General features: G+C 37.8%; 48 protein-coding genes, 1 tRNA gene and 1 pseudogene (1 of these 50 running past the window's edge). 34 read left to right on the top strand and 16 right to left on the bottom strand.

Annotation, left to right across the window (positions count from 1 at the left end; all coding sequences use genetic code 11):
• On the bottom strand, window positions 1-1,022 hold the 5' portion of the coding sequence (locus tag CLV94_RS16500) for a PAS domain-containing sensor histidine kinase (protein ID WP_121377615.1). It extends 856 nt beyond the left edge of the window; 1,022 of the gene's 1,878 nt are visible here — the first part of the coding sequence; it begins with the start codon at window positions 1,020-1,022; its stop codon lies off the left edge, out of view.
• Between the two features lie 809 nt (window positions 1,023-1,831).
• Between CLV94_RS16500 and CLV94_RS16495 the strand changes: the two genes are divergently transcribed.
• The 7 genes from CLV94_RS16495 (at window position 1,832) to CLV94_RS16465 (ending at window position 15,440) form a co-directional block, all read left to right on the top strand.
• Window positions 1,832-2,227 (top strand): hypothetical protein, encoded by a 396-nt coding sequence (locus CLV94_RS16495; protein ID WP_121377614.1) that lies wholly within the window; start codon window positions 1,832-1,834, stop codon window positions 2,225-2,227.
• 169 nt (window positions 2,228-2,396) lie between these two features.
• A complete protein-coding gene (locus CLV94_RS16490; protein ID WP_121377613.1) occupies window positions 2,397-3,479 on the top strand; it encodes an efflux RND transporter periplasmic adaptor subunit in 1,083 nt (360 codons plus the stop codon).
• A 32-nt stretch (window positions 3,480-3,511) separates the two neighbouring features.
• The gene (locus CLV94_RS16485; protein WP_121377612.1) at window positions 3,512-6,679 is read left to right on the top strand and encodes an efflux RND transporter permease subunit; all 3,168 of its coding nucleotides are present in this window, start codon (window positions 3,512-3,514) and stop codon (window positions 6,677-6,679) included.
• Entirely contained in the window at window positions 6,672-8,111 is a 1,440-nt protein-coding gene (locus CLV94_RS16480; protein WP_121377611.1) for a TolC family protein, read from the top strand. Before CLV94_RS16485 ends, CLV94_RS16480 begins: the two co-directional genes overlap by 8 nt.
• Window positions 8,112-8,300: 189 nt before the next feature.
• Entirely contained in the window at window positions 8,301-11,552 is a 3,252-nt protein-coding gene (locus CLV94_RS16475; RefSeq protein ID WP_147406651.1) for a toxin-antitoxin system YwqK family antitoxin, read from the top strand.
• Window positions 11,518-13,467, top strand: coding sequence for a DUF3857 domain-containing protein (locus CLV94_RS16470; protein WP_170148824.1), 1,950 nt, complete (start codon window positions 11,518-11,520; stop codon window positions 13,465-13,467). The genes CLV94_RS16475 and CLV94_RS16470 overlap by 35 nt, the downstream gene beginning before the upstream one ends.
• On the top strand, window positions 13,464-15,440 hold the full coding sequence (locus CLV94_RS16465) for a DUF3857 domain-containing protein (RefSeq protein WP_170148823.1): 1,977 nt from the start codon (window positions 13,464-13,466) through the stop codon (window positions 15,438-15,440). Before CLV94_RS16470 ends, CLV94_RS16465 begins: the two co-directional genes overlap by 4 nt.
• 55 nt (window positions 15,441-15,495) lie before the next feature.
• Here the strand turns inward: CLV94_RS16465 and CLV94_RS16460 are convergent, their stop codons facing one another.
• Window positions 15,496-16,554 carry a serine hydrolase domain-containing protein gene (locus CLV94_RS16460; protein ID WP_121377607.1) on the bottom strand — a complete coding sequence of 353 codons (1,059 nt, stop codon included), beginning with the start codon at window positions 16,552-16,554 and terminating at the stop codon, window positions 15,496-15,498.
• A 471-nt stretch (window positions 16,555-17,025) separates the two neighbouring features.
• Here CLV94_RS16460 and CLV94_RS16455 point away from each other — a divergent pair, with 471 nt between their 5' ends.
• Complete coding sequence (locus tag CLV94_RS16455; protein WP_121377606.1) at window positions 17,026-17,871, top strand: EamA family transporter; 846 nt, start codon at window positions 17,026-17,028, stop codon at window positions 17,869-17,871.
• A gap of 1 nt (window position 17,872) precedes the next feature.
• On the opposite strand, the gene CLV94_RS16450 is transcribed toward CLV94_RS16455, so the two are convergent.
• Both CLV94_RS16450 and CLV94_RS16445 read right to left on the bottom strand, forming a co-directional pair.
• A complete protein-coding gene (locus CLV94_RS16450) occupies window positions 17,873-19,114 on the bottom strand; it encodes an OmpP1/FadL family transporter (RefSeq protein WP_121377605.1) in 1,242 nt (413 codons plus the stop codon).
• The gene (locus CLV94_RS16445) at window positions 19,104-20,423 is read right to left on the bottom strand and encodes a DUF4270 family protein (RefSeq protein ID WP_121377604.1); all 1,320 of its coding nucleotides are present in this window, start codon (window positions 20,421-20,423) and stop codon (window positions 19,104-19,106) included. The genes CLV94_RS16450 and CLV94_RS16445 overlap by 11 nt, the downstream gene beginning before the upstream one ends.
• Before the next feature lie 226 nt (window positions 20,424-20,649).
• Here CLV94_RS16445 and CLV94_RS16440 point away from each other — a divergent pair, with 226 nt between their 5' ends.
• The 5 genes from CLV94_RS16440 (at window position 20,650) to CLV94_RS16420 (ending at window position 24,774) form a co-directional block, all read left to right on the top strand.
• A complete protein-coding gene (locus tag CLV94_RS16440; RefSeq protein ID WP_147406650.1) occupies window positions 20,650-21,498 on the top strand; it encodes a DUF6268 family outer membrane beta-barrel protein in 849 nt (282 codons plus the stop codon).
• 11 nt (window positions 21,499-21,509) lie between these two features.
• Window positions 21,510-22,499: a Kelch repeat-containing protein gene (locus CLV94_RS16435; RefSeq protein WP_245982643.1), complete on the top strand. Its 990-nt coding sequence runs from the start codon at window positions 21,510-21,512 to the stop codon at window positions 22,497-22,499.
• Entirely contained in the window at window positions 22,459-22,872 is a 414-nt protein-coding gene (locus tag CLV94_RS16430; RefSeq protein WP_170148822.1) for a DUF4907 domain-containing protein, read from the top strand. The genes CLV94_RS16435 and CLV94_RS16430 overlap by 41 nt, the downstream gene beginning before the upstream one ends.
• Before the next feature lie 356 nt (window positions 22,873-23,228).
• Window positions 23,229-24,065, top strand: coding sequence for a sensor histidine kinase (locus CLV94_RS16425; protein ID WP_170148821.1), 837 nt, complete (start codon window positions 23,229-23,231; stop codon window positions 24,063-24,065).
• The gene (locus CLV94_RS16420; RefSeq protein WP_220477612.1) at window positions 24,055-24,774 is read left to right on the top strand and encodes a LytR/AlgR family response regulator transcription factor; all 720 of its coding nucleotides are present in this window, start codon (window positions 24,055-24,057) and stop codon (window positions 24,772-24,774) included. Before CLV94_RS16425 ends, CLV94_RS16420 begins: the two co-directional genes overlap by 11 nt.
• Window positions 24,775-24,777: 3 nt before the next feature.
• Here the strand turns inward: CLV94_RS16420 and CLV94_RS16415 are convergent, their stop codons facing one another.
• Both CLV94_RS16415 and CLV94_RS16410 read right to left on the bottom strand, forming a co-directional pair.
• Window positions 24,778-26,493, bottom strand: coding sequence for a patatin-like phospholipase family protein (locus CLV94_RS16415; RefSeq protein ID WP_147406649.1), 1,716 nt, complete (start codon window positions 26,491-26,493; stop codon window positions 24,778-24,780).
• Window positions 26,494-26,519: 26 nt separating this feature from the next.
• The gene (locus CLV94_RS16410) at window positions 26,520-26,894 is read right to left on the bottom strand and encodes a winged helix-turn-helix transcriptional regulator (RefSeq protein ID WP_121377598.1); all 375 of its coding nucleotides are present in this window, start codon (window positions 26,892-26,894) and stop codon (window positions 26,520-26,522) included.
• A gap of 82 nt (window positions 26,895-26,976) precedes the next feature.
• Between CLV94_RS16410 and CLV94_RS16405 the strand changes: the two genes are divergently transcribed.
• Window positions 26,977-28,380: an MFS transporter gene (locus CLV94_RS16405; protein ID WP_121377597.1), complete on the top strand. Its 1,404-nt coding sequence runs from the start codon at window positions 26,977-26,979 to the stop codon at window positions 28,378-28,380.
• Window positions 28,381-28,385: 5 nt separating this feature from the next.
• Here CLV94_RS16405 and CLV94_RS16400 read toward each other — a convergent pair whose 3' ends face one another.
• Complete coding sequence (locus CLV94_RS16400; RefSeq protein WP_121377634.1) at window positions 28,386-29,015, bottom strand: response regulator; 630 nt, start codon at window positions 29,013-29,015, stop codon at window positions 28,386-28,388.
• Window positions 29,016-29,026: 11 nt separating this feature from the next.
• A complete protein-coding gene (locus CLV94_RS16395; RefSeq protein ID WP_121377596.1) occupies window positions 29,027-31,024 on the bottom strand; it encodes a sensor histidine kinase in 1,998 nt (665 codons plus the stop codon).
• A gap of 164 nt (window positions 31,025-31,188) precedes the next feature.
• Here CLV94_RS16395 and CLV94_RS16390 point away from each other — a divergent pair, with 164 nt between their 5' ends.
• Window positions 31,189-31,617, top strand: a complete 429-nt coding sequence (locus CLV94_RS16390) for a hypothetical protein (RefSeq protein ID WP_121377595.1) — start codon at window positions 31,189-31,191, stop codon at window positions 31,615-31,617.
• Window positions 31,618-31,786: 169 nt separating this feature from the next.
• On the opposite strand, the gene CLV94_RS16385 is transcribed toward CLV94_RS16390, so the two are convergent.
• From CLV94_RS16385 to CLV94_RS17080, 3 genes are read right to left on the bottom strand one after another with little or no spacing between them, the layout of a single operon-like run.
• Entirely contained in the window at window positions 31,787-32,170 is a 384-nt protein-coding gene (locus CLV94_RS16385) for a YchJ family protein (RefSeq protein ID WP_121377594.1), read from the bottom strand.
• 2 nt (window positions 32,171-32,172) lie between these two features.
• Entirely contained in the window at window positions 32,173-32,391 is a 219-nt protein-coding gene (locus CLV94_RS16380) for a hypothetical protein (protein WP_121377633.1), read from the bottom strand.
• 1 nt (window position 32,392) lies between these two features.
• A complete protein-coding gene (locus CLV94_RS17080) occupies window positions 32,393-32,545 on the bottom strand; it encodes a hypothetical protein (RefSeq protein ID WP_170148820.1) in 153 nt (50 codons plus the stop codon).
• 142 nt (window positions 32,546-32,687) lie between these two features.
• Here CLV94_RS17080 and CLV94_RS16375 point away from each other — a divergent pair, with 142 nt between their 5' ends.
• From CLV94_RS16375 to CLV94_RS16350, 6 genes are all read left to right on the top strand, one after another.
• Entirely contained in the window at window positions 32,688-33,218 is a 531-nt protein-coding gene (locus CLV94_RS16375) for a DinB family protein (RefSeq protein WP_121377593.1), read from the top strand.
• Between the two features lie 24 nt (window positions 33,219-33,242).
• Window positions 33,243-33,617, top strand: coding sequence for a DoxX family protein (locus tag CLV94_RS16370; protein ID WP_121377592.1), 375 nt, complete (start codon window positions 33,243-33,245; stop codon window positions 33,615-33,617).
• An 82-nt stretch (window positions 33,618-33,699) separates the two neighbouring features.
• Entirely contained in the window at window positions 33,700-34,494 is a 795-nt protein-coding gene (locus tag CLV94_RS16365; protein WP_121377591.1) for a HipA family kinase, read from the top strand.
• Window positions 34,472-34,858: a DUF3037 domain-containing protein gene (locus CLV94_RS16360; RefSeq protein ID WP_121377590.1), complete on the top strand. Its 387-nt coding sequence runs from the start codon at window positions 34,472-34,474 to the stop codon at window positions 34,856-34,858. Before CLV94_RS16365 ends, CLV94_RS16360 begins: the two co-directional genes overlap by 23 nt.
• Window positions 34,859-35,014: 156 nt before the next feature.
• Entirely contained in the window at window positions 35,015-37,852 is a 2,838-nt protein-coding gene (locus CLV94_RS16355; protein WP_121377589.1) for a PAS domain S-box protein, read from the top strand.
• Window positions 37,849-38,250 (top strand): response regulator, encoded by a 402-nt coding sequence (locus CLV94_RS16350; protein ID WP_121377588.1) that lies wholly within the window; start codon window positions 37,849-37,851, stop codon window positions 38,248-38,250. The genes CLV94_RS16355 and CLV94_RS16350 overlap by 4 nt, the downstream gene beginning before the upstream one ends.
• A gap of 27 nt (window positions 38,251-38,277) precedes the next feature.
• On the opposite strand, the gene CLV94_RS16345 is transcribed toward CLV94_RS16350, so the two are convergent.
• Window positions 38,278-40,245 carry an endonuclease gene (locus CLV94_RS16345; protein ID WP_121377587.1) on the bottom strand — a complete coding sequence of 656 codons (1,968 nt, stop codon included), beginning with the start codon at window positions 40,243-40,245 and terminating at the stop codon, window positions 38,278-38,280.
• 189 nt (window positions 40,246-40,434) lie between these two features.
• Between CLV94_RS16345 and CLV94_RS16340 the strand changes: the two genes are divergently transcribed.
• The 4 genes from CLV94_RS16340 to CLV94_RS16325 all read left to right on the top strand — a co-directional run bounded on the left by CLV94_RS16340 (window position 40,435) and on the right by CLV94_RS16325 (window position 44,126).
• Entirely contained in the window at window positions 40,435-41,220 is a 786-nt protein-coding gene (locus CLV94_RS16340; protein ID WP_121377586.1) for a sulfite exporter TauE/SafE family protein, read from the top strand.
• A gap of 20 nt (window positions 41,221-41,240) precedes the next feature.
• Window positions 41,241-42,653, top strand: coding sequence for an MBL fold metallo-hydrolase (locus CLV94_RS16335; protein WP_121377585.1), 1,413 nt, complete (start codon window positions 41,241-41,243; stop codon window positions 42,651-42,653).
• A gap of 81 nt (window positions 42,654-42,734) precedes the next feature.
• Entirely contained in the window at window positions 42,735-43,883 is a 1,149-nt protein-coding gene (locus tag CLV94_RS16330; protein WP_170148819.1) for a TlpA disulfide reductase family protein, read from the top strand.
• 162 nt (window positions 43,884-44,045) lie between these two features.
• A tRNA-Tyr gene (locus tag CLV94_RS16325) sits at window positions 44,046-44,126 on the top strand.
• A gap of 156 nt (window positions 44,127-44,282) precedes the next feature.
• Here the strand turns inward: CLV94_RS16325 and CLV94_RS16320 are convergent.
• Together CLV94_RS16320 and CLV94_RS16315 are read right to left on the bottom strand one after the other, a co-directional pair.
• Complete coding sequence (locus CLV94_RS16320; RefSeq protein ID WP_121377583.1) at window positions 44,283-44,969, bottom strand: SIMPL domain-containing protein; 687 nt, start codon at window positions 44,967-44,969, stop codon at window positions 44,283-44,285.
• A 192-nt stretch (window positions 44,970-45,161) separates the two neighbouring features.
• Window positions 45,162-45,785, bottom strand: a complete 624-nt coding sequence (locus CLV94_RS16315; protein WP_121377582.1) for a rhomboid family intramembrane serine protease — start codon at window positions 45,783-45,785, stop codon at window positions 45,162-45,164.
• Window positions 45,786-45,890: 105 nt separating this feature from the next.
• On the opposite strand from CLV94_RS16315, the gene CLV94_RS16310 reads away from it, so the two are divergent.
• Window positions 45,891-46,784 carry a lysophospholipid acyltransferase family protein gene (locus CLV94_RS16310; RefSeq protein ID WP_121377581.1) on the top strand — a complete coding sequence of 298 codons (894 nt, stop codon included), beginning with the start codon at window positions 45,891-45,893 and terminating at the stop codon, window positions 46,782-46,784.
• Here the strand turns inward: CLV94_RS16310 and CLV94_RS16305 are convergent.
• Window positions 46,777-48,267, bottom strand: coding sequence for an aminotransferase class V-fold PLP-dependent enzyme (locus CLV94_RS16305; RefSeq protein WP_121377632.1), 1,491 nt, complete (start codon window positions 48,265-48,267; stop codon window positions 46,777-46,779). The two genes, CLV94_RS16310 and CLV94_RS16305, sit on opposite strands and share 8 nt — an antisense overlap.
• 313 nt (window positions 48,268-48,580) lie before the next feature.
• Between CLV94_RS16305 and CLV94_RS16300 the strand changes: the two genes are divergently transcribed.
• Both CLV94_RS16300 and CLV94_RS16295 read left to right on the top strand, forming a co-directional pair.
• Window positions 48,581-49,882, top strand: a complete 1,302-nt coding sequence (locus CLV94_RS16300; RefSeq protein ID WP_121377580.1) for a cytochrome ubiquinol oxidase subunit I — start codon at window positions 48,581-48,583, stop codon at window positions 49,880-49,882.
• A 5-nt stretch (window positions 49,883-49,887) separates the two neighbouring features.
• On the top strand, window positions 49,888-50,916 hold the full coding sequence (locus tag CLV94_RS16295; protein WP_121377579.1) for a cytochrome d ubiquinol oxidase subunit II: 1,029 nt from the start codon (window positions 49,888-49,890) through the stop codon (window positions 50,914-50,916).
• Window positions 50,917-50,969: 53 nt separating this feature from the next.
• Here CLV94_RS16295 and CLV94_RS16290 read toward each other — a convergent pair whose 3' ends face one another.
• The gene (locus CLV94_RS16290) at window positions 50,970-52,607 is read right to left on the bottom strand and encodes an NADP-dependent glyceraldehyde-3-phosphate dehydrogenase (protein WP_211331205.1); all 1,638 of its coding nucleotides are present in this window, start codon (window positions 52,605-52,607) and stop codon (window positions 50,970-50,972) included.
• 251 nt (window positions 52,608-52,858) lie between these two features.
• Here CLV94_RS16290 and CLV94_RS16285 point away from each other — a divergent pair, with 251 nt between their 5' ends.
• The 6 genes and pseudogenes from CLV94_RS16285 to CLV94_RS16260 form a co-directional block, all read left to right on the top strand.
• Window positions 52,859-53,671, top strand: a complete 813-nt coding sequence (locus CLV94_RS16285) for a response regulator transcription factor (RefSeq protein WP_147406648.1) — start codon at window positions 52,859-52,861, stop codon at window positions 53,669-53,671.
• Between the two features lie 45 nt (window positions 53,672-53,716).
• Entirely contained in the window at window positions 53,717-54,007 is a 291-nt protein-coding gene (locus CLV94_RS16280; protein WP_121377577.1) for a c-type cytochrome, read from the top strand.
• A gap of 10 nt (window positions 54,008-54,017) precedes the next feature.
• Window positions 54,018-54,542: an anthrone oxygenase family protein gene (locus CLV94_RS16275; RefSeq protein WP_121377576.1), complete on the top strand. Its 525-nt coding sequence runs from the start codon at window positions 54,018-54,020 to the stop codon at window positions 54,540-54,542.
• 15 nt (window positions 54,543-54,557) lie between these two features.
• Window positions 54,558-55,658, top strand: coding sequence for a DNA alkylation repair protein (locus CLV94_RS16270; protein WP_121377575.1), 1,101 nt, complete (start codon window positions 54,558-54,560; stop codon window positions 55,656-55,658).
• 246 nt (window positions 55,659-55,904) lie between these two features.
• Window positions 55,905-57,422, top strand: coding sequence for a hypothetical protein (locus CLV94_RS16265; RefSeq protein ID WP_121377574.1), 1,518 nt, complete (start codon window positions 55,905-55,907; stop codon window positions 57,420-57,422).
• Window positions 57,423-57,438: 16 nt separating this feature from the next.
• A pseudogene (locus CLV94_RS16260) lies at window positions 57,439-57,671 on the top strand (T9SS type A sorting domain-containing protein); the annotation flags it as partial.

Raw genomic sequence — 57,671 nt, 5'->3', positions numbered from 1 at the left:
TCATATACAGCTTCTTTTATTAAATTTTCTGCCATCCCTTTATCTTCAGGATGGATAAAAGATAAAAAAAGATCAACGCTAGGCACTGTTGCTATTTTGTCAAGGCCAAATATTGTATATAATTGATCGGACCATGTATGAATATTTTTTTGAAGATCAATATCCCAGTTGCCCAAACGTCCTATTGCCTGTGCTTCATTCAGCTTCATCTGGTTATCCAGAAGCTTTTGTTCCATAATCGTTTTTTGTGTAATGTCATTAATAATTACAATTCTTGCCTTTCTCCCTTCATGAGTAAAGGAATGCGCCGTTGCTTCCACAGTCAGTATATCTCCATTTTTTTTCAGGTGCCGCCAGCTACCGTGCCTCGAGCGATAAGAATTTTGCCGTACTTGGACAATATCTTCCAGCAACACTGCTATATCTTCTTTTGGCCTTATATCTTTTATGGTCATGGATAAAAATTCATCCCTCGTATATCCATAGTGACTTACCGCAGCTTCATTTACATCAATAAACCGCAAGCTTTCAAAATCATATAACCAAATAGGAAGCGGGCTTTTGTAAAATAGAGTACGGTACTTTTTTTCACTTTTCGCAAGTTGAATCCTTATGTGTTTACTCTCAGTTATATCCTGGTAGAAAATGGTGAGACCTGTATCAGATGGATAAACTTTGACTGAAAACCACGTGCTCATTTCATTATAGTAATTTTCAAATTCCATTATATCACCCGATGCCATTGCCTTATGATATGTATGCCAAAAAATAGTGCCTACTAATTTAGGATGTACGTTCCAAAGTACTTTACCCAAGGTATCTTTCCTGCCAAACGGGTGGGTTTTAAGGGCTGCATCATTTAAAAAGGTATATCTCCATTCATTATCAACAGAAATAACTGCATCCTTGATTCGATTTAGGGTAAGATCCAGTTCCTTTTTCGTTTTTCTATATTTTATTAAATACAAGCTGACCCCTGCAGAAATAAGTAATATATAGATGATTAGTATAAAAATGTCCATAGGTGCCGTACTTTTAAATATTATAGGAATATGCAGATTTTGAAAGCTACACCGCAAAATAAAAAAACGGCAAAGCTTTGGTTTGAAAGGCTCTATGGTTGTTTAAAAACTATTTAGTTTATTATAAAAGTGGAAAGATAGAGATGTACTCCTTTTCGAAACCCGCATATAACAGGTTTCATATTACTTTGGTTTCATGCACGTTTTGATGCAATTTTAACCGGCTCAACTAGTGGGCTAAAGATCTATATTACCTAATGGTAAATATACGGTATATTCTAAAGGGAAAATGTTTTCGTGGCGAAACTTATATCTGTATTTCTATATTAAAGCGTAATTGTGCTTTATAACTTTTCAGTTGATGATGCGGTGGAAGTGCAAGCGTGGCGCCCAAAGAAATTCTTATCGTATTCAAAAGAATTCCAAGCCCTACTGCTTTCTGTGATGGTATCAATTTAACCCTTAAAAACAACCATCGAATACCATACCTATTAAAGTCACCAGAAAGTCGCAAATTGACTTTATTTTTTAATGAATATTATATTTGTGATATAATCAGCCTCAAAATCCCTATACATCTCTGATATACAAACTATTGGTCAGTTTGTGATATTTATCGATATTAGATAAAATGTTGTAAACCTATCTACCCTCACTACACTGAAATCAAGCGATATAAAAGCTTTTGAATTTTTATATCAGGAAATAATATCCACAAAATTCATGAAAACGTTTTAGTTAAAATTACTTGTTAAAACGTAGCAAAAATTCTTTTTTTCTTTCAATACTTTGTTTACTTTTGGCGGCAAATGAAAAAGCTAGCTGTACTATTTGTTTATGTGTGTTTGCTTCTGTTAAGCGGGAGCCAATACGTTTATGCTAGTATCCAGCAATTTTCTACTTCTACGCACTCTTCTCATAGCTTAGAAAAAAGACACCGAGTAAAATTTACGAATCAAGATACCAGCAATTCGCTAATTGAAGACGCTTTAGATCTTGATGAAGAACACTTGGGCGGAGGAGATATAGACGATGGAATTTCAAGTAAATTTTTCATTACCAATTACAGCTTATTAGATAAATGGTACCTAACGCTCAGCGGTCGGTCACTTTTAAACCATTATCATAATAATTTTAAAACCTTCGCGCCATTTTGTGGCCAATCCAATCCTATTTATATTACTCACAGAGTATTAAGAATCTGAAAAGCGAGACACATCGGTTACCTAAAGCATGACCCAACATATCTTGTAGCTGTAAAGTAAACTTACTTCTCAAGCGTAGTCATGTATCACTGTGGTTACTGGTGTTTTTACATCTGAACAATCATTGCATTCCGATCATTCAATCGCTTAATTTCCATTCTTAAATACTATGAAAAGAATAGTCGTATTAACAGGCATTATTGCCTTGTTGTGCCTAACAAGTTGTGCAACTAAAGAAGAAAAAAAAGAAGAAGCCGACAAATTTACAGTGACGAATCCTGTAAAAATCGATACTACATTTACCAAGGAATATGTTTCGCAGATAAGATCTGTTCGAAACATCGAAATCCGTGCCCAAGAAAAAGGATTCCTACAAAACATTTATGTTGATGAAGGCCAGTTTGTAAAGGCCGGACAGCTGTTGTTCCGAATCATGCCAAAACTATACGAGGCAGAATTGCTTAAAGCCCAAGCAGAGCAAAAGGCAGCTGAAATAGAATTGCAAAACACTAAAATATTAGCCGATAAAAACGTCGTTTCTAAAAACGAACAGGCCGTTGCTCAAGCCAAACTTCAAGCCGCAAAAGCTGAAGTTGCATTGGCGAAACTTCATTTATCATTCACAGAAATCAGGGCGCCATTTGACGGAACTATCGACCGTATCCCGCTCAAGCTAGGAAGCCTTATCGAGGAAGGCGAATTATTGACCAGCCTTTCTGATAACAGCCAGATGTTTGCCTACTTCAATGTATCAGAACCAGAATACCTTCAATACCAAACTGAGGTAAAAGATCGTGCAGAAAGCAAAGTAAACTTGCTTTTAGCCAATGGCGAATCTTTTAAATACAAAGGAAATGTAGAAGTTATCGAAAGCGAATTCAATAACGAAACAGGAAATATAGCCTTTAGAGCTAGATTCCCTAATTCAGAAAAATTGCTTAGAAATGGCGAAACCGGAAAAGTACAAATGCTGGTTCCGTTGAAAAATGCTATTGTAATTCCGCAAAAAGCGACTTATGAAATTCAAGATAAGAAGTATGTTTTTGTGGTAGGCAAAAATAATGTGTTGAGCTCAAAAGAAATTACTATTACTGGCGAAATTCCAGATTTGTATGTGATAAGCAGCGGTCTTACCGCAAATGATAAAATCTTGTTGGACGGTATCCAGAAAGTAAAAGATGATGAAAAGATTTCTTACGGATATGTTGCTCCTAAAACGGTGATGAATAATTTGCGTTTAAAAGCAGAATAGGTCTATTGTTTTAATCATTAAAAATTACAAAAATGTTTAATAAATTTATTCAAAGACCTGTACTGTCGATAGTAATATCGCTAATAATTGTCTTTTTAGGGGTATTGTCGGTAATGAATTTGCCTATCACCCAGTTCCCTACCATCTCCCCTCCGATGGTTAATATTACAGCAGATTATCCGGGATCTAACGGTGAGCTAATGATCAAATCGGTTATTATTCCTTTAGAAAGAGCTTTAAATGGAGTTCCGGGAATGAAATACATGACTTCTGATGCTGGAAATGACGGTGAAGCAAGCATACAAGTAGTATTTAATTTAGGAACTGATCCTAATCAAGCCGCCGTTAACGTTCAAAATCGTGTAGCTTCGGTTACTAATAAGCTGCCTCCGCTGGTCGTACGAGAAGGTATAAAAATTACCCGTGAAGTTCCGAGTATGTTGATGTATGTGAATCTTTATAGTACGGATAAAAATACCGACATGAAGTTTCTATACAACTATGCCGATATCAACGTGCTTTCAGAATTAAAAAGGGTTAATGGTGTTGGTTCTGGAGATATTTTAGGAACACGTGAATATGCCATGCGTATCTGGTTAAAGCCTGACCGTATGCTGGCTTATAAAATATCGGCCGACGAAGTAATGGAAGCATTATCAAGTCAGAGTTTAGAAGCCTCTCCTGGTAAAACAGGTGAAAGTTCAGGTAAACGTTCTCAAGCGTTTGAATATGTATTAAAATACTCTGGGCGTTTTACGACCAAGGAACAATATGAGAATATTGTTGTACGATCGAATCCTGATGGAGAGCTTTTACGTCTGAAAGATATTGCTAGCGTTGAATTTGGCAGTTCGATGTATGATATTTATTCGAACTTAAACAGCAAGCCATCTGCGGCTATCGTACTAAAGCAATCTTTTGGAAGTAACGCAAACCAAGTTATTAAAGACGTAAAAGCCAAGCTCGAAAAAATCAAGCAAAAATTCCCAAAAGGAATGAATTATGAAATTTCATACGATGTCTCTAAATTCTTAGATGCCTCGATCGAAAAAGTAATCCACACTCTGATCGAAGCCTTTATTTTGGTAGGATTAGTGGTCTTTCTTTTCTTAGGCGATTGGCGCTCTACGGTTATTCCGGCAATTGCAGTACCCGTCTCGCTGGTTGGAACGTTTGTGTTCATGCAATTCTTCGATATTTCCTTGAACTTAATTACGTTATTCGCCTTGGTGTTAGCTATTGGAGTCGTCGTCGACGATGCAATTGTGGTTATTGAAGCCGTACACGCCAAGATGGAAGAAGAACATCTCTCGCCGTTTAAAGCGACAAAAAAGGCGATGCATGAGATTGCCGGAGCTATTATCGCCATTACATTCTTGATGGCTGCCGTATTTATTCCAGTTGCTTTTATGTCGGGTCCTGTGGGAGTTTTTTACAGACAGTTTTCGATTACGATGGCAACAGCTATTATCCTTTCAGGTGTAGTGGCTTTGACTCTGACACCGGCTCTTTGTGCAATGATGCTAAAAAATAATCATGGCAAGCCTAAAAAGAAAACACCCGCAAACAGATTTATCGACGGCTTTAACAACAAGTTCAATCTAGCCCAAGGCAAATATCAAAATGTACTAGGCAAAATCGTAAATAGAAGAGCCGTTACTGTTATCGCGTTGCTCGGTTTTTGCGCGGGAACATGGCTGATCAGCAGCACCGTTCCTTCTGGGTTTATTCCGAATGAGGATCAGGGAATGTTTTATGCGATTATTCAAACGCCGCCAGGTTCATCGTTGGAAAGAACAAATAATATTGCAGAAAAACTGCAAAAAATAGCGGAAGGCATAGAAGGAGTTAAATCTGTTTCTTCATTGGCTGGTTATGAAATTTTGACCGAAGGTACCGGAGCCAATGCAGGAACATGTTTGATCAACTTAAAAGACTGGGAAGACCGAAAACAATCTGTACAAGAAATTATGACAGAATTGGAAGAAAAATCAAAAAATATTCCAGGCGCCAATATTGAATTTTTCCAACCGCCAGCAGTTCCAGGCTATGGAGCGGCCGGAGGATTTGAACTTCGTCTGTTGGACAAAACAGGCTCTAGTGATTTCAAAAAACTAGAAGAAGTAAATAAAGAGTTTGTAGAAGAATTGAGCAAACGTCCTGAATTGTCTAACGTGTTTAGCTTCTTTAGCGCCAGTTTTCCTCAGTACATGATGAAAGTTGATAATGATTTGGCACAACAAAAAGGAGTTTCTATCGAAAACGCCATGAACACTCTATCGACTCTCGTTGGAAGTAACTACGAAATTAGTTTTATCAAATACGGAATTAATTACAAAGTAATCGTTCAAGCGGCTCCAGAATATCGTGCACAACCTGATGACATCTTAAAACTCTATGTGAAGAATAATAAAGATGAGATGGTGCCTTATTCAGCCTTTATGAAATTAGAAAAAGTATACGGTCTTTCAGAAATTACAAGACACAATATGTATACTTCTACTGAAATTAGCGGTGGACCTGCTCCAGGGTATAGTTCGGGTACGGCGATTAAGGTTATCCAAGAAGTGGCAGAAAAAAAATTGCCTAGAGGATATGATATTGACTGGGCAGGTATTTCTGCCGATGAAGTAGCACAAGGCAATCAGGCCATCTGGGTATTCTTGATTTGTTTAGGATTTGTGTATTTAGTTTTGGCAGCTCAATATGAAAGCTTTATTCTACCACTATCCGTAATTCTTTCCTTGCCAGCAGGTATTTTTGGTGCCTTCCTTTTGCTAAAATTAACCGGATTAGAAAATAACATTTATGCTCAGGTTGCCATGGTAATGCTTATTGGTTTATTGGGTAAAAATGCCGTATTGATTGTAGAGTTCGCTATACAAAGGCACGCAGCCGGCAAGTCGGTTTTGGAAGCTGCTATGGAAGGAGCCAAAGCAAGGTTCCGTCCTATCTTGATGACTTCATTTGCCTTTATCGCCGGATTATTGCCTCTTGCATTTGCGACAGGTCCTGGTAAAATTGGCAACAGAACCATTGGTACTGCTGCTGCTGGAGGTATGCTTATAGGAACTATTTGCGGTGTGTTTGTAATTCCTGGATTGTATTACATTTTCGGTAGAATATCAGAAAAGTACAAACTGGTAAAACATGAAGAAGAAAATCCATTAACAGAAGAAATTGATAACAATCATGTATAAAATCAAATTATATCAATACAGTATAGCTTTAGCCCTTTGTCTTGCCGTAATAAGCTGCAAGGCGCCACAGACTATAGCCGAAACGCCAAGCAAGCCTCTTCCCGAAGCATTTGGAAATGTAAAGTCAGAGGACACTACTACTATTTCTACTCTAAAATGGAACGATTTCTTTAAAGACCAAAATCTTGTCGAGTTGATTGATGTTGCCCTGAAGAATAATCAGGAACTGAACATGACGTTGCAGGAGATAGAAATTGCAAGGAATGATATCCGTGTCCGCAAAGGCGCTTTATTGCCGACATTTGGTGTTCGTGCTGGAGCTGGACTAGAAAAAGTAGGCCGATATACAAGCCAAGGTGCTGGTGATGCTTCAACAGAAATAAAACCAGGCGTCGAAACACCAGATCCACTACCCGATTACACAATCGCTGCCTATGCGAATTGGGAAGTTGATATCTGGAAAAAACTGCGCAATTCTAAAAAAGCTGCGGTGAACCGATATTTGGCTACGGTTGAAGGCAAAAACTTCGTCATTACCAATCTTATTGCTGAAGTTGCCGATTCTTATTACGAGCTACTGGCTTTAGACAGCCAGTTGGATATTGTAAGACAAACTATTGCTTTGCAGACCAATGCTTTTGAAATTGTAAAAGTTCAAAAACAGGCCGCAAGAGCAACAGAACTTGGTGTTCAGAAATTTCAAGCAGAAGTCTTGACTTCAAAAAGCTTAGAGTTCAATATTCTCCAAAGAATTAAAGAAACAGAGAATAAAATCAACTTTTTGTTAGGACGCTATCCGCAAGAAATCAAAAGAGATAAAACCAATTTTACTGATTTATTGCCAGCGGCCGTAAATTCTGGAATTCCATCTCAATTACTGACGAATCGTCCCGATGTAAAACAAGCAGAATTAGAGCTAGTAGCTGCAAAACTAGATGTAAAAGTGGCTCGTGCCGAATTTTATCCTTCGCTTGATATTTCTGCCGCTTTCGGCGTACAGGCATTTAAACCAGCTTATCTGTTTACATTTCCTGAATCCATTTTGTATTCTTTGGCAGGCGATATTGCCGCACCTTTGATTAACAGAAATGCTATCAAAGCCGAATTTTCAAGTGCCAATGCAAGACAACTTCAAGCCTTATACAATTACGATCGTACGGTTTTGAATGCCTATCTAGAGGTTTCGACGCAGCTTTCTAAAATCGATAACCTCCAAAAAGGCTACGATTTAAGATCACAACAAGTAGATGCCCTAAATAAATCTATTGATGTTTCCAATGATTTGTTTAAATCTGCCAGAGTCGATTATTTCGAGGTTTTGATGACACAAAGAGATGCCCTAGAAGCTAAGCTAGAATTGATAGAAACCAAAAAAGAACAGCTGAATGCAGCAGTTCATGTGTATAGAGATTTAGGCGGCGGCTGGAAATAGGCTAATACCTAAAACATAGTTTTTCTAAAAAATTCCTCGTCAATTAAAAAATAAATATTTTAAGTGGCGAGGAATTAAACATTATAAAAATAGCATTTTTAAGGCATGTCAGAAAAATGGCATTAAAGTTTTCTGAATGGCTTGGAAATTTTCACAAAAAAATTATATTTGGAAAAATTAATTTCCAATATGAAAAACATATTCATCGCCTTTATTTTAGGACTTAGTAGCGTTACTTATTCTCAAACAGACTATTCTTTTGTATATGACAGCGAGGCCTTTTTAAAAGAAGGTATCCACCTCTATGAAGAAGGAAAATATCAAGATGCTATTAAAGCGTTTGATAAGATTGTAAAAAATGACCCTAAATTTTATAGTGCTCAATATGAAAAAGCTTTGGCTCTTTCTGCTAGCGAAGACAAAGAAGCTGCAAAAGCATTTTATGAAGAAGCCTACAACAAAGGCTACATGAAAGAAGAACCTGAATTTTACATGGCCTATGGAAGCTTTTTGAGCGACCAAAAAGACTATGAAAAATCAGAAAAAATGTTTTTAGAATCTCTAAAGACATTCCCCAATTCGAGTACATTATTTTATAATTTAGCATTACTGTATGTTCGCAAAGAAGAGCGACAAAAAAGCGTAGATTATCTTGAAAAAGCAATTACAATAAATCCAAATCATGTCGGTTCTCATTACCTTTTAGGTTTGATTGCTCTTGAAGATGGTCGCGTAACCGAAGGTTCATTAGCCCTACTCGCCTATCTTACACTTGTTAGCGAAGGCAAAGGCTGTGAAAATGCAATCTTAAAGCTAAATGCTAAATTCGCTGAAAATTACCTCGAAAAAAGCAAACTCGTTTTCTCCAAATCAGGTGATAATTTTGAAGAAATCGATGTCATCTTGCGTAATTCACTGCCTCTAAAAAGTGCGTACAAAATCAATTCTACAATTGATGATGTCATCACTCGCCAAGTACAGGCAATTGCAGAATATGCCGTTGACCATAAAATGGAGAACGGTTTTTTTGAAACAACTTACATTCCATTTCTTGCCGATATTATAAAGAAAAAACAGTTCGAAGGTTTTTCCTATCATATATTATTAGGCATGAAAGACCAGCTAGGTAAAAAACTTAGTTCACAGAATAAAAAGATCACAGCTTTTTATGAAAATTATATTTCTAAAGATTTTTGGCAGGTATTTGCAAAACGCAATGTTGATTTATTTGGCAAACAAGAACAAGTGGTGATCTATCTAGAAAATGGCAAGCCCTATCTTTTAGGCAAAGAAGAAAACGGAAAAAAAGTTGGCAAATATAAAGTTCTCAATAGCAGCGGAAACATGGTCAGTGAGCTTAATCTAGTTAATGACCAATTAGATGGCTTACAAAAATACTACGATAATAAAGGTCGTTTGACAGAAGAAAAGAACTATTCTAAAGGCAAGGCTGAGGGTAAAAGAACCAAATATTATGAAAATGGTAATATTGAGTTCGTAGAAAATTATAAAAATGATATGCTAGAAGGAATCAGCACCTCCTATTATATTAATGGTGGAAAAAACTGTGAAGTAAATTTTGTCAATAATGAGCGTGATGGGGCTCTTATTTGTCTGTACGAAAACGGGACAAAGAAAAGTGAAATTAATTACTCAAAAGGCAAGCTACATGGCAACTATATACAGTATGATAATGTTGGAAATATATCGAGTACTTACCCTTATACAATGGAAAAAATTGACGGTAAGGTCTATGAATACTATAATGGAAAGGTTTTAAAGTCTGAAATTGAATATAAAGCAGGTACAATTTCATCGCCTTATAAAAGTTATTTTGCAAACGGAACACTTAAGGAAGAAACCACTTATGTAAATAACAATCCTGCCAAAGCTATAATTAATCTTGCTAATGGGAAAAAATCCTATGAAACGCTTTATGACAAAGAAGGATATGTAGCCACCAATAATTATTATAATGGCAATGATGCTCCTTATTTCCAAGAAACCTTAAAACGAGGAGAAATAAAATCTGCCTTACAATTTGAACCTGGAAAACCAAAGCCAACAGAAGTACCTGTAAGCAAAGGAACTTATGTTATGAAAAGCCTAGAAGGTTCTGTATTAACGAAAGGCAATTATGAAAAAGGAATAAAAAAAGGCGAGTGGAATTACTTTTATACTACCGGTGCTTTGAACACGCAAGAAAGTTATGAAAACGGAACACGAACCGGTCTTGCACGTACTTTTAATCCTGATACGCGCCCTTCGTCTGTCTTCAATTATGTTAATGATACTATTTCGGGCGTGTATGAAAGTTTTGAAAATGGCAGGCTCGCGAATGTTTATCACTATAAAAATGGCGAATTAAATGGCCTTCATAAGTCCTTTTATCCTGATGGGAGTATTTTGTCAGAAAATTTCTATAGCGATGGTACGTTATATAAAAGCTTTAATTATTGGCAAAATGGCACTATCAACCTTATGACAAGGTATATAAATAATACTCCAGTCAAAATGGAATCGTACAGCACCGAAGGTAAAAAACTAAATGAAGTTGATTATACCAATAAAAATGGTAAAATGACCACCCTTTACAATAATGGTATAGAAATACATGAATATACACTAACAAACGGCTTATTTGAAGGAAAATATCTTGTAAAAGACAAGAACGGCAAGACAAGGTCAGAAAGCAGTTTTACCAATGGTATCAGAAATGGCAAATCAGCTGTTTATGGTCCAACTGGAGGACTTCAAGTTGAAAGGAATTATTACGCTGGAAAGCCAGACGGAATCTCCAAATACTATGATATTGCTGGAAATTTGAGAATGTCAGACAATTATATTTTAGGCAATAATACGGGACTATTAACGCGTTATTTCCATAATAAAGGAAAATTCTTAGAATACAACCAACTTGATGGCGACATTGAAGGCGAAGCCAAATACTACAATCAAAAAGGCGATAACATTCTCATCCTAGGCTATCAAAATAATGCATTGGTCTATTATATAAAACTTGACAAAGACGGAAAGCTGACTGAAAAAACGCCTATCGCTGCTCAGACAGCCAAAATAATTTCGTCATATCCAAACGGAAAAACTGCCATTGAAATTAATTTTGTGAAAGGCAATATTGATGGCAAACTCGTAGTTAATAATCAAGAAGGCAAACCTGAATTTGAGGCCAATTATGACATGGATCTTTTATCAGGACCGAGAATAGAATACTATCCTAACGGAAAAATCTATAAAAAAGAAAATTTTAAAAATTCTTATTTCGAAGGAGTACAAGAGTTTTTTAAAGAAGACGGCAAGCCTTTACTGACGGCAGAATATAAAAACGATGAATTGCATGGACTATGCAAAATTTATACTAATGGAGTTGTTTCTCAAACCCAACGTTATGATTCAGACGAACTTATTGAAATTACTAAGTAATAAACCTGTTGTTCTATTCTTATGTCTTTTTGCCCTGCAGGCCAAGGCACAAGAAAAAGCCCCGCTGTTTTTAGAATACAAAAAAAAGTACGGAGACATTAATGAGCTCATCATAAGCAATAAGAGTTCGTATGATATTTTTGTTGAAAATAAAAAGTTGCGCGTCTTGCAAGATAATTATTATGAGTCGATGATTCTTTCTGAAAACGGCATCCTAAATAATCAAGAAAACTTTTCTTATTCTGAACTCGTAAAACTGAATCAGTATGAAGCCTATTCTATTATCAATGATAAGGGTAAAGACCGTAAGATTAAAGTAACACAAACAAATGAAAAGCAGGCAAGGCAAAATTCTGTCTTTTACAATGACGTAAAAGAAAGACAGCTTATTTTCCCCAACCTTGAAGCCGGTGCCAAAAAAGTATATAGCGTACAGACTGAGTTTGTCGATCCCTTTCTATTGCAGAGTTTTGTGTTTGGAGACAATTTTCCGATACTAAATTCAACCTTTGAAGTGCGTACTGACAAAGACATCAACATAGGCTATCGCATTTTCAACGATCCTACAAATAGCATCGAATTTTCTAAATCTGAAAAGAAAGGCAAATACATTTACAGTTGGACATTAAAAGATGTAAAAGCCGTAAAAATGGAACCTAATAATCCTGGCTTTCGCTATTTTATACCGCATATCAATGTATACGTAAAAGATTATACCATCGATAAAAATAAAATCAATGTGCTCGATAATACCGAAAAGCTCTATGATTATTATAAATCGTTTATAAAAAACTTAAATAAGACCGAAGACGACGATCTCAAAACTCTTTCAACGGAACTGACTACAGGACTGACATCAGATGCTGAAAAAATCAAAAAAATATTCTATTGGGTAAAAGACAATATCAAATACATTGCTTTCGAAAATGGTTACGAAGGTTTTATACCGCGTGAAGCCAGCCTAATCTATAAACGCAAATTTGGCGATTGCAAAGACATGGCAAGCATTCTTTCTTCGATGGCTAGTTATGCCGGAATAAAAGATGTCACCGTTTCATGGATCGGAACACGAGAAATACCTTATTCGTACGAACAACTTTCAACTCCTGCTGTCGACAACCATATGATTGCGGTATACAACGATAATGGTAACTATGTTTTTTTGGATGCTACCGATCGTGAAACACGCTACGGACTACCGACATCATTTATCCAAGGAAAAGAAGCGCTGTTGAGCAATGGTGATACCTATAAAATAATAACAGTTCCTGTAGTTCCTGCAGAAAACAATGAGACTTTTGAGACTCTCAAACTCAGTTTAGACAAAGAAAAAATTATAGGCACAGGAACAGTAGGCTATAACGGATTTTCAAGAAGCAGCATATTGGCGCAAATAGGAGACGCTTCAAACAAGACTCGTTTTGAAATGATTAAAAGCTTAGTGCTAAAGGGAAATAATAAATTTCATCTCAAAGAATATACAGAAGCCAATGTTTCAGACCGGGATAAGCCTTACCAGATTAATTTCAATTTTGACTTGGCCGATTATGCAATACAAGTAGACAAAGAACTCTATATCAATCTTTTTCTAGACCGCATGTATGAGAAACTTACATTAGAGCCAGATCGTACAACTGCATTTGATCTTGAATATCTGGCTGCTTATAACGGTCGTTATGATTTGGAATTGCCAAAAAACTATACGGTCAAATACCTTCCAGAAAATTCCAGTTTTGATAATGCTCTTATGAAATTCGACTGCCAGTACGCCAATAAAGCAGGACTTGTTTCTTTAGAAGTAAAGATAAAATTGAAAAAAATATTGCTTGAGCAGTCCGATTTTGCCTTATGGAACGAGACGATCAAAAAACTAAAAAACACCTATACACAAACTTTAATACTTACCGAAAAATGATTTTAAAACTTAGAATAAAACCCCTCCTATTATTCTTTATTTTCTGTGGTTCCTATGGATATGCACAAGACTTTTCCTTTAAGAACTATACTTGGGATGAAAAACAAACTAAAGAAGAGATTCCTGCCAAATACAAGGATGAAAAAGAAGCCATACTCGAACGAAATACCAAAGTAGAATTTATTTCTGAAAAAGGTAAAGCAATCCAATACTATCTTTTGCACGAGAAAAGATATATCAATAGCGATGATGCTGTAGAACGAAACAATAAAATCTATATCCCTTTTGGATCCAACGAAAGCGTACTTACGACGAAAGCGCGCGTTATTCTAAAAAATGGTAAGGTAATAGAACTGAACAGTAAAGATGTAAAAGAAGAAACCGATGAAGAAAGAGGCGTCAACTTTAAGTATTTTGCTGTCAATGGTCTTGAAAAAGGGGCTGTCATCGAAAAGATATTTATTTTGGAAGAACTTCCAGAAATTAAAGGAAATACTGTAAAAATGCAGGATGAATATCCGATCGCAAAAAACACCTTTCAACTGATCTATCCTGACCATTTGGTGTTTCGTACTAAAGGTTATAATGGTCTTTCCGAACCTGTCATTGAAAAAAAACTGCCAAGGGAAAACTTTACAACTTTAACCATTAATGAAATCAATACTCCTGCATTGGATGACAATGAAAATTATTCGAACTGGAATAGCAACATTAAGCGATTCCGCTACAAGCTAGATGAAAATCTAGCAAATGGTGCAAAGAATCTTTACAATTTCAAAGAGTTTTCTACAAACTTATACGAAAGATTTCATCCGCAATATGATAAAAAAGAACAAAAGGCTATAGATGAATTTTGTAAAAGCATCACCAAATCCAAAGACATACAAGAGCAAGTTTGGAATATCGAGAACAAAATCAAGAAAACCATAAACTACAGCCGTTATATTGATAGCCAAGAAACGCTGCAGGATATCATTAAATCAAAACAAGCCAATCAAAGTGATATTTTGAGGTTCTACATTGCCGTATTTGACAAAATGGGCGTAGAAACAAATCTTGTATTTACGTCAAATCGTTATAAGGTTCCTTTTGATAAAGATTTTGAAAGCTATGAAAATCTGGATGAGATTTTGTTTTACTTTCCAGCAATCAAAAAATTCATGACACCTACTGAAATTGAGTACAGAATCCCGCTAATACCAAGTGTATTGGCTGGTACAAATGGACTTTTCATAAAAGAAAAAGCCTTTGCTGGGACAAAAATGGGAATTGGTGAAATTAGCACCATTGACATTCCTAGTGTAGAAATTACCCATGACATAATGGAAATTACGGTAGACTTCACAAAAGATATCGAAAATCCGATCGTAACTGATAATATTCAATTTGGCGGCTATTCTGCCTTCAATTTTCAACCCATCAAAGATTTTGCCTCTCCAGAACAATATAAAACCGTCCTGAAAAGCATTGCAGAAAATTATACTGTTGAAACAGAATACAAAACACTAACGACTGAAAATGACGGAGTAGACAATATTGGCAAAAAACCATTCGTGTTGAAAGTAACATTTGAAGGAAAAGACCTGATTCGAAAAGCTGGAGATAACTACCTATTTTCTGTCGGACAAACCATTGGAAAACAGATGGAACTTTATCAAGAAAACAAACGTATGCTTCCTGTAGAAATAGATTATCCACATGCTTATACCCGCAAGATCAAAATCCTGCTTCCTGAGGGAATCACCGTAAAAAATTTAGACAAATTCAATATGAATTATACTGCTGATGTAAACGGCAAAACCGAAGCTGCTTTTGTAAGCAAGTATGAGAAAAAAGGAAATGAGATTGTTGTAGAGAATACAGAATATTACAACATTCTTCATTATCCTCTTGAAAACTTTGAAGCGTATCGAACCGTAATCAATGCTGCTGCCGACTTCAATAAAATTGTGATTATTCTAAATAAACAATAGACATAAAAAATCCGGACAATGTTCCGGATTTTTATTTTTAAATAGGTTCGAAAACTTATTTATTCAAATAAGCATCAATAATATCAAATCGCATTACATTCAGATCAACGGCATCGGTATTTGACAAAAAGATAAAGGTCAATCCTTTATCAATAAGATGAACCCAATTGGAATGGAAACCATAACCTCCTCCTTGCCTTTCGGCCAAAAGAGTTTCTATTTTCCCAAACTTTTTAGGATAGACCCAAAAGCCTAATGCTGTCTCGTCTAAGTTGCTATAAGGAGTCAGCATCAAATCAACTGTTTCTTTTTTCAATAAAGTATGATTGAAAATTGCTTGGTCAAAAAGCAACATATCTTCTGGCGTCGAATACATAGCACCTGCCGAATACAGGTTGTCAATATAATAGTTGGTCGGACTATAAAATTTTTGCGCTAAAGAATCGTCATAAGAATACCCTTCGGCCATGCCTTTTATGATATCGATATGATGCAGATAATCGGTATGCTGCATTTTTAACGGTACTAGTATTTTTTCCCGTAGCATTTCTTCATACGATTTACCGCTTACTTTTTCGATAATTTTCCCTAACAGTATGTAATCACCATTACTATAGTCGAATTTAGTTCCTGGTGGGTTGATCAATTTTCCTGAACAATATTTTTCAATAAAAGTATCTAGTCCCCAGATGTTGTTGCTATACACATCTAAGAAATCTCTCATTTCATGTAAGTCCCTACCGCTACTGTACGTCAGCAAATTTTTAATTGTAATTTTATCCCTTCCTTCTCCTTTATATTCAGGATAATAAGTCGAAATTGTCGCATCAAGATTTATTTTCTTTTCTTCATACAGTTTCATAATCAAAGCGGCCGTAAACGTTTTTGTAACCGAAAAGATATGAAATCTCGATGCTTCCGAAAACTTAATATCATAATGTCTATTCGCAATTCCGGTATATTTCAGATACTCTATTTTTCCGTCTTTTGCAATCAATACGGCTCCATTAAAACCTTTTTGAATATAGGAATCCATTACTGTAGCAATCTTTTTTGTTTGCCCGATTATCAAATGAAACGTAAAAAGAAGAAAAAAGACAGAAAACTTTTTCATAAAGTAGAATTAGAAGTGAGGAGGTCGGTAAAAAATCATTACAAATATAACTTTTAAACCATCACACAAAGTTGCTAAGTTTGTAAATAGAAAATTTGAATCACGTCTTCTTTTTTGCACGAGTGCTGTATTACATTTGTCAAATCCTACATAACATTCTAGAAATTCTATTAGAAAATAGTGTTTTCTATATAGCAATTCATAAATCCTATCAGGAAAAAGCAGTTTCTGTGTAGCATTTCTCAGTTTCTATATAGCAATTCATAAATCCTATTAGAAAAGAGTAATTTCTGTATGGAATCTGTCAGTTTCTGTTGGCAATTCAGAAATCCTATCAGGGAAAAAGTAGTTTCTATATACCATCTCTTCTTTTATTTTGGTATACACTTTCAGACAGTTATTATATTTTACCTTTTTGCTTACTTGAGAAAGCTAATTTCGTAGTTTTGCTCTTTCAATCCGAAACATTCCATGAGACTCAAATCCATCAATATACCTCCTATTCCTGCCGTTCTCATGGCAATCATAAGCGTGCAGTCTGGAGCAGCTATCGCAAAAAGTCTTTTTCCGACTATTGGAGCTCCGGGAACGGCTTCATTAAGGATTGGCATCTCGGCAATTATCTTGCTGGCTGTGTATCGACCTAACTTGCGCAAAATTACGCTCGATCAATGGAAATTCGTACTTCCTTATGGTCTGTGCCTTGGAGCCATGAATTTGGTCTTTTATTTTGCTATAGAAAAAATTCCGATCGGGTTGGCAGTAACATTAGAATTTATCGGTCCTTTAATGGTCGCTGTCTTAGGCTCAAAACGTATTGTTGATTTCTTGTGGGTATTGCTTGCAGCAGCTGGCATCATTTTAATCGCGCCTTGGACTACTAATGGAGTTGATATTTTAGGAGCCTCGCTTGCCTTATTGGCTGGTGCGTTTTGGGCAGCCTATATCGTATTGGGCGGAAAAATTTCGGCTATAATGAAAGGCGGCGATGCCGTAGCAACTGGAATGCTCTTCGCAGCCCTGCTTGTTGTTCCTTTCGGAATTTTTGGAGAAGGGCTAAACAATCTTACTCCTCAGCTTTTGGGCATGGGCATCGCTCTTGCGTTATTGTCTAGCGCTATTCCGTTTACGTTAGAAATGAAGGCTCTGGGTCAGCTCCCTGCACGTACCTTCAGCATCTTGATGAGTTTAGAACCCGCCGCGGCTTCTATCTGTGCTTTTATATTTTTGCAGGAATATTTGTCTTTCAATGAAATTTTGGCTGTGGCTTTTGTAGTTACGGCATCGGCTGGCTCAACGATTACATCTAGGCGTTAGTCTATTCGTATTTTCTTTTTACAAACCAGATATCTTCAAGGCTTAAATTCAAAGTAAACAGATGGTAATTTTCATGGATAAGCGAATTCGACATTTGTCCTCGCTGGCCATAGCTATACGAAACATTTATAAACGTATTGGTCCTGTAATCTAAAGGAATGCCTAATCCAGATGTTACTGCAAACCCAGACACTTTATTTCCATCAATAGAAAGATAGCCCGTATCATAATTGCCGCCCAGCCTATACGTTATTTTCTGCAAAAGATTATTTTTTGTTTCGCTAGTATATTCCAGTCCGGCAGCAATAACATCTTGGTCGGTAAATTGCCCGATATTATCTTCCATATCAGTAGCCGACCATTGCGATCGAGTATAATCCGCATTTAGCGTGAGGGTTTTTCCTAACTGTGCTTTGATGCCTATATTCAAGGTCAGCGGCAATTTAAAATCGGCTATGCTTTCCGAATCTTCTTTTACAACCGATTCAGAGTCTTCTACTAGTTTTAGTATCCTGTAGTCTTTAGTGCCGTTCAAAGCTGTTGGAAGGCCGATAACACTCGAAATCGTAATCTTTTTGTTGATGTCATACTGCATTCCTATAGCCGCTTTTAGTCCCATATAATAATTTTTATCGTCCATCATTAAATAGTCTTCATTCAGCTTGGTAATCTCTACTTCAGAAATTTTCCCGAAATGATAGCTGAGGCTTGCCCCAATCCGCAGTTTTTCTGAAAAGCTTCTTCCGTAATTCAATTTGATTTCATTGAGCCCGCCGCTTCCTTTTATGTTGCTGAAATAGGATTCTGTAGAACCTTCAACGGTATTTTCAATTCCCATCAAATTATAGCCTACATCGGAATAAGGCGAAAGCGAAAGACCGATTCCCGATCGGCTGTCGAGCTGAAAGGCAAAAGCCAGGCTGGAGAAACTTACCGTGGTTACTTTTGTATCGTCAATTTCATTTGTAAATGTGTTCATTTCTGCTTTTGCTCCAACATCAAAAAGAAACGAGTTTTTCTTGATTGTGGCTAACGAAGCCGGATTCAAGTTGTTTATTTCTCTTTCGGAACTGAGTGCCGTTCCGCTTTTTCCTAGCGCATTTGTTTTTCCGGTGTTGGCATCATTAAAGCGTCCCAATCCGAAAAGGGAATAAGGCGAACTGGTCTGGTTGTTGGTTTGTGCGGATAAGGAACAGGCAGAAATAAATGCTGAAAGCAGTAAAAAAGTAGATCTATTTGTCATAAGTTGCATAAATTACTTTTAGGTTAGAAGAATATTCTGGATTGTGTTCGCCATTTAAGACCATCCTATTTCCATATTGAGAGCTGTATGGCAGGACGAGCAGCCCATATTCTAGATAATTGCCTTCATTGATTATCTTCTGCAAAAAAACATCTACCGGCAAAATCAAGAAGACCTCATTAAATTCTTTGTCTTGTTTTGCTACCGATGCCTTGATTTTTTTTCCTTTTGAATCGATGTACTCATTGATAATATTGTTATTGCCATCCACCACAAAAACTTGCAAAGAATCGGATAAGTAGAGCTTGTTAGTATAGTAGGCCTGACTTAGCTTGATTTTCATTTTTGCATTAAACACATGCCCTTTGCCACCATTTATCTGTGAAATCGTCCGAATATGGGGAAACCTGACTTTAGCAGCAATACCTGCACCACCCTGTAGAAAACTTAGGTTGTCTAAAGCTGTGGAAGAAAGCGATTTATTTTGAGGCAGCAAGCCTGACAACGGGGTGCCGCTTCTGTCGCCTATAATTTGGTTAAAAGATTTAGCGCCTGTATCCTTGCTATCAAATTCCAACTGCAAAAAAGTTTTCTTGTCATTGGGCTGGTCTGGCTTTGAATAATACATCCGAATAAAGCTATTGGCGCCTTTGAAAGCTATCAAGGAAGCATTTTCATCTGCACCCGGAAAGAGCTTTAGTCCTTTAAAAAATTCTTTCAAATCTTCATCGGTTCTTATAGTGCCACCCCTGAACTTATCAAAAAGGTCTTTCCCAAACACTGGGTCGAGTTTTAGGGTAAGCGAATCTTTGCTAATTCTAGGGTTGAATGTCTTGCTTGCTAAAATCGGGCTAAAGGTGGGAACTTCGGAAGTATTATAAAATGCCGTCTGCTGTGGCCCTAATTTTAATTCTTTGGATAATTTCTGAACCAAAACGGTTTTGGGCCTTAAGGTATCGCCATAAAAATAGCCATCGTATTTAAGGCTCAATACAATACTGTCAAAAACTGCTTCTTCAGAAATTGTGTAGGTTTTCGGAATAAAGGTCATAAATGCTGAAGATGTTACTTTTCCAAAAACAGGATCCGTATATTGCCCGATCAGCAGCTTATTCCCTCCCGAAGTAATGACGCTGTCTAGTTTTATGGTAGACATCTCAACAGTAAAAGTGTCAATGCTGATAAACCTCACATCGCTTTCGGCAAAATCTTTATCAACAATAAATGTCTTGTCTAGGCTGTCTGCGCTGCATGAAATCAAAAGTATCGATAGTCCTATCAGCAACAATGCAACAATGCTTTTTTTCATTCGTATAAATTTTTAGGATACGAATGTAGCAGTGATCCAATTCAGCAATTTTAAATTATATATGGAATGCGCAAAATTGCAGTCATATAGCGTATTTCTAAATACGGATTCGTTTTTTTAAAATCTGTAGGCTATAACTCAAAAACTATAGTATAAAATGGCCTGATGGTATATTTCAGTTTTTGGGAAAGCAAATAAAAAATAGGTTTGAGGCAAATTATCAATCATGCACAGACACATTGCTGCCCTTTTGTTGGCATGTCACGGGATTACTTATTCGCAAGAAAGTTCAGGTTCAATACAATATGAGTACAGTATGATTTATAATACGGATGCTGCGTCGCTAAACAAACATTTTGCTGCCTTTGGTTTAGAGCAAGGACAGTTTACGTACGGCGCTTCATTTAAAAAATTTGAAATCGATTATGGCAAAGATAATGATGGGGCTTATTTCAATGAATTGCAATCCATCCAGTCAGTCAAATTTGCGATGGGCTATGCTCATGAGTTCAATAAGAATTGGGACTTGCTAGCCACATTTGAGCCCGAGTTGAATTCAAACTTCAAGAATACGATAACATTTGACGATATCTATCCTACATTTTCTCTAGCTGTTACAAGAAAAATAGAAGGAGACCATCCCTCCTATACTATTTTGGGAGTGTCCTTTTCTTCGTTATTTGGAAAGCCGCGATGGCTGCCGGTAGTCAGCTACCAAAAATTCATCAGCAAGAATGCTAGTTTTACAATTGGCCTTCCGGAAACCAATTTCCAGTATATGTTATCTCCAAAGAACAGTATAAAATCATCGCTTTTTGTGGATTCTTTCTATTCAAAAATCAGGAGCGACAAGCAAGACAATATTCCGAACATAAACGCTATAGAAATGAGGAGTTATAATGCCGGATTGGAATACAATTATGTATCAGATAACAATTGGATGGCCACACTACGGTCGGGTTATGCCTTTTCCAATCAGCTTGATCTTTTTCAGGAAAATAGACCAAAAACCGGCATCGATTTTAAGAATACGATATACATCACAATGGGTTTCAAATACAATCTAAATTTATAATACTTATGAGAATGAATTTTTTAAGCTCCAAAAAACTACTTTGCACAGGTCTATTAGGGACATTGTTTTTTTCTGCTGGTTGCAGTAAAGACGATGGCGAAAGCAGTATCGGCAATTGGCTGGAAAGCACCGTATTTAATGGTAGGCCAAGAAGTAGCGCAACTTCTTTTACGATTGGAAATAGCGCCTATGTAGGCACCGGATATGACGGCAGCAATTATCTTAATGATTTTTGGCAGTATGATATAGAAGGTAATTTCTGGGTACAAAAAGCGGATTTTCCAGGTGAAAAAAGAAGCTCTTCTGTCGCTTTTGCGATAGGAAACAACGGCTATCTAGGCACTGGATATAATGGAACTACGCAGCTGACCGACTTTTACAAATATGATACGCAAAATAATACGTGGACACCGATATCGAATTTCGGAAATGGTTTGCTGCGAAGAGGTGCCGTAGCTTTTAATTCGGCTACAGCTGGCTACGTCGGTTCTGGTTTTGATGGCGAAAATGACAAAAAAGATTTCTGGAAATACGATCCTGTTACAGACACATGGACGGAGCAATTTGGTTTTGGAGGTGCCAAACGCCGTGAGGGTACAACTTTTACGATCGGTACAAAGGTATATTTTGGAACTGGTTCTTCTAACGGAATCAACATCAAGGATTTTTGGGTATTTGATACAGCCACCGAAACATGGAAAAAACTTTCGGATCTGGATGCAAATGAAAAATACAACATAGCCCGTACGAATGCTGTCGGGTTTTCAATTGGTTCCTATGGCTATATAACTTCGGGAGGAACGACAAAAGATATTTGGGAATATAATCCTGCGAATGATACCTGGAGTACAAAAACAAACTTCGAAGCTGTTGCCCGTCAAGACGCTATCTCAATTTCGAATGGCGAAAGAGGCTTTGTGCTACTTGGAAAAAACGGTACTTTTTATTTTGATGATATGTATGAGTTCAAGCCTAATGATGCTCCGAATAGCGATGATTAATTTTTTGTTTGGTTTTTTTCAGCTAGATAAGGGGCTGTCCCATCATACGGCCCCGAATCTAAAATGGCTGAAAAAATCGCTTGGCTTTATTTTCCTAATTTCGCTATTCGCTTCTTGCCTAAGCAAAAAGGATAGCGAAATTGAAGGAATCGTATATAAGACCAAAAATGGTTTTGGATATAGGGTGATTGTACATGACCAGCTGCTGATCAATCAAGATTTTATTCCGGCAATACAAGAAAACGTCCCTTTTTGCGATAGTATTGAAGCGGCGGCGGCTTGCCATCTTGTAATCCAAAAAATAAAAAGAAATGAAATGCCTACATTGACGTTAAAAGATTTATCAACTCTAAAAATCAAAACCAAATGCTGATTAAAAGATATAGTATTTTTTCATTTAATTTTAGGCTCTTTCTGCTCCACATTTTTATCTGGCTTTTGTTTTTGGCCTTCCCTTTCAGTGATTTTTTTGCTGGTTATACGGACCTTAAAAGTTTTATTCCAAGGATATTACTACCGATTTCTCTTTTTTATATCAATTATTTCTTCTTGGTTCCAAAGCTTCTGCTTAAAAACCGCTTGGTACTCTATATTGTCACCACTCTTATATTGATAATCGCTTGTTCTATAACTATTTTTAAGATTGAGGTAATGTACTTTAGTCGGGTTATGCCTCTAACGCGGACATTTCAAACCATTCCGCCATCCCAAATAACGCCTAGGGCTGCTATGATTTCTATTCATAAAGAAAAAGCCGACACGGTATCCGTTTCTTCCCAGCCAGCAAGATTAAGTATTCCAAGAGCAGTCAGGGGCGTAAGAGCGGCACCAGCTCTTCCTTTTGATAATAATTATATATTCATGATCCACATGATGCTGCCCAACATTATTCTTTTTACGTTGTATCTTACGGTCAGTTCCATGTTTAAGATTTTTATTGAATGGAATGCCAGCTACAAGCGACAAAAAGAAGCCGAAATGGAGAAAAAGAATTCTGAGTTGAATTTTTTAAAAGCACAGCTGAACCCTCACTTTTTCTTTAATTCGCTCAATACGATCTTTTCTTTATCTATAAAAAAATCAGAGCAGACTCCTGTGGCTATCTTGAACCTGTCGGAATTGATGCGTTATATGCTTTATGAGACTAATAAAGATACCGTTCCTCTTGAAGAAGAAATCTTATATATCAAAAATTATATCGAGCTCCAAAAACTGCGACTGACTGAAAACGTTAACATTATCTTTGAAGTTGATTGTGATGAAACTTCTATCTTTATCCCGCCGCTGCTGTTTATTTCCTTTATTGAAAATGCGTTCAAGCATGGTATCGATCCGTCAAAAGAAAACGAAATTATTGTAAAGTTCAAGGTCCAAAAAAACGAAATAGACTTTTCTGTAATTAATGATATCAATAGGATTAAAAGCAATGGCGATTCCTTCGGTTTAGGAATTGAAAATACGGTCAAGAGAATAAACCTTTATTTTCCTGAGCGAAACGAATTGGAAACCTATGCCGATTCTGGAAAATTTTATGTAAAGCTAAAATTAAAACTGAATGAAGATTAGGACAGTTATTTTAGACGACGAGCCTCTGGCTATTGATGTCATAAAAAATTATTGCGATACGATGCCCGATATTGAGTTATTGGGATGTTTTACCAATCCGGTAGAAGCGATGAAGTTCGTCACTTCAAAAACTGTCGATCTTATATTCCTAGATATTGAAATGCCGCTCCTTACTGGAATTGAGTTTATTGATACGCTCAAAATCAGGCCGCAATTTATATTTACGACTGCCTATCCACAATTTGCTATCGATGGTTTTGAGCTTGAAGCATTAGATTATCTCGTCAAGCCCATAGCGTATACTCGATTTTTGAAATCGGTGAATAAGTTTACCTATCAGGCGTCAAAAAACGAAAACAAGAAACAGCCTTTAATTGTTCAAAAACAGGAACTTTCAGATAAATTTTTGTTCGTAAAATCCGATTATGAAAGCCTAAAAATTTTTATCGACGATATAAAATACATCGAAGGACTTAAAGACTACTTAAAAATCAACCTCAACAGCGGCAAATCTGTACTGACTCTTTCTAATTTCAAGAACCTATTGGAAAAACTGCCCGAGCAGAATTTCATGAGAGTTCACAATTCGTATATCGTCAATCTGCAATATATCAATTCGATTCAGCGAAACCGGATTATCATAGACCAAAAAAGAATCCCGATTAGTGAAACGTATAAGAAACTTTTCTTTGAGCGCATAAAACTATAATGCTTAACGTTCAATCAGTTCAGCATTTTCTAGTTCTTTCACGATCATTTCGTTGACGGCATTATTGATTTTCTTGCGAAGAAAAAGTCGATTCGCAATGCTAAACCAAAAATTATCCAGCAGGCCATTTGCAACCGATTCAATTCTTCGCAACATCAGTTTTTTGTATTTCTTCTCAAAATTATCAAGTCGGATTGTCGGATATACTGGATAATCCAATTTAGCATCGATGCCATACTTTTCTTTATCCGATTCGTTAGACCTAGCTTGGAGAACACGCATATCGGGTATGATTGGAAATAGTTTTGGACTGGCAGAATCACCTTGGACTTCGTTAAAATAAAATCTATCAAATGCAGCGGCATGAGGTATAACATTGAGCCTTTCGTCCATATCTTTTTCTAGCATTCCGAAATAATAGCGTAAAAAAGTCTGGCAGTTCAGCCTTCCCAAATAATAATCATGGTGCCTGAATGATTTATCAATAAATCCAGCAAAACCGCTAAAAGGTGCTGACGCAAGGTCGTTTTTAGCTCTGGTCAAAGTTCCTTGAATTCGAGTTTTCCGAACAGGTTCTATCAAAAATTTTGTTCGGTCGCTTAATTCCAAGGCATCCAATATCCCATCTTGATTAAACATTACCTGATTCCGCAAGGCTTTAAACATTCCTTTGGCAATAGAGATGATATCTCTCTCGGGGTTTGTTTTTTCAATCTCATTATCCTTATTCGGAAATGGATCGATCATAATGACGGCATACTTGTCTTGTATTACTTCTTCGGCACTTTTTTCTTTAAGAACTTTCAACGCAATAGCAAACGGCTCGTTATTGATAAGACCGCCATCTATCGAATTGAATTTGTATACGGTGTCTTCTTTTATCAGCGGATAAATGCCCGTTCTTTTTCCAAAAAGATATTTGGGATATCTCTCGACATATTTTTGCGAAATGGCTACTTCTCTTGACTTAAGTCCAATTGGAAAAGCGGCCGTACTCAATGTCGCATCTTTAAGATAGCCCATATCTTTGGGATTCTTCAGGTCGAGCACGTAATATAAATTTTCGCCTTCAGGAATTCCGGTAGGGTATTTACCATTGGCCAATTTATATCTGAAAAAACCCGCATGGCTCGTAATGACCGAACCACTTTTGTCGTTTCCGCCAAAATCAATCTTGAAATTGATGCCGCGCAAATTTGTAGTCGTGAGTATCAAATCTAAACTATCTGAAATATAGGGAGGAAACTCTCTTACTTTCTCAATGTGTAGCGCATTCTCTGCAATAGCGTCGATTGATTGCGAATTTAGCAGTGAGTCTGGTTTTTGATTTTTCTTTAGGTCGCCTGTTTCTAGCATTTTTTCGAAGGTCGTTGCTTTAGAATCATCGGCCATTTCTACCCAGCTTTGGTAATAGCGATTATTTTTTCCGAAAGGATTGTCTTTATTGACATATTGGTGATTTTCATCCACAACATTCAGCATGGTCAAAGAACCCGAGATACCTCCAGCAGACGCACCACTGATTACATCTATCTCGACATCATGCATCGGCACAGAAAAATCATACTCAGTATGATCGATGCCTAAATCTCTGTTCTTCTTTTTTGCCTTTTCCCACAGGTCTAATGTTTCTAACAGATAATCCATTACGCCGCCCGTAAAAGCTCCAGCAGATACGGCTCCAGCCATTGCAATACATATTTTAAATTTTTGGGACATATTTTATTTTTTTATTTACTTGTCGATTAATTTTTATGCTCGCAGTAGCCTTCCCACCATTCATCCAAAACTTTAAGAATCGGAACCAACTTAATTCCATGTTCAGATAATTTGTATTCGACTCGTGGCGGCGATTCGGCATAGACTTTTCTGCAGATGATTCCGTCACGTTCTAGTTCTCTTAATTGTAGCGTTAATGTCGTCTGGGTTACGTCTTCCATTTTTCGCTTTAGTTCTCCGAAGCGTTTCGGGCATTCTTGGCTGATGGCATTTATAAGCGGAACTTTCCACTTTCCGCCAATAACTTTGAATACATTTTTGATGGGACAATTATTTTCAGAAAAATCAAAATTTTCTTTGTTTTCAACCGATTGATAATCAGCATTAGTATCATTTTCCATACTTGGTATCGTTTTAGAAACTACTTGTGGGCGCTAGTAATCCGCCCTAATTTTATCCCATAAATGTAGTAAAAATTGTGTTATGGGCAGGAGTATTTCGAGGTGGTCACTTCTTGCATTGGTATCGACGGCTGTGTTTTTATCAGTAATTGATATTTTCGTGGTTAATGTGGCAATACCTTCAATCAAAGTAGGAATTAGAGGCACAGATACGGACATGCAATGGGTCATCGTCTTATATGTACTGGGTTATGCTTCCTTTTTAATTGCTGGCGGAAGAGCGGGCGATTATTTCGGAAAAAAGCCTGTGTTCGTAATAGGCATGGCTGCTTTTACACTTTCTTCTTTTTTGTGCGGACTGTCTCAGAATACAATCCAGCTGAATATTGGTCGGACTTTTCAAGGAATAAGCGCTGCTTTTATGGTACCGCAAGGTATCTCTTATATTCAGGTACTTTTCCAAGATCAAAAATCACGGACAAAAGCTTTGGGTATTTATGGCAGCATCGCTGGAGCTGCTTCGGTTATTGGCCAATTTTTAGGAGGCGTGCTTCCTGAAATCCATAGTTTTGTTGAAGGCTGGAGGCTATTGTTTTTAATCAATGTTCCGATTGGCATCATAGCAATCGGCTTGTCTATAAAATATCTCGAAAATACGGTCATAGTCAGAACTCAAAAATTTGACAGTTTGGGTGCCGCACTGCTGGTCTTGACTCTGGCTTGTTTTATTTATCCCATAGTGCAAGGGAGAGAATTGGGCTGGCCAATTTGGATATTTATCCTTTTTGGGCTCTCTATTTTAATTGCGTTGTTTTTCTTTTGGCAGCAGCGTAGAAGGCAGAATAAAGGAAAGCTCAGTCTTATTGACGTCAGTGTATTTAAGCATCGAGATTTTACGATCGGACTTTTCGCTTCTGTTTTTTATTTTATGGTTCAAGATTCTTATTTCTTGATTAACGTTGTACTTCTTCAGAACGGATTTGGCATCAACTCATTTGATACCGGATTGTATTTTGTATTCCAAGGAGTTGGATATGTGATTGCTTCCTTGCTATCGATACGGTTGATTACGCTGTATGGAAAATTCGTCCTAATTTTTGGTGTCATGTTGATGGTCGTATCCTTAATTTTTCACCTATGGCTTCTGGATGGATCAGCGGCTACTCGCCCATTTTTGCCCTTAGTCTTTTTTGTTTATGGAATCGGATGCGGAACCGTGCTTCCCTCTTTATTGACCGTTTCTTTACGAAATCTTCCTTCTTCCTTTGCGGGCATGGCTTCGGGGACGTATTCGACCTTTCAGCAGACAGCGATTGCTTTGGGAGTCGGTATCGTTGGGGGCATATTTTTTTATATTTTGAAAAATCCGCATAGAAAACTTGAAACGTATCTAGAAGCTTACAAAGCAGCTACAATTACGAACATAATTTTGTTGTTAATTGTGGCTGTCTTTTTGCTTTTTATTTCACATAAAAAAGCCAAATAGGGAAACTATAAGGCGTTTTCCTTTGCAAATTTCAACAGTTCAGCAAGGTTTCTGGCTTGACATTTATTCAGTAAGTTTCTTCTGTGAGTCTGTACGGTAAGGTAACTTAAGAATAAGGTGTCTGATATTTCTTGGGTAGATTTGCCGTCTGCCAATAACAATAAGATTTCTTTTTCCCTTCGGGTCAATCTGGGAACAGTTTTTAGGTCATGAATACTCGTCTTCTGAATAACTCCTTTCACTTCATTACTAAAAGCCAATTCGCCCTCGACTGCCTTATTTATGCAGTTCTTGAATTCATCTAGAGAAGCGCTTTTGAGCAGATAACCATTGGCTCCATTTTTTATCATCTGCATGACAATGCTGCGTTCTGCCTGGCTGCTCATTGCGAGTATGATAATTTTTGGATGGCTCTTTTTGATTTTCAGGCATAAGTCTATTCCGTTTATGTCGGGCAAGAAAACATCTAGAAGAATAATATCAATCTTGCCCAATCCACCATAGTCCAAAAGCATCGATCCTGTCTTGAAGATTCTGACGATTTCTACCTCTTTTGATTGCGAAAAAACAACCTGAAGTCCTTCACTGACTATAGGGTGGTCGTCAACAATTAATGTCTTATAGGGCTTTATCATTGTCATGTAAATTATAGGGACAGTTCGATATTGAAAACCGTGCCTCTTTCTTTCGATGAATCGATTTCTATTTTACCATTCAGCAGCTCGACTCTGTTTTTCAGATTTTTCAAGCCTTGTCCTTCAAAAACATCCATCTTGTTCGTATCGAATCCTATTCCGTTGTCTTCGACCGTAATAAAAAACCGCGATTGATTTTGACTGCAATCCACTAAAATCTCACTGCTTTTTGAATGTTTTAAAGCATTACTTAATAATTCTTGGACTATCCGATAAATCGTAATTTGCATACTTTCTGGAATGTCATCTTTGATAGCGTTGGCATGGAAATCAATCCTGACATTCTCTGTTTTCAACATATGACAGAGGTCGTTAAGCGCATGTTCAAGTCCTAATTTGAGCAGTGACTCGGGAATCAGATTATAAGAAACCTGTCGCAATTCGGTAATCGAATTAGTAAGCAAGGTATTCATATTGTCAATTTCGTTGAGGTCGACTTCAGAGGAACTATTCACTTTCATGAATCGCATCTTCAACGAAGATAGCATGCTTCCGATACCATCGTGAAGATCTCTTGCAATTCTTTTGCGTTCGCTTTCTTCACCTTTTATCATGGCCTGCATTACCTCTATTTCCTTTTGGTTTTTGAGAGCCGTCAGATTTTGTGTATAGTTTTTGGCATGCTCAATCGCTATCTTTTTTTGGTTTTTTGAATTTATCCATAAGAAGATTACCAATAAGAGTAACAGGACCGAAATAGCAACCAGCAATCCATAATATAACTTGTTGTTTTCAGCAATAAGTTTGTCTCGTTCGCGCTGCGCTTCTAGCTGGCTGATTTTTTTCTCATTTTCAGCCTTGTTGAATTTTGCTTCGAGCGCGGTTATCTTTTCTTTGGATTGTATTTCATTGAGACTGTCGTTGAGTGCGATATATCTCGAGCTATATTTATAGGCATTTTTAATATCTCCTAACTTTTCGAACGTCTGTGCCAGTTCTAAGCTATAGTTTTTTTCGTCTACAACAAAAGGATTACTGTTTTCTATCAGGTCGAGCAAAACGTTTTTGATATCCTCATGTCTATTCATTGCTTTAAATGGGAGGTGTTTGGCAAATTTCAGACGATTGGCCGAAAATACATCTTGATAAAGCATGCTATTGGCTATTCCTTTGTCGTAGCTTTTTAACGAGTTTTCAAATTGCTTTATCTTATAGAAATAATAACCTTCAGAAAAATAATAGCCACCATTCATATTGGACTTTGGGTATTTTTTTAATATTTCATAAGCTTTGTCCAATGATTTTTTAGCATCTACCAGCTTTTCAAGGTGCGTCATATTTTCGGAGTCTATGACATAGATTTCTACCTTAGTCTCTTTGTAGGTGTAAGATGACTTCGATGCTTTTTCAATATATTCTTTTGCTGATTTCAGGTAAGTTTCTGCTTTCGTCCTTTCTTCATTATTCATAAAAATAATGGCTACTGATTTGTACAGTCCGCTTAGTACTTCGTAATTGCCTCCTTTTTCGGCCAGCGGCATAGCTTCCTCTATCAAAATTCGCATCGCCTCTTTTTCGTTATTTTGGACTTGCTTGACTATGGATAGATTTCTCAGTATATATGCCCGTAATGAATACGAATCTTTTGTCTTGTATTTTTTGAGTTTCGTGTTGGCCAGACTCAATTGTTTTCCAAAATTATCAATATCACCTTTGCTCAAGTAAGGTATCGAGTTATAATAAACAGCTACATCTTTTAGAAAAGGATATTTGGGAGCAATCGTATTGGCAAGGGCAAGATATTCATCAGCCAGTTCGTTTTTTTTGCCTCTTCTGTACAAATCAGCGAGCCTAAAACTACTAATGCACTTGATACTATCAACACGAGTTGACTTAATAAGTTGCGTCAGGCTATCGGTATAGGATTTGTCATCATCAAGCGTATAAACCCTTTGAGGATATGCCTGCGAAACGAATAGTATAAACAGGAGTAATAATTTGTTTTTCATAGCAATACAAAAATATTAACTTTCACTACACTATCTGTTAAATATTCAACTTTATTGCCGAAAAATACCTGATATCAGGTATGAAATTACACCCGTTTTCAGGTATAGGAAGCCGTTAAGCATCAGAATAAATTTGTATTTCAAATCCTAATAAAAAATTAAAAATGAAAAAATCGATTTTAAAAACAGTTGGTATTGTTGTATTCGCAGTAGTGAGCATGGTATCATGCAGCAGTGATGATAGTGATGGCGGTAATGGCGGCGGAAGTATTGACGCAGCTGTAGGTACTTTTAAAGGTACATTTGAAGTTTTAGATGGCCCGAACGCAGGACAAGACTACTTTGACGCCACTTTAATTATTACTAAAGTTAGTAATACTGAATTGCGAATGACTCCTAAAAGCGGGGAAGCTTATTCTAATTTAACTCCAAAAACAATAAAAGTATATAATCTTGGTGGCGATATACTTGTAGATGGCGATGCGCCAGCTGGAACTTTTGCTTACAGAGCAAGTAGCAAAGCATTGCTGGCACTTACAAAACAACAAGCTGCTACAGATATCACTTTTACATTTTCGGGAACAAAACAATAATTCATACTTTTTTATTGGTTTATATTGGTACACCGGCTCTTGTATTATGAATTGTACAAGAGCCAAATTTTCAAAAGCAATACCTTAAAATAAGAGGGGGTTATTTTGAGAGTTAGTAAAATGCCCTTCCAAACGGAAGGGCATTTTTATTTTTTAGTACGAACAATTTCTACACATCATAAAACTCACCATCTACATAAAACCAAACTTCTTTTTCCTTTCTAAAAAAAGATTTTTCGTGATGCACATGTCCTTCGAGACGATTGTCTAAAAAGTAAGCTTTGAATTCAACAACATTTTCTGAAACATCCAAGATTTCGAGCCGAAGCCATTGGTTTGACTTCGACCATTCTAGAATAGCGGACTTGGAATGGTTCCTTCTTGTAGAAGCGTGTGTAGTGGCCATAAGATAATCAGCAGCTTGTACTGCGTATGCGCTATAACGGGAACGCATCAATTTCTCAGCCGTTGGAGCATTTTGGAATCCTTTTATAAATGGTTCGCAGCAATCTGCAAATCCTATTCCTGAGCCGCAATAACAATCAGACCTCATGCTTACTCGGCATTGATTTTTTGATGTAGCTGGTTCAGCAATACTTGATAGCGGCTTATTTCCAAAAGTTCCTCGTCTTCTTCGGCATGATCTAATAATTCATCTAGCGTTTCGCTAACTTCTCTCAGCTTGTTATTGGCTTCTCGATTTTGCTTGCTAGCTATCAGATCAATGATTTCTTGTACTTCTTTCTTTAGTTCTTCGTATACTTGACTGTTCATGTTATTCATTTTTGGCCTCATTTGAAGCATTAAATTTCTTGACAATTTCTTTCAGCTTGTTTTTTCTTAGCCGTTCCGCTTCTTGTTCTCTGGTTTTCTTCTGATCTACCTTTTTTTTATGATTCAATCGGTTTGTTTCGTTGCGTCTTCCCATATACTAAGGATTTTGGTATGCTTGCACAAAGATAGCAAATTCAATCAGACAGTATGTTGTCGCAAGCTCCCCTCTCTATTGTCTTTTTTACACACTGCAAAATCAGAATCATAGCCCTAATTTTGGTTAAAACAATTAAACAATGGAAAACAAGACAGAAAATTTTAGCACGGCTGCCCTAGCGAATGAAGCCAAAGAAACTTTTGACACTCTAGGCCAGCTATTGTCAACAATTGACGAAAATATTTGGGACAAGAGTCCTTCTGAAAAAAGCTGGTCGGTTGGCCAGGTTATGGAACACATCTTGAAAGCCAATACAGGCTTTGGAAACTTCATAACCGACAATGTAGTTGAAACAGACAGGCCTATCGACGAAAAAGTAGCCTTTCTGAAATCCGTTTTTCTAGATTTCAGTCTCAAGATGCAATCACCAGATTTTATCTGTCCCGTTGAAACCAAACATGACAAGCAGAAGCAGCTCAATGAACTTACGGCCTTGAAAAATGAAATTGTCTTGCTTATAAACAATTTAGATCTCTCCAAAACCTGCATGAATTTTGAATTGCCCACCTTTGGATACCTAACACGCTTAGAGTGGGTCAACTTTGCATTGTTTCATACACAAAGGCATACAGAACAAATCAGAAATATTCTTTTAAGCGTAAAAAACTAACCCATTCCCTAACCCAATTAAATCATGAAAAAACACAAAATTATTTTCTGGATCACGACAATTCTAATCTTTTTATTTGAAGGCGTAATGCCGGCGCTTACTTCGCAGACCGAATTAGCCAAAGAAGGCATGCGTCATCTCGGATATCCGGAATACTTCGGCATAATTCTTACTGTTTTCAAAGTACTGGGTGCACTAGTATTGATTATTCCGGCGGCACCAAAACGCCTGAAAGAATGGGCCTATGCTGGCTTTACTTTCGATTTTCTCGGCGCTTCTGCAAGCTATATAGCCGTAGAAGGATTTGGCTTTGCAGCTGTTTTTCCTCTTATTGTACTTGGAGTCCTTATGCTTTCTTACGTAAGCTATCATAAATTAAACTCGGGAGCTTTGGAATAACCCAAGCAGTTTTCGTAAATTTATAATCCAAAAAGTGGCGCATATATTTCTATGCGCTATTTTTGTGCTAAAGAACAAGCCTATGAACAATCCTTTTTCATTGAGAACGGTCAACGTTACCCGCTACATTGCGCCCTTGAGGGAAGGTGGCTCCCTTCCTGCCCTCGCAGATGCCGATGACGGTTTTAAATATGTACTGAAATTTAAAGGCGCGGGCCATGGCGTAAAAGCGTTAATTGCAGAACTGATTGGCGGGGAAATCGCTAGAGTATTAGGACTTCCTGTACCTGAATTAGTTTTTGCAAACCTTGATGAAGCTTTCGGGAGGACAGAAGCAGATGAAGAAATCCAAGATCTATTACAAGGAAGCCAAGGGCTCAATTTGGCGCTTCATTTTCTTTCGGGCGCCATCACTTTCGATCCAGTGGTTACAGAAGTGGATGCTGTCCTAGCTTCAAAAATAGTATGGCTTGATGCTTATATTACAAACGTAGATCGTACGTTTAAAAATACAAACATGCTGATCTGGCATAAAGAATTATGGCTGATAGACCACGGCGCTTGCTTGTATTTCCATCATTCATGGAATAACTGGGAAAGTAGTGCTAAAACACCCTTTGCACTAATCAAAGATCATGTTTTGTTGCCAAAAGCTTCTAATTTGGAAGAAATAGATAAAGAATTCCGATTGCTGCTCACTGAAGAAAAAATCCGTTCTATTGTAGAACTCATTCCAGAAGAATGGTTGCAGTGGGAGGGCTCCGACGAGACCCCAGATCAGATCAGGAATATTTATTCCAGCTTTTTGATTACCCGTTTAGCCAATTCAGAAATCTTTATAAAAGCTGCCCAAGATGCAAGACAAATACTTATATGAATATGCCGTGATTCGCATTGTGCCTAAGGTAGAACGCGAAGAATTTGTCAATACCGGAGTTATAGTATTCTGTAAAAAAGAGCAGTTTATCAAGATTTTGTATAAAATTGATGAGGCCAAACTGCGCCTCTTTTCTAACGAGCTTGATTTTGAACAGCTTGAGCAGAATCTTCAAGCTTTTGAAAAAATCGGCCGAGGCGTGCAAGATGGTGGCCCAATAGCCAAATTCGATGTCCCATCAAGATTTCGATGGATGACGGCCGTAAGGAGTTCTATCATCCAGACTTCAAGACCACATCCAGGCATGTGCACCAATCTGGAGGAAGTTACAGAGCGACTTTTTTCCGAGCTTGTTTTACCCTAATCAATTCAAAAACAACCACCTATAAAAAATTGTTTTTTCGTTACTGTTTTAATTTGACAAAGCGACCTATGGAATTGTTATGAATAGCTTCTAAATTAAATATTAATTTATATTTTAGTCACCAAATTAACAGATTTCCTAGTACCCCCATAACGAATGAAAACAGAAAACAAGTGGTCAAAGATAACTGGCTGGTTTATATCCAAGCCAAAGTTAACTGGCTTTTTGATTTTCTTTATAATGCTTGCTGTAATCAGCTCGCTTGCCTTGCAGCGCTATGAAATCGTCAAGAAAAACAGACGGCAGGAAATGTCTAATATCCTGCATGTGGTACAGCAGAATCTAAACCATTCCTTAAAAAACTGCTATACGACTACGCTTTCTTTAGCCCTGACCATTAACGATCAAGGGAAACCAGAGAATTTTGAATCCGTAGGAAAAGCGCTTGTTGACTCAAATCCAAGCATCGATGCCGTACAGCTGGTTCCAAATGGAGTAATCAAATACATTTATCCTGATAATCCTGCGATAATCAATTTTGATATCCTACATACCGAAAGCATTAAGGATGAAGCGTTAGAAACCATCAGAAAAGGCAAAATACATTTCGCAGGTCCTTTAAAATTAAAACAAGGCGGAATGGGAGTTGTAGGCAGACTTCCGATATACAAAAGAGGCAAATTCTGGGGATTTTCTGCCGTCATGATACGCATGGAAACGCTATTAAAATCTTCGGGCATAAATTCTATAAAGGACTCGAGATACTATTTTCAGTTTTCTAAAGAAAATCCAAAAACAGGTGTGATTGATTTTTTCCTTCCCAATAAGGAAGATTTCAGCGATAAAGATTATCAGGTCTTATCGATTCCAGACGGAAACTGGAAAATATACCTTATCAATAAAAGCAAATATGGGATTGTTTTTGAGATACTCCCTGCCCTTGTATTAGCTTTGTTGTTCTGCATTATGTTTGCTCTTTTCATCATGAATCTTTTAAAAAAACCTGCCGAATTGCAGCTTTTGGTTCATAACCAAAAAAATAAGATCCTTGATGACGAAATAAAATTCAAGACTATTTTTGACCAAGCCGCTATCGGTATTGCGCATGTCGATTCCGTAACAGGAAACCTGATAGAAGTAAATGACCAATATTGTAGTATGCTTGGTTATACGTTTGAAGAAATGAGAAGCATGAGCTTTAGAGATATTACCTACAAAGACGACCTTGATGATAATCTCAGGCAGCTTGAAAGGCTCAAAAACGGAGAAATCAGGGAGCTGAATATGGAAAAGAGATATGTCCATAAAAATGGCAACCTTATTTGGGTAAATATCACCTATTCGCCACTCTGGAAAAAAGGAGAAAAGCCGAGTTCTCATATTTCTATCATAGAAGATATTACGGCTAAAAAAGAAGCGAAAGATGCCATCAAGAAAAGTGAAATCCGTTTCAAAAGCCTTTTTGAAGATTCGCCGATTGCCTTATGGGAAGAAGATTTTTCTTATCTGAAAAAATACTTGATAGAATTGAATCTGATTGGAAAAAGTCGTACTGAAGTAGCCATATTTCTAGATACGCATCCAGAAATTGTAAAAAAATGCATTTCTCTCGTAAAAGTCATCAACGTAAACAACGAGTGCCTCACGCTGCATTATCCAAAAACAAAAGATGATTTGATGCAGCCGTTGGAAAACATCATAAATAATGATGCCATGGATTCGTTTAAGGCACAATTACTTGCCATTACACAAGGCGAAACTAGGCTGACCGTAGATTCAAAAATTAAAAAATCTGATGGAGAATACCGTGATATCAGCCTTCGCTGGAGCATCATGCCTGGCTACGAAGAAACGTTGGAACGGGTGATTATTTCTACTGAAGATATTACGGCTCGGAAAATTTCCGAAGAAATCGTAATACAGTCTCAGAAAAAAATGGAATCGCTTATCAATACGATCGACGGAATTGTCTGGGAGTGCGATTATGAAACTTATGTTTTTACCTACATCAATAAAAAAGCAGAAGAAATTACAGGCTATACAGAAGAAGAGTGGTTTAGCAATGGTAATTTTTGGGGAAATACCATACATCCGGATGACCGAGATTGGGCAATAAATTATTGTGCGATAGAATCGGAAAAAAGCCAGCAATATGATTTTGAATACCGCATGATTGCGAAAGACGGATCTATAATATGGATTCGCGATATCGTTAATGTAATCCGCGAGAATGGAAAACCTGTTTCTTTAAAAGGTATCATGATTGACATTACGAAGAGTAAAGAAGCTGAAAAAGACCTCAGCAATTCGTTCGACCTTGTAACCGAGCAGAACAAAAGGCTGTTGAACTTTTCATATATCGTTTCCCACAATCTGCGTTCGCATACGAGCAACATACAATCGATTTCTGCTCTGATTGAAACCGCCGAAACAGAAGAAGAACGTTTTGAATTGGTCAAGATGCTGCAAAACGTTTCAAACACCCTGAACGAAACGATGCTGAATCTGAACGAAGTCGTAAACATACAGACGAACATCAACTTGATTATCGAAAACTTAAACCTAAAGGACAATATTGACAAAATTCTCAATATCCTTTCGGAACAGATTGCTTTTAAAAAGGCAGTCCTAGACAATAATGTAGCCCCGGAAATCTTTGTGAAATACAATCCGGCCTATCTCGAGAGTATACTGCTCAATTTTATTTCAAATGCCATCCGCTATAGCCATCCTTTGCGACAACCTACTATCGCACTGAAAAGCTATAGCGAAAATGAGAAAACCGTTCTGGAAATTTCGGATAACGGTATCGGTATTGACTTAAAAAAATATGGAGATAAGCTGTTTGGAATGTATAAGACATTCCATGAAAACCCTGATTCTAAAGGAATCGGACTGTTCATTACCAAAAACCAGATTGATGCCATGGGGGGCTACGTAACTGTTGAAAGCAAACCAAACGTAGGAACCACCTTCAAAATCTACTTTAAATGACCAAAATAATTTGTCTTATCGATGACGACCCAATCTATCAGATAATAACAAAAAAGATCATCCAAAAATCAGAAAAAGCCAGCAAGATTCTGTCTTTTGTTAATGGTGCAGAAGCCATTGACGGGCTAATCGGCTTGATACACAAGCCCGATGAATTTCCTGATATCATATTGCTCGATATCGAAATGCCCATCATGGACGGGTGGCATTTTATGGAGCGATTTGAAAAAATAAAAGCCATGTTTCCAAAAGAAACGGCTATCTATATCGTAAGTTCTTCTATAGCAAGTTCTGATAAAGAGAAATCAAAAACATACAAGGGAATACTCGGCTATTTTACCAAGCCGATTGCCTTTCAGGATGTGCTAGAAATAGCAAAAGCTAATGGAGGCCATTAGCTTTTCATATAATTTATTTTTTTCTAATTACTGGATTATTATTTTTCTAACGGCTGTCCTGTTTTCAGAGATAATTTTTGCAAGGTACATTCCAGGAGCAAGGTTTAGCTGAATCGTTGATGTTCCTGAAAAATCAGCTGTCAACAATTGTTGTCCTGAAATAGAAAACAACTGCAGGGTTGCGGAACTAGTTATTCCTGCAACCGTAATATAGTTTTTTGCCGGATTAGGATAAATGGCCACTTTGAGTTCCGAAAAATCGGGTGTCGATAGTGAAAAAGCCTGCCCTGCCCTGCTACCCCAAATGTAATCAGCCAGATAAGGATAATCAATAAACGGATTCCTATTTTGCTGCCAGGTGTAAATATAATTATTCCTGTTCATCTCGAAATCATCCGACGGATCGTTTACGTTCCATTGAAGCAATGTCGCCAAATCTCCTAGCTGGCCGACAGTCGTATCTGGCGGATTTCCGTTTACAACATCCAGCCCATTATAACGAATTGCCATATAGAATACCGCACGGGCTACGTCTCCTTTCCAACTTCCTGCATTTCCTGAAAAGCCATTATAATCGGTCAGTCCGTAATCTTTATTGTTTCTTGAACTATTTTCAGGTCCGTCCTCAGCTCTCAGATGGTGTGCATCAGCATGGCCGTGATTGAGCATGGACGCACTTGTTGGTTCCCATACGTTAATTCCATCTGGAGTATCAGAAGTTCCGTCTGCAAATCCTCCTCTTGATTGTGGATAGATATGTTCCCTATTCCATCTGCCCGTTCCGCTGCCCGTGTCTTGAAATAAAAATTTAGAACGGCTTACTTCTTTATACATCAGCCAAACTTCATTACTATTTAACGGATTCTGGTCCGCCACTTTTAAGATATTCGTAATGTCGCCATAATTATGCGCTCTGACCACAGCTGGGTTGGCTATGATGTCTTGTACAGCTTGTTTTAATACGGCACCCGACTTACCTTCTAGCGAATCATAATAACCCGTAGGAGCCGTGCTGGTGACAATTCCATGTGTTGGATTTAAAGGTGTTCCCCATGGAGAAACTGTAAAATCATTATCTAATATTCTGATTTCAATATTATCATTGAGCCTGATATAACCCGCAGGAAGATTTCCAAGCTTGATTTTCATTAGCTCATCGCCTTCATCAATCGCATCGTCTACGAGTTGGACATTTGCCGTAAATGTCGTCGATCCTGTCGGAATCAAGACATTTGTATTCGCAGTAAAATCAGCAGCAGTGAAGCTTCCATTAGCCAACGTATAGGTAAAAGCCAAATCGCTGGTCACAGGAGTTTGTGTCGTAAATGTGATTGTAAAACTAGTACCTTCCGTGTATTGCAAAGCAGGAACGCTTATGCCTATTCCGTTAAAAATAATACCACTCCCATCATTATTAGCTCCCGGTGTCGGCGCCTTGACTTCGTAGGTTCCATCAGGTTTTCTTTGGATAGACTGATTGACGCCTTGATTATTTTCATCTTCATTAATTTGTATGGTCAATCCCAGCAATCCCATCAATGCAGTGGCATCGGCATCGTTCGTATCATAGGCTAAAGCATCAATCAAATTTGTTGTAGTTGCCAAAGTTCCGTCTGGAAAATTAGCGGCTGTACCTTGGTAGATAGCAACAGCATCGGCACCATTTTGGATCAAGTTATCACCCATGATTTTTTGTGGAACAGGCGAAACCGCATTGCATCCTATCAAAACCAAGCCATTAGCATCAGTAGTCAGTCCGTTTAATGAAATTGTCAAGTAACTTTTATTTCCTGTACTCGCCGATTCAGCATTTCCGTTAAAGAAAACAAGCACATAGCCGTCAAGCGAAAAATTAGGCACGGTAGATTTAAGCTCCACGAACTCTTTGTCATCAATACCTGGTGTGTCAGAATCAAGCTCATTTATTACTACCTGTCCATAAGAAAATGAAACAGAAATAAATAAAAATAAAATAGAAAGATAGTTTTTTATCATGTTTAAAATTGATTTTCAGTTCAAAATTAAACATTTAATATTACTAATATGTCTATTTAACACTAATTGAAAAATAGGTTAGTGACATACAATCAATCTACTAGCTATTCAAAAGCTTAAAAAATAGCAGTCAAAAGGAATAGTCCTTTTAGTTTTTAATATATTTACGGAATAGTTTCAACCTTTTCCATGGAAGAATTTTTCGGTTATTTTGGAGCACTTATTATAGGACTTGTCTTAGGCCTAACGGGCGGCGGCGGTTCTATTCTCACGGTTCCAGTGCTTGTTTACTTGTTGGGAATCAATCCTGTTACGGCAACGGCCTATTCCTTATTTATTGTAGGGACAACATCGGCTTTCGGTACGATCCAGAACTACAGAAAAGGACTCGTAGAATTAAAAACGGGGGTGAAATTTGCACTTCCTTCACTGATTGCCATTTACCTGACCCGAAAACTAATCGTTCCAAGAATTCCTGAAATAATTTTTACTATTGGAGAGATTACGGTAACGAAAAATTTCTTCATCATGGCTTTATTTGCCATCGTAATGTTATTGGCGGCGCTTTCGATGATTTCGGATAAAAAGGCCGAAAAATCAACCGCAATGCCTAATGCTATGATAACGATATTGCAGATTTTTGTTGTCGGTATTATTATCGGACTGGTTGGAGCCGGCGGCGGCTTCTTGATTATTCCTGCCTTGGTTTATCTGGCTAAGCTTCCGATGAAAAAAGCGGTCGGTACTTCCATATTTATTATTGCTATCAATTCGCTTATCGGTTTTACGGGAGATTTAGGGAATATCGACATCGATTGGAGCTTCCTATTTATTTTCTCTTTTATTTCAATTTTAGGTATCTTTGCAGGGATTTACCTCAATAAGTTCATCAATGAAAAAAATCTAAAAAAAGGCTTCGGATGGTTTGTATTGACCATGTCAATCCTAATTCTCACCAAAGAAGTATTCCTTTAGATTTTCAAACATAAAAAATTATGAAACTAGAACAAATTTATACCGGCTGTATTGCCCAAGCAGCCTACTATCTGGAAAGCAATGGCGAAGCAGCAATTTTTGATCCTTTGCGCGAAATACAACCTTATATCGACAGAACAACTAAGGACAATGCGAAAATAAAATATGTTTTTGAAACGCATTTTCATGCTGACTTTGTTTCGGGACATTTAGATCTTGCGAAAAAATCGGGAGGAAAAATTGTATACGGTCCGACTGCAAAACCTAATTTTGAGGCTATTATTGCTGAAGATGGGCAAGAATTCAAAGTCGGGAAGTATACGATAAAAGCAATCCACACTCCAGGACATACGCTCGAAAGCACCTGCTATCTTCTTACAGATGAAAACGGGAAACAGCACGGAATCATAACCGGTGATACTTTATTCATCGGAGATGTCGGACGTCCGGATTTAGCACAAAAAATGTCAAACGACTTGACGCAAGAAAAGTTGGCTTCTTATCTATTCGATTCTCTCAGAAACAAAATCATGACACTGCCAGACGAATTAATCGTATATCCGAGCCATGGCGCTGGAAGCGCCTGCGGAAAAAACATGAGCAAAGAAACGACAGATACTTTAGGCAATCAAAAGAAAACAAATTATGCATTGAGAGCCGACATGACGCGAGAAGAGTTTACAGCAGAATTGCTAGACGGGCTTGGAGCTCCTCCTGCCTATTTTCCGCAAAATGTAATGATGAATATCCAAGGCTACGAAAGTCTCGACAGTATCATAGAAAAGTCTTTCAAGCCTTTGACACCAAGAGAATTTGAAGCAGCAGCCAATCAATCTGAAGCTTTGATTTTGGATGTCCGCCATGAAGACGATTTTGTAAAAAGCCACATTCCGGGCGCTATCTTTATCGGTATCCAAGGAAATTTTGCCCCTTGGGTTGGAGCTTTGATTCGCGATGTCAAACAGCCTCTGCTTTTGGTCGTGCCAGAAGGAAGAGAAGAAGAAACAATTACTAGACTCTCTAGAGTCGGTTTTGACAATTCTCTGGGCTATTTAAATGGCGGCATACTGGCATGGAAAGAAGCTGGATTTGAAACCGACAGCATTGAATCAATTTCTCCAGAGCAGTTTGAATCTCAAATGACCGAGAAAAGCATTATCGTAGATGCTAGAAAACCAGGAGAGTTTAGTGCCGAACATGTAGAAAGCGCTGTAAATATTCCTTTGGACTTTGTCAATGAACAATTATCAGAAGTTCCTAAAGAAGAGGAATTTTATTTGCACTGCGCAGGCGGATACCGTTCTGTTATCATGGCTTCCATTTTAAAAGCGCGAGGCTATCACAATATGGTAAATGTTGAGAAAGGTATGGCTGGTATTCGAAAAACAGGAATCAAACTCAGCACATTTGTCTGTCCTACAACAAATAAATAATTCTTAAATTTAGAGCGATTTCCATCGTGAGATTATAATTTTAAATACTTTTGCTAACTAAAATCAAAAATGAAACTACAAATGAAAAAAATCCTTTTATTGCTTTCTGTTACGGCTTTAATGGTTTCCTGTAAGAAAACAGGTGAAAACGAATATATCATTACAGGTACGGTAACGGGTATCGAAAATGGAAAAACTGTAATCCTTCAGAAACAAGATGATGAAACAATGGGTAAAATGGTTTCTGTGGATACCGTAAAAATCGAGAATGGTAAATTCGAGATCAAAGGTACGGCAACTGAACCTGCTATCCATATTTTGAAATTTGAAACCAAACCAGGACAGATTGATTTCGTCCTTGAAAACGGAGAAATTAATGTTGCTGTAGATAAAGATACGATTGCAAAATCAAAAGTTACTGGAACCTATAACAATGAGGAATTGACCAAGTTCAAGACTGACATGCAAGTAATCCAAAAAGACCTTCAAAAGAAAGCGATGGCTTTCCAAGAAGCAAACATGCAAAAAATGACTGCTGCCCAACAAACTAAAGATACAGTAGTTATCAACCAGCTAATGAAAGAATATGCTAAGATTCAGGAGCCTCTTACACAAAAGTACTACACATATGCAGAAGGCAACCCAAAATCTTTCATCAGCGTCTTGATTACGCAAAGCTTATTCAACATGCCAGAACCTGATTTTGCAAAAATCAAGAAAATATACGACGGATTAACTTCTGAATTAAAAAACACGAAACCCGGTAAAGCGATCAAAGAAAAACTAGACAATCGCGAGGCTGTTCAGGTTGGTAAAAAAGCGCCTGATTTTTCAGCAAAAACTCCAGACGGAAAAACGGTTTCTTTAAAAGAATCTTTAGGAAAAGTGACGATTATCGATTTTTGGGCTTCATGGTGCGGACCTTGCCGTCAAGAAAATCCAAATGTTGTGGCTTTGTACAATGAATTCCACGATAAAGGATTAAACATCGTTGGTGTTTCTTTAGACAGAGAAGGCGAAGCAGAAAGCTGGAAAAAAGCTATCGAAGCTGATAAACTAACATGGACACATGTTTCTAATTTGAAATTCTGGCAAGATCCAATTGCTAAAAAATACAATATTACTTCAATTCCAGCTACATTTATCCTTGATGCTTCAGGAAAAATTGTCGCAAAAGACCTTCGTGGCGATGAATTGAAAGCGAAAGTAAAAGAGCTTTTAGGAGCTTAATTCCTTTTCAGAATAACATTATAAAAAATCTCCCTTGTGGAGATTTTTTTTATTTTATTCATTACCAATACATTAAAATTTTGTTGTGAAATATATTAAAAAAAGGCTTGCATAAATTAAAAACAGTCCTATATTTGCAACCGCAACAAGCAAAAAGGCCACGGGGAGATACTCAAGCGGCCAACGAGGGCAGACTGTAAATCTGCTGTGAAAACTTCGCAGGTTCGAATCCTGCTCTCCCCACAAAATGAAGAAAACCCTGTAATTTTTTTACAGGGTTTTTCTTTTATATTCTATCCAGTTAGAAATTTTGGCCCAAATCTAAATCCGTCAATAAAGTTATTCCATAAAAAAGCCTGAGAGTTTTTCTCAGGCTTTTTATCAATTCTATAAAACTTCTTATTCTAAAGAAAAGCTTATTGTTACGTTAGCCGTAATTTCAATCTCTCCTATTGCCAAAGTTTCTCTCGGCATAGCATCCTCAGCAACACCTGCTTTCATTGCATACATCATCGGAACTGGATAGTGAGTCTGAGAATTATCAGAAACCATGATAGCCTTTCCTACTTTTTGGCTTAAAGCTGATGCGTAGTCTAATGCTTTTGTTTTAGCATCTGCTACAGCCGCTTTTCTGGCGTCTGATTCGAATTGCGCTACTTTTGTAGACTTGAACTCCACGCCTTGGATGTTATTGATTCCTGTGTCAACCAATCCCATCATCATAGTATCGTATTTTGACAAATCTTTTAGCGTAATAGAAATCTGCTGTGAAGCCACATAGCTGTATTTCTTTTTGGTGTAATCGTAGTTTTTGTGCAGATACACTTGTTTTGTTTGGTAATCCGAAGCTGGAAGCTTGAACCCTTTCAGATACTTGATTACCGCATCAACAGTTGCATCATTTTTCTTTTTGACTTCTGCCGCATCTGCACCTGTGTTTTCTACACCAATAGAGATGATAGCATAATCTGGCGTTACTTTGATTTTCCCTTCTCCAGAAACGGTGATTTGCGGAACTTGCTTAAATTCTTGTGCTTGTGCAGCGGCTGTAAAAACAGTCATCAAGATCAAAATTGTTTTTTTCATAGTGTTTTGTATTTATTTTTGTTGTGTATTTTCAAATTGCGTGCCAATGTCAAAATATCTTACAAAATTTTTAGCCCCTCCTTAGAAACTTACCTTAAAAATACATCTTTTAAAACAAATAGCCAACGTATAAAATCGTAATGCTAAGTGACTTATAAAAAACTTGCCTCTTGATGAATCTGATTGAAAAAATTATATCTTTCCCATCTTTGCCATGACAAACAAGATGATAATCGGAAGTGCCAGTATTATTACGGTCTGAGTGTTTTCGGTAATCATTTCAGGCACGCGTGACAATGTAATCAAATAACCTCCCACAGCGCCTCCAAAATGCGCCGTATGTCCAATATTATCACTTTTGGATTTCATGCCGTAAATCGAATATAAAAGATAGATGATACCAAAAATATAGCCTGGCATAAAATATATTTCTAAGGCAGGCTGTACTAAAATCGCGGCATACACCACTCCGATGACCGCGCCCGAAGCACCAACCGCTCTGTAGCTATAATCATTCTTATGTAAAGCCATCGTCAGCAGATTGCCCAAAATCAAACTTCCGGCATACACCATCAAAAAGGTAAATGACCCTAGTCCTGAAATTACGTAAGGCGCAAAAAGATAAAGCGTCAACATATTAAACGCTAAATGCGCGATATCAACATGGAGAAATCCTGATGAAAACATACGAACTTGTTCGCCGGCTCGGATACTGCCGACATGAAATTCGTATTTTCTAAAAAAAGACAGATCGTTGAATCCTTTGAAACTTATTATCAGATTGAGAGCGATAATAACAATAAGAAAAATATTCATAAATGGTAATTTGACCGTAAAAATACAAACCCTTTCTGTATCAATTGTAAAAGCACTATACTATTTAACAGCTTTCGCCTTATATTTGCATAAAATATTCCAAGAATGCAATTACTACTTTTTATTTTCCTCTATCCTTTCTTGTGGCTGATTTCTATATTGCCGTTTAGGGTGCTTTATTTCTTTTCTGACTGCGTTTATGTATTGGTGTATTACATTATCGGCTACAGAAAAAAAACAGTACGGGAAAATCTTGAAATCGCCCTGCCTCATCTTTCAAAACAAGAAAGACATGTCATCGAAAAGAAATTCTACCATCATTTCTGCGACAGTTTTTTTGAAATGATAAAAACCATGACGATTTCTGATTCAGAAATTGAGAAACGCTTCACATTTACCAATCTTGAAGTTTATCTGGATATGGAAAAAAGAGGAAAAAGCATTGCATTGTTTTGTGCCCACTATTCGAGTTATGAATGGCTGATTTCAATGAACAGGAAAATCAATTTCAAAGGATATGCTATCTACAAAAGAATACGCAATAAATACTTTGACAAGTTGGTAAGAGATATACGTGCAAGATTCCAAGCGCATCTTATCGATACAAAAGAAACCATCAATGTTATCCATGAAAACCAAAAGAATGATATAAAAGGTGTCTATGGCTTTGCTAGCGATCAATCTCCAAAAGCTTCCAAAGCTTTTCATTGGGGAGAATTTTTCGGTGTCAATGTCCCGATGCACACCGGAGCGGAAATGATTGCCAAAAGAATGGATCTTAACGTGATTTTCGTCAAAGGAGCAAAAATAAAACGCGGCTATTATCAAGCCACGTTTGTAGAAATGGTTGACAATCCGAAAGAAGTTCCGAATTACCAAATATCAGATATGTTTCTTCGTTTGGTTGAACAGCAAATACTTGAAGCGCCAGAATATTATTTATGGACGCACAAGCGTTGGAAATTCCGAGGCCAGAGCCAGCTACATCCTACTAAATAGTCCCGAACCACTGTTTTACCAAATCCTTTTCTGGATTCGACGCGTTTCTATGCGTGAATTCATTGGAGTTTTTATGATACTCATAGTCCTTTGCCCATTCTTGGTGATTTGCTGCTACTGCCTTGATGCTTTCGCATACAAACTGAATCTCAGCATTTGTAGTCGTTGGATGAATCGACATACGAATCCACCCTGGTTTTCTGATCAAATCTCCTGCTGTAATCAAATTGGTCAAGTCATGCGATGTTTCTTCATCCACATGAAGCAGATAATGTCCGTAGGTTCCTGCACAGCTGCAGCCTCCTCGTGTTTGTATTCCAAATTTATCATTCAGCAATTTAACGCCAAGATTAAAATGCAGGTCGTCTATGTAAAAAGAAATTACTCCAAGTCGATCTTTATGCTGATCTGCCAAAATATTTATATTGGAAACAGCTCCTAATTCGGAAAAGATATAATCAATAATTTCATGCTCTCTTTTCAAAATATTGGCAACACCCATCTTTTCTTTGAGCTGGATGGCCAAAGCCGTTTTTATGACTTGAAGGAATCCTGGCGTACCGCCATCTTCACGTTCCTCGATATTGTCAAGATATTTATGTTCTCCCCAAGGATTTGTCCATGAAACCGTACCCCCACCAGGGTTGTCAGGAATCATATTTCTGTAAAGTTTTTTATTGAAAATCAAGATTCCCGAAGTACCAGGACCGCCTAGAAATTTATGAGGCGAAAAGAAAATCGCGTCCAAATATGCCTCGCTGTCTTCAGGATGCATGTTGATATCGACATAAGGCGCCGAACAGGCAAAATCTACAAAACAGACACCATTGTTTTGGTGCATTAGTTTTGCTACTTCATAATAGGGCGTTTTGATTCCCGTCACGTTGGAGCAAGAAGTAATCGAAGCAATCTTTAATGTATGGTTCTTATATTTTTCCAAAAGCGCTTTAAAGCTATCCAAGCAAAGCAATCCTTTTTCGCAAGCGGGAATCACCTCAACCTTTGCGATAGTTTCCAGCCATGAAGTCTGGTTCGAATGGTGCTCCATATGTGAAACAAAAACTATCGGTCTTTTTTCGTCTGGAATAGCTGTGAATTCACGAAGATTTTCTGGAATTTTCAATCCCAATATTCGTTGGAATTTATTGATTACGCCCGTCATTCCTGTACCATCTGCAATCAATATGTCATCTTCATTGGCATTTACATGCTTTTTGATAATGTTTCGTGCATGATGATATGCCATTGTCATCGCCGTTCCAGAAACAGTCGTTTCAGTATGCGTATTCGCCACAAACGGACCAAACTCATTCATCAGCTTCTCTTCTATCGGACGATATAGGCGGCCACTCGCCGTCCAGTCTGTATAAATAATCTTCTTCTTCCCGAAAGGCGAAATAAACTCTTGGTCGATACCTATGATATTGTTTCGGAATTGCAGAAAATATTGTTCAAGCTGGGTGGATATTTCGGTTGTGGTCATTGCTTTTTTATTTGTTCCAAAGATACTATTTTTTGCTGATTTCAAAATTGTGTCAAAAAAATTTAAGCGCTTCAAAAAAAGGTAATTTTTAAGGTTTGAAAAAATGCTAAATCCCTTCATAAAATAAGCTGATTTAAGATTTTTTCGGCACTATGTATTTTTTTTTTCCTATTTCATTTCAAAGGAAGCTTTTTTGTTAAAACAAGTATTTATTTTTTCACGCAAAACCTTCATTTATAGCGAAATTAACCTACAAAAATCAGGGTTTCTTGCTTTTTATAGGTTATCTTTGTTAGGCAAAATCCGAACTCTCATGGATAATTTAGATGCTGCAAGAATGCAGATGGCATTTACCCTTATATTCCACATCGTCTTTGCTTGTATTGGAATGGTAATGCCTTTTTTTATGGTAATTTCACACTACAAATGGCTCAAGACGAAAAAGCCAGTCTTCCTAAAACTTACAAAATCTTGGCAAAAAGGCGTCGCCATTTTCTTTGTCACTGGTGCTGTTTCTGGAACAGCTTTATCTTTTGAATTGGGACTGCTCTGGCCAGAGTTTATGAAACACGCCGGACCAATAATCGGAATGCCTTTTTCCCTCGAAGGCGCCGCCTTTTTCGTAGAAGCGCTTGCCTTGGGATTTTATCTCTACGGATGGAACAAATTGCCCGAAAGATTTCATCTGCTCACCGGAATTATCGTAGGCTTATCAGGCGTGGCTTCGGGAATTTTGGTAGTTTCTGCCAATAGTTGGATGAATGCACCTTCTGGTTTTGATTATATAAACGGTGAATTCCTGAATATTGATCCGCTCAAAGCCTTCTTAAATCCTGCTTGGTTTACGCAGGCGCTGCACATGGCTTTAGCTGCTTTTGTGGCGACTTCGTTTGCTGTTGCGGGAATCCATGCGTGGCAGATTTATAAAAAAAGAAATGTAGAATTACACCGCGAAGCTTTTAAAATAGCTATCGTCTTTGGTGCAGTTGCCGCCTTGCTTCAGCCTTTGAGCGGCGATTTGTCTGCAAAAGATATTGCCCAAAGGCAGCCTGCAAAATTGGCCGCGCTTGAAGCTCATTATGAAACTGAAAAAGGAGCGCCATTATATATTGGAGGAATCGTAGATGAAGAAAACCAAACCGTAAGTTATAAGATTGAAATTCCGAAAGCACTTTCTTTCCTGTCTTTTGGAGATTTTGACGCCGAAGTAAAAGGCTTGAACGATTTCCCGAAAGAAGACAGACCTCCGGTAGCCATCACGCACTATGCTTTCCAGATTATGGTAGGATTAGGAACATTGCTTATGTTTTCTGGACTGCTTTATTTCATCAGCCTCAAAAAGAAAAAGTGGCAGGATTCTAAAAAGTATTGGCTCTATTTTGCCTGTCTTGCTCCTGTCGGATTTCTGGCCTTGGAAGCCGGATGGATTGTCACCGAAGTGGGAAGACAGCCTTGGATCATCCATAACGTCATGCGGACCAAAGATGCGGTAACGCCAATGCCTGGAATGATTTACAGCTTTTACCTCTATGTAATTCTATATGCCGTCCTTTCTATTGCCGTCACATGGCTGATGGGACGCCAGATAAAAGTGCTCAATAACTCTGAAGACTAAAGATTATGTTATACGTTGTTTTGTTTTTTACCATTTTCTCACTTTTCCTCTATGTTTTATTAGGAGGAGCTGATTTTGGCGCAGGAATACTCGAATTGTTTTCCTCTAAAGACCATCAGGTTTCGATCAAAAAAAGGGTATACAGCGTCATGGGACCGGTCTGGGAAGCGAACCATATCTGGATTATCATCTTAATCGTCATTCTTTGGATTGCTTTTCCCGCTTTCTACAATATCATCATTATCTATCTCCATATTCCGCTGACTCTGATTTTGTTGGGAATTACGCTCCGCGGTGTAGCTTTTGTCTTCCGTCATTATGATGCCGTAAAAGACAAATCGCAGCTTTTGTATGACCGCATGTTTGAATTTTCCTGCCTGGTTACGCCTATATTTCTAGGAATGACTTACGGAGCTTTGATCAGCGGCAATATTATACTTTTAGAAGACCATCCGAATGCGGATTTCGCTTCTGTATTTATCAAACCGTGGCTGCAGCCCTTCCCTATCCTGACCGGCTTTTTCTTTAGTGCGCTCTGCGTGTTTCTTTCTGCTACTTTTTTGATTGGAGAAGCCACCGAATACGAACGCAGGATGTATATCCGAAAAGCAGGAATTGCTACTTGGATTGTAGTCTTATTGGGCTTTATTACGCTGGCCGTTGCTTATTCTGAAGAAAATAAATTTGTCCTTGATTTCCTTAAAAATTATTACGCTGTTGGAGCGGTTCTTTTGTCAGGATTATTACTTCTCCCTTTATGGAGAAGCATCCGAAAAGGAAAGGTCGTGTTGTGTCGCTTTTTTGCAGGATTACAAGTCGTATTAATTCTTTCCGCAGCAGTAGGGGCTCATTTTCCAAATCTGATTATTACGAAAAACAGCCAAGTCAGTTTATTAGATGGCATCGCGCCAAAAAGCACCATAAATATATTAGGGATTTCCCTGATTATCGGCGGACTGATTATCTTACCCGGCCTATTCCATCTTTTAAAATCATTCAAGATGATCAAGATTCTAGAAAACGAAGAAAAGTAAAAAGGTTCACCAATAACGGCAAACCTTTTTAACTTTTCACTTTCGACTTTCAACTAAAAAATAAACTTAGTACTCAAGAAATTCGATTTATCTGAATTGACAATATCATTAATCAGTTCTTTGTTGGCATCATTCATCTTGAAAGCAACCAGCGATCGAATCGAAAACGAACGAATGGCATCTGGAATAGATAACGTTCCTTCGGCACTGTCTTTTCTTCCCGTAAACGGAAAAATATCAGGGCCACGCTGCGACTGACTGTTGATGTTCACACGGCTTACTTGATTTACCAAAGGATCAATCAATGAGCCTACTTCGGAAGCATCCATACTAAAAATACTTACCTGCTGTCCGTATTTTGCATCAATTAAGTATTGGATGACTTCTTCGACATCATCGAAAGGAACAATCGGGATAATCGGTCCGAACTGTTCTTCATGATATAATTTCATCTTTTCATTGACCGGATAAACCACAGCCGGATAAAAGAAAGAAGCTTTTGAAACGCCTCCATTTTCATTCACAACTTTGGCACCATGTGTTTCCGCATCTTTGATACAATCATTTAGATAATCTATTTTATACGGTTCAGGCAATGGTGTCAAAGACACTCCATTTTCCCACGGAAGCCCGAATTTTAAATCGCTAACTGCCTTGCTGAATTCGCTTATGAATTGATCTGCAATGCTTCTATGTACCCAGACGATTTTCAAAGCTGTGCAACGCTGTCCGTTAAAAGACAGAGATCCTGTAATGGTTTCTTTTACCGCCAAGCCGATATCTGCTTTTGAGGTAATAATAGAAGCGTTTTTTGCATCCAATCCTAAAACAGCACGAAGTCGGTTTACTTTCGGATGTTGTTTTTTCAGTTCGTTGGCCACCTTGCTAGAACCAATGAGCGTCAGCACATTAATTTTTCCCGAATGCATCAAGCCTGGAATGATATCGCTTCCACGTCCGTAAATCACGTTGATGACACCTTTCGGGAAACTTTCCTGAAAAGCTTCTTGTAGCGGATAGTGCAATAATGTTCCGAATTTTGGTGGTTTGAACAAGATCGTATTTCCCATAATTAAGGCGGGAATCAATGTCGTAAAAGTTTCATTTAGCGGATAATTAAACGGTCCCATACAAAGTACTACGCCAAGCGGAGAACGACGAATCTGCGCCGCAATTCCTTCAGCGATTTCAAATTTCGAAGAATCTCTGTCTAAATTCTTGAGCGAATCGATTGTAGCATAAATATATTCTACCGTTCTGTCAAATTCTTTTATGGAATCGGCATAGGACTTGCCAATTTCCCACATGATGAGTTTGACAACCGTTTCTTTTTTGGCAATCATTTTGCCTGTAAATTGCTCAACGTGGTGGATTCTTTCGGAAACGCTCATCGTTGGCCATTCACCGCGACCGTCGTTATAGGCTGTAACTGCTGCTTCAAGCGATGCTTGGGCTTCTTTTTCGGTACTAACGGGATAGCTTCCTATCAGCTTCGGCTTTAATCCATCGGCAGTTTTTGTATAAATTGGGGAATAGACTTCATGGACATCGCCGGTCCATTTTTTCATTTCGCCATTGCTCAGGTATTCTTTTTGGTGGATTTCCTCAATTCGGAATTGTTCGGGGATTGCGCTTTCCTCAATGAACAGATTTTCCAGAGATTCCTCAAAGGATATTTTTTTGTCATCCATAAATTTCTAGTTTTAAAAGGAATTAATCATAAGGCTTTAGGTACGTAAATATAGTCAGATTAATGACAAGTCACATTGCCTTCGCATCATAATTTGTTATAGAATCATAGCGATAGCCCTATTTTGGGCTTTTGTTGCTTTTTGAAATCAAATCCAACAAAAAGACCATTTCTTTTGTCAGAATCGCATTCAGTAATTTTAAAAGCATCTTTTATTATATTTGTATAGAGTTAACTAATAGAAGCGTCCAGATGCAGTACAACTCCATACCACCTGCCCCGCAATTGGAGCCTTTCGTAAAACATATCGAAGTAATCACTTCTGGAGCCTCTATGCAGTCTGAAACCAACCTACGCTTTTTTGCCGACGGTTGTCCTGGAATTATTTTCAGCCAATCTGAAAGCGGCTTTTTTACGGATGCCTGCTCAGATAAGCTTTGCAGTTTCTATCTATACGGACAGACCATCAAACCCATCAATATTTTTTCTTTCGGGCGATTTACAAAGATTATCTTCTACTTGAAACCGCATGTATTAGGCTCACTCTTTAGAATCAATGCCAGTGAAATAACGGACACTTGCTTGGACATCACATTATTGCTGCCAAAACTGACTCCGGAATTATTGGAGAAACTATCTGAAACGACAAGCATCCAAAATCAGATCAGGCTGATTTCTGATTTCCTTGTTTTTATTGCCGGGAAAAACAATCCAGACTTGATGCTACAGCAAGCTACAGAGAAAATTATCCGTCGCAATGGAGAAATATCGCTTACTGAATTGCAAAAAGAATTCAGCTTGTCGGAACGCACTTTTGAAAGAAGATTCGAGAACTCCATAGGCGTATCGCCAAGGCTTTTCTCAAGAGTGTGCCGATTCCAGTCGGCATTGGCGCAGCTGCATTCTTATGATTACACTAAACTATCTGACGTTGCCTATGAAAACGGTTTTTCAGATCAATCGCATTTTACCCGCACGTTTAAAGAATTTACTGGTATAACTCCCAAGCTCTACCTATCAGAATTTGAAAATAATTTTGCAACACAGCCAGCTTTGTCGGTTTGATTCTATTTTGTCTTTTTTATTCGTTGCAATTTTGCTAAAAAAAAGATGAAAACATTCCTATACTTAGGCTTCCTCTTACTTACAACAAATATAACAACCGCTCAGAATGCTGCTTCCGGAAAGAACATTTTTGAGGCCAAATGCCAGCGATGCCATGGCAATGACGGTACAAAAGGGCTCTTCGGCGCCAAGAATCTACAAACGAGCCGATTGGAGAATACCGAACTGACCGCCATCATATCCAAAGGCAGAAGAGGAATGCCGCGATGGGAAAAGAAATTGTCACAGACAGAAATCGAATCTGTGGCAGCTTACATAAAATCATTACGAAAATAAAAAACGAACCATGAAAAAAACAACTATGACAGATCTTATCTTGATTATCACAGCACTGCTATTAGCCTTGTCCGCAGGGCTTTTTTACAGCTATTCTTGTTCCGTAAATCCTGGCTTGAAACAGCTTGGCGATTCGGAATATATAAACGCGATGCAATCTATCAACCGTGCCATACTCAATCCTGTGTTCTTTTTGAGCTTTGTAGGCGCTCTTGTTTGCCTGCCAATAAGCGTATTCCTTAATTTTACGGCATGGGATTCTCCAAAATTCCTCTTGCTATTGGGTGCCTTGGTATTGTATGCCTGCGGTACATTTGGTATCACTATTTTTGGCAACGTACCTTTGAATGAAGCATTGGATGCTTTTGACTTGAAAAATGCAGCAGCAGCAGAAATCAGCATCGCTCGAAAAAATTTCGAAATTCCGTGGAATAATCTTCATCTGGTACGCACAGTCGCTTCTGTAATTTCTTTACTTTTGGTACTTATCAGCCTCACGATATCCTCGAAGGCCACAACACTAATCACCTCTTAAAAGACTTGCTTTATAATGAGTGCCTTAAAAGACATCTACTCTCCTATTTTTTATGACAGACTAGCCGACACGCTGGCGAAGACTGTCTCTTCGTTTGAAAAGAAACTATTTATCGCACAGATTTTTGACGATACTTTTTCACAAAAAGAACTCAAAGACCGTATGCGCCATACAACAAAAGTATTGCGCAATTTCATGCCTGACGATTTTGGTAGCGCAGCGGATATCCTTCAAAAAACGATTATCCTTCTTCGCGAAAATCAACATGGCGAAGACAGTCTCGCTTATATATTCTTACCAGACTATATTGAAATGTATGGAATCGATGATTATGAAAATGCTGTAAAATCTATCGAGTTTGTGACCCAGTTCATTAGCTGTGAGTTTGCCGTGAGACCCTTCATTATCAAATATGGCGACCGAATGATTGACCAAATGAAAAAATGGTCCTTACACGAAAGCCATAAAGTGCGCAGGCTGGCGAGTGAAGGAAGCCGTCCCAGATTACCTTGGGCAATGGCATTGCCAGAACTGAAAAAAAATCCAGAAGCCCTGCTTCCGCTTTTAGAAAACCTTAAAAACGATACTTCAGAATATGTGCGCCGCAGCGTTGCCAACAGCCTTAATGATATTGCAAAAGACCATCCACATATCGTATTGGCAGTAGCGCAAAAGTGGAAAGGTCACAGCAAAGAAACCGACGCCATCATCAAGCACGGCAGCAGGACGCTGCTCAAACAAGGGCATCCAGAAATTTTAAGCCATTATGGGCTTGACAGCAACGGACTGGAAATTACGGATTTCAAAATTATCACTCCAAAAGTAAAAGTAAAAGAGAGCCTTGAGTTTGCTTTTGCTGTCAAAAACACCAATGACACACCAAAAAGCATACGATTGGAATATGCAGTCTATTACAACAAAGCGAATGGCCAACTTTCGAAAAAGGTCTTCAAGATCAGTGAAAGAATTTATGCTTCTGGACAGAAGGAAACAATCAATAGAAAACAATCGTTTAAGCTAATTACGACACGTAAGTTTTATCCTGGCTTACATAAACTTTCTCTTATCATTAATGGTGATGAAAAAGATACAGAATCCTTCGAACTAGCTTTGTAATTTTTCAGAAATAAAAAACGCTTCTGCTTCACAAGGCTTCCATTTAGGAAGCCTTTTTTATTTGTAATTATTTTCGCATTAATTCATTCAAAACAACAGTGAATACAAATAAAATCACAAATTGAGAATAAACAATTATTCAGTAAAAACAACCATATACTGAATTATACAATTGTTAATTGTTTATTTTATAATAAATATTCAATAAATATTACATAAATTTGAGATACCTTCAAATCTATTGCTATGATAACGATTACTAAAACCATTCCAATGGTGCTTCTTTTTTTGCTAAGCACGTTCGGATATTCGCAAATTGGGATTGGCACTACTTCGCCTGATCCAACTTCTGTCCTGCATGTAGAATCTACAACACAGGGATTTTTAACTCCAAGGATGACAACGGCACAAAGGACCGCCATAACGACTCCTGCTAATGGACTCATGGTCTACGATACTACATTATCATCCTTCTATTACTATGACACGCCGACAACAGCTTGGATTAAAATAAACAGCGGCAAGGATGGCAGGCTGAAATACAAACTCATTAAATCGACCGATGTACTAGCTACCGTTTTAGCTGCTGAAAAAACAGCAGGAAGCAACACAAAATATTTGCTAGATTCGGCAACACTCTATGAAATCAACGGAACAATCAGCGTAGACCTGCCTATAGAGCTGAATAACGCTTATATTGTAGGAGAAGATTCTTCAGAAGACAAGCTGGTCAAAGCCACTGGCGACCTTTTCATAGGAACTACAGGTGGTTCAATGCGTATTCTAACATTGCAGGCTACTGCAGGAAATGTGTTTAACATTACAGGAACAGGCTCCATCGTAGGAGGAACACAAACCCAGAGCATGATTGTCAGGGACTGTATTGTCAGCACTTCTGCTAATGTAGGAAAACTGGAAAATTTTGCGCTCGTATTTATAAGTATCGTCCAATATATCAACAATACGACGGGAATTATTTATAAGGATATCAGCAGATTGCTATTGAGCAACGCAGGATGGTTTTCGAGCAACTCTGGAACTTACGAAACCTTACAAGGCACATTCGGTCTCGTGGCTAAACAAGGTGGCTTTAGTGAAGTTACTGGAACAAAAATCGGTTTTGATGTTTCGGGAAATCCAACAATTACGGGAGATGCCGTGATGGAAACCGTCGTCTTTACAGGAACGCTGACTTCTGGAAAATATGTAAATCCTTACACGGTGGGAACTTATACAGGGTTCAACTTTAACAACAGCTGGTCGGTAAGATGTACTGGAATCCCTAACGAAGGTGACTCACAATCGACTGGAACGGTCTATCTCGATAGAACTGGAACGGCGCAAGTTCAGACGCCTATTGGAACATTAAACGTAGGAGCTAAATTAGCCATCAATGCCGGATTGAATTCTAACCTTTACCGAGCTACTTCGGCGCAGACCAACAGAATTACCTATTCAGGAAAAAAAGGCAGAGTATTTCAGGTAAACTGCTCTATTTCATTCGGTAATGCTACAGGACTCACTAATACAGAATATGCTTTTTATATCATGAGAATCCCGTCTGCTGGAGGAACTGATCCGCAAATATCTACAGAAACTCTAATTGATACCAATGCAGGATATATTCAATCATTCCCTGTTCAGGGCTCGGTTTATCTCAACACAGGAGATTCTATAGAATTATGGGTCAAGAGATTAAACCAAGGGACCGGCACCACAGCACAAAGCTTTCTGGTAAGGTCATTTAACATGAGCATAAAATAACCCAAATCCCAAAACAATGAAAAAGCTCCAATTCCTACTGCCGCTTCTGCTACTTTCGATTGTAACACAAGCACAATTGTATGTGAGTACCAACAGCTATATGTATGTTAAGGACCAAGTAGTATTCGTAAAGCAGGATATCAATCTCCAGAATAACGGAAATATGTACATGAGAAACGAATCCCAGCTGCTACAAGGAACGACAAGTGTTTCTGCTAATAAAGGTCTTGGCAAAGTCTCTGTCTTTCA

This window comes from Flavobacterium endophyticum, from assembly GCF_003634455.1.
In the GTDB taxonomy this organism is placed as follows: domain Bacteria; phylum Bacteroidota; class Bacteroidia; order Flavobacteriales; family Flavobacteriaceae; genus Flavobacterium; species Flavobacterium endophyticum.
The sequence above is the reverse complement of the archived record's forward strand: the minus strand, read 5'-3'. Positions and strand labels throughout refer to the sequence as shown.

What these genes read in the sequence shown, in the direction of transcription:
- CLV94_RS16295 (WP_121377579.1), top strand. Translation starts at nt 49,888, where the DNA reads ATGTTATACGTTGTTTTGTTTTTTACCATTTTCTCACTTTTCCTCTAT.
- CLV94_RS16265 (WP_121377574.1), top strand. Translation starts at nt 55,905, where the DNA reads ATGATAACGATTACTAAAACCATTCCAATGGTGCTTCTTTTTTTGCTA.
- CLV94_RS16490 (WP_121377613.1), top strand. Translation starts at nt 2,397, where the DNA reads ATGAAAAGAATAGTCGTATTAACAGGCATTATTGCCTTGTTGTGCCTA.
- CLV94_RS16320 (WP_121377583.1), bottom strand. Translation starts at nt 44,969, where the DNA reads ATGAAAAAAACAATTTTGATCTTGATGACTGTTTTTACAGCCGCTGCA.
- CLV94_RS16330 (WP_170148819.1), top strand. Translation starts at nt 42,735, where the DNA reads ATGAAAAAAATCCTTTTATTGCTTTCTGTTACGGCTTTAATGGTTTCC.
- CLV94_RS16275 (WP_121377576.1), top strand. Translation starts at nt 54,018, where the DNA reads ATGAAAAAAACAACTATGACAGATCTTATCTTGATTATCACAGCACTG.
- CLV94_RS16410 (WP_121377598.1), bottom strand. Translation starts at nt 26,894, where the DNA reads ATGGAAAATGATACTAATGCTGATTATCAATCGGTTGAAAACAAAGAA.
- CLV94_RS16450 (WP_121377605.1), bottom strand. Translation starts at nt 19,114, where the DNA reads ATGACAAATAGATCTACTTTTTTACTGCTTTCAGCATTTATTTCTGCC.
- CLV94_RS16435 (WP_245982643.1), top strand. Translation starts at nt 21,510, where the DNA reads ATGAATTTTTTAAGCTCCAAAAAACTACTTTGCACAGGTCTATTAGGG.
- CLV94_RS16270 (WP_121377575.1), top strand. Translation starts at nt 54,558, where the DNA reads ATGAGTGCCTTAAAAGACATCTACTCTCCTATTTTTTATGACAGACTA.
- CLV94_RS16355 (WP_121377589.1), top strand. Translation starts at nt 35,015, where the DNA reads ATGAAAACAGAAAACAAGTGGTCAAAGATAACTGGCTGGTTTATATCC.
- CLV94_RS16440 (WP_147406650.1), top strand. Translation starts at nt 20,650, where the DNA reads ATGCACAGACACATTGCTGCCCTTTTGTTGGCATGTCACGGGATTACT.
- CLV94_RS16370 (WP_121377592.1), top strand. Translation starts at nt 33,243, where the DNA reads ATGAAAAAACACAAAATTATTTTCTGGATCACGACAATTCTAATCTTT.
- CLV94_RS16445 (WP_121377604.1), bottom strand. Translation starts at nt 20,423, where the DNA reads ATGAAAAAAAGCATTGTTGCATTGTTGCTGATAGGACTATCGATACTT.
- CLV94_RS16290 (WP_211331205.1), bottom strand. Translation starts at nt 52,607, where the DNA reads ATGGATGACAAAAAAATATCCTTTGAGGAATCTCTGGAAAATCTGTTC.
- CLV94_RS16390 (WP_121377595.1), top strand. Translation starts at nt 31,189, where the DNA reads ATGAAAAAATCGATTTTAAAAACAGTTGGTATTGTTGTATTCGCAGTA.
- CLV94_RS16300 (WP_121377580.1), top strand. Translation starts at nt 48,581, where the DNA reads ATGGATAATTTAGATGCTGCAAGAATGCAGATGGCATTTACCCTTATA.
- CLV94_RS16285 (WP_147406648.1), top strand. Translation starts at nt 52,859, where the DNA reads ATGCAGTACAACTCCATACCACCTGCCCCGCAATTGGAGCCTTTCGTA.
- CLV94_RS16280 (WP_121377577.1), top strand. Translation starts at nt 53,717, where the DNA reads ATGAAAACATTCCTATACTTAGGCTTCCTCTTACTTACAACAAATATA.
- CLV94_RS17080 (WP_170148820.1), bottom strand. Translation starts at nt 32,545, where the DNA reads ATGGGAAGACGCAACGAAACAAACCGATTGAATCATAAAAAAAAGGTA.
- CLV94_RS16310 (WP_121377581.1), top strand. Translation starts at nt 45,891, where the DNA reads ATGCAATTACTACTTTTTATTTTCCTCTATCCTTTCTTGTGGCTGATT.
- CLV94_RS16360 (WP_121377590.1), top strand. Translation starts at nt 34,472, where the DNA reads ATGCAAGACAAATACTTATATGAATATGCCGTGATTCGCATTGTGCCT.
- CLV94_RS16470 (WP_170148824.1), top strand. Translation starts at nt 11,518, where the DNA reads ATGATTCAGACGAACTTATTGAAATTACTAAGTAATAAACCTGTTGTT.
- CLV94_RS16345 (WP_121377587.1), bottom strand. Translation starts at nt 40,245, where the DNA reads ATGATAAAAAACTATCTTTCTATTTTATTTTTATTTATTTCTGTTTCA.
- CLV94_RS16485 (WP_121377612.1), top strand. Translation starts at nt 3,512, where the DNA reads ATGTTTAATAAATTTATTCAAAGACCTGTACTGTCGATAGTAATATCG.
- CLV94_RS16335 (WP_121377585.1), top strand. Translation starts at nt 41,241, where the DNA reads ATGAAACTAGAACAAATTTATACCGGCTGTATTGCCCAAGCAGCCTAC.
- CLV94_RS16315 (WP_121377582.1), bottom strand. Translation starts at nt 45,785, where the DNA reads ATGAATATTTTTCTTATTGTTATTATCGCTCTCAATCTGATAATAAGT.
- CLV94_RS16385 (WP_121377594.1), bottom strand. Translation starts at nt 32,170, where the DNA reads ATGAGGTCTGATTGTTATTGCGGCTCAGGAATAGGATTTGCAGATTGC.
- CLV94_RS16415 (WP_147406649.1), bottom strand. Translation starts at nt 26,493, where the DNA reads ATGTCCCAAAAATTTAAAATATGTATTGCAATGGCTGGAGCCGTATCT.
- CLV94_RS16495 (WP_121377614.1), top strand. Translation starts at nt 1,832, where the DNA reads ATGAAAAAGCTAGCTGTACTATTTGTTTATGTGTGTTTGCTTCTGTTA.
- CLV94_RS16395 (WP_121377596.1), bottom strand. Translation starts at nt 31,024, where the DNA reads ATGAAAAACAAATTATTACTCCTGTTTATACTATTCGTTTCGCAGGCA.
- CLV94_RS16430 (WP_170148822.1), top strand. Translation starts at nt 22,459, where the DNA reads ATGAGTTCAAGCCTAATGATGCTCCGAATAGCGATGATTAATTTTTTG.
- CLV94_RS16420 (WP_220477612.1), top strand. Translation starts at nt 24,055, where the DNA reads ATGAAGATTAGGACAGTTATTTTAGACGACGAGCCTCTGGCTATTGAT.
- CLV94_RS16425 (WP_170148821.1), top strand. Translation starts at nt 23,229, where the DNA reads ATGATTTCTATTCATAAAGAAAAAGCCGACACGGTATCCGTTTCTTCC.
- CLV94_RS16400 (WP_121377634.1), bottom strand. Translation starts at nt 29,015, where the DNA reads ATGATAAAGCCCTATAAGACATTAATTGTTGACGACCACCCTATAGTC.
- CLV94_RS16350 (WP_121377588.1), top strand. Translation starts at nt 37,849, where the DNA reads ATGACCAAAATAATTTGTCTTATCGATGACGACCCAATCTATCAGATA.
- CLV94_RS16460 (WP_121377607.1), bottom strand. Translation starts at nt 16,554, where the DNA reads ATGAAAAAGTTTTCTGTCTTTTTTCTTCTTTTTACGTTTCATTTGATA.
- CLV94_RS16340 (WP_121377586.1), top strand. Translation starts at nt 40,435, where the DNA reads ATGGAAGAATTTTTCGGTTATTTTGGAGCACTTATTATAGGACTTGTC.
- CLV94_RS16380 (WP_121377633.1), bottom strand. Translation starts at nt 32,391, where the DNA reads ATGAACAGTCAAGTATACGAAGAACTAAAGAAAGAAGTACAAGAAATC.
- CLV94_RS16375 (WP_121377593.1), top strand. Translation starts at nt 32,688, where the DNA reads ATGGAAAACAAGACAGAAAATTTTAGCACGGCTGCCCTAGCGAATGAA.
- CLV94_RS16455 (WP_121377606.1), top strand. Translation starts at nt 17,026, where the DNA reads ATGAGACTCAAATCCATCAATATACCTCCTATTCCTGCCGTTCTCATG.
- CLV94_RS16405 (WP_121377597.1), top strand. Translation starts at nt 26,977, where the DNA reads ATGGGCAGGAGTATTTCGAGGTGGTCACTTCTTGCATTGGTATCGACG.
- CLV94_RS16475 (WP_147406651.1), top strand. Translation starts at nt 8,301, where the DNA reads ATGAAAAACATATTCATCGCCTTTATTTTAGGACTTAGTAGCGTTACT.
- CLV94_RS16465 (WP_170148823.1), top strand. Translation starts at nt 13,464, where the DNA reads ATGATTTTAAAACTTAGAATAAAACCCCTCCTATTATTCTTTATTTTC.
- CLV94_RS16305 (WP_121377632.1), bottom strand. Translation starts at nt 48,267, where the DNA reads ATGACCACAACCGAAATATCCACCCAGCTTGAACAATATTTTCTGCAA.
- CLV94_RS16365 (WP_121377591.1), top strand. Translation starts at nt 33,700, where the DNA reads ATGAACAATCCTTTTTCATTGAGAACGGTCAACGTTACCCGCTACATT.
- CLV94_RS16480 (WP_121377611.1), top strand. Translation starts at nt 6,672, where the DNA reads ATGTATAAAATCAAATTATATCAATACAGTATAGCTTTAGCCCTTTGT.